This is a genomic window from Paenibacillus sp. FSL R5-0490, from assembly GCF_001956215.1.
Taxonomy (GTDB): domain Bacteria; phylum Bacillota; class Bacilli; order Bacillales; family Cytobacillaceae; genus Cytobacillus.
Genome location: NZ_MRTQ01000034.1, coordinates 1 through 42,057, shown reverse-complemented (window position 1 = coordinate 42,057; position 42,057 = coordinate 1). Strand labels below are relative to the sequence as shown.

Sequence of the window (42,057 nt, the reverse complement as noted above, 5' to 3'; positions counted from 1 at the left end):
AGAGTTGATTAAGCTCGAGTTGTCTTTTCAAAAAAGACTAATGATTTAAACGTTGACGTATTGTTCGTTCAGTTTTCAAAGATCAATCTGTTCAGCTGCTATCTCTTAAAGCAACTTTATTATAATACCATTTACAGTCTTCCGTGTCAACAAACTTTAAAAATTTATTTTTTGTAAGATGTTTTGTGAAAGCTGTTCTTAAATAATAGCATTGTCTATGTTTCAGGTCAACGGATTATTCGTGGTATATTATTCCATTTGCTTTTTCTTTAATTCTCAGAAAGCCCTCATGAATGACATGAGTTAATTGCATGACGGGAACATATAATTATTTAATTTCCTGATTAACATTAGCAATAGTATAAGTATCACACTAAAGAAAATAGGATTCCAATAAGAGCTTATTTCTAAAATGTCCATCCTTACCATAATGATATGAAATGCAAAATCCGCAAAAAATAATAAAGTTAGCCATCTGAATCGATAATATTTTATTATAACAACGGTCAGCAGCATTGCATAAATAATCCAGATTAGCACACTGAAAGCTACATGGTCCTTATAAGGAGACTCAAACCAGCCGATTTTATATTGATGAGATCCTGCGATAGCCGTTAAACCAAAAGAGATTCCTTGAAAGATTGTGGTGATAGCCATATACACAGTTATAAATTGAATGAAAAAAGATGGGTCTTCGACTTTATTCCTCCACCATTTTATAACAAATACAGACGCAAACAATATTGCAGGAGTAAACCAGGATTTCCACCAGTTATGTTCATATATGCCAAGCCAAAGAAATAGCTCTTCTATTCCATAAATGCAGGCTATTATCAAAATTATCCACTTAAAGCGGATTCTAAAAGCGGCTATCGCCATCAATACACTAGGAATAAAAAATGCCTGTGAAATACTGGACCCAAAAACATCATCATACAAGTGGATTGAAAAGAAATTCGGATAATAGGAGTAAGCATCAAATAAAATTAAGACGATATATTCCATTAAAAAAGAAAGTCCCATGGCGAAGAAATAAACCGCCAGATTAAAACGAAAGTCAGTTTTTTTATAAGCTATATAAATAAGACCTATGCTTATGAGCACTAATCCAAGAAACCAAAGCAAATTTGACATTCTTCCACATCCAGTTTAGCTCGTTTCCATTATTTTGTTCATCCCGGACAAACATATACTTCTTCCCGGAACGAGAAAATTGTTCATAAAAAACGCGATATCCGAAATACAAGCGCCGTCTGCGGAACAAATATAAAACAGAGAAAGTATTTTAGTCGAGACTTTCTCATAATTTATTATGCAAAAATAAAAGGGCGATTAAGATCGCCCCTGCACTTATTTAGAAAATATGCTGTTATTGTTAACGACTTGCAATTCTTTAGTCGTTTCTTTCATTTCACTTTTGCAAATCGGACAAAGAGGTACCTGGCTGCTTTTGAAATTGTCCCTTATCCAGCAATTGCAGGCCTCAGATGTACACTCCCAAATTTTCACTTCTTCAACCTTGATTTCTTCCATGTTTTTTCTGCCAAATCCCATCGCCATTTAACGGCACCTCCCAAAGAGTAAGACCCTTACCCAAAATAAAAATCACTTGCTATATAAAGTGACGAACCACTGGCTCTATATAACAAGTGTTATGGGCAATATTATATTCTTTTAACTAAATTTAGTATAACATATTTAAAAGCTTCTGTCAAAAAGTTCTAAACCTGCAGCTGTAATCATTGAAAATCTTCAAAAAATCGATAAATACTATTAACCCAATCCGGGAAAAGTGTATAATGACTTGTACAGCAGCGATAGAAAGGGTGAAGTCCATGAACATTACAAGTTATACTGTTGAGTACATACAGGATCCTACTGGCATTTTAACAGGTGACCGCTACGAATTCTTTTTAGATATTGATGTGGATGAAGAAGATGAATTATATTCAGAAAATGGCATTAAGCTAAGAGTGCTTTATTTTAAAAATGGAGAAGACGAGAGGATTCTTAATTATCATTTTGTTGAAGGAGCTTCTGGAACGGTTTTGGATTTCGCTTTAGATGAAGATGAAGAGAAAACAGTTTCAGTTTTCTGCCGGGACAACCTTTCCCAGGCAGAAGAATAAGAGCAGGTTTCCCCTGCTCTTTTACTTTATTTAAATTCCCTTTCCCTCTTCAATAATGTGATACATTAAATGCGCTAAATGCTGTATAGGTGTATATGCCTCTTCCCTGTCCACATCATTTCCTTCATTAAAATCAAGGTCATTCAGATAAAGAGCAGTGAATTGATAAAAATCTTTTAATTCAAAAGCAAAGCATGCACTGGGCTCTTCCGATTCCCCTTCATATTGGAGAACCATATAAGATTCTTTGCCGTCCTTATCGAGAGCATCAAAAAATATAAAATAGCCAACATTTGAGTTCAATTCAAATAAATGCCTTGTTCCGCCTTCTGTATATTGCTCAAAGTCATTTTCATTCAGCTTCTGAACAACCATCTGCTGTATATTGTCTTCCTTATGGAACTTTACTGTGAAATTTTCCATTCAATCTCCCCCTTAATCCATACAATCCTAACATATTGCTATATTTATTAATATAAATTCAATCAGCATTCGTATGTTTTCAATTTTAGGACTATTCGTTTAATCCATTTTCTTATATTATTGGTTTATCCATTTTTTATACAGGAGGCCGCCTGATTGCTGACAAAAAAACAATTAGACGATATTCGATCTCTCCAGCAAATATGCGAAGAGACAGAGAATATCAAATTAAAATTGAATTGGGATACATTGAAATCAAGACCTGCAGATGAGAAACATGATTTTTTCCATTATGATAAAGGCGGAAAATTATTGGGGTACCTTGCTCTTTATAGTTTCGGAGGCCCGGTGGAATTATGCGGAATGGTCCATCCGGATCATAGACGCAAGGGCATCTTCTGCAGTTTGTTCAATGAAGCGGTAAAACAATTGACCCAGGCAAGCAAATTGCTTATTAATACACCAGCCTCTTCTGAATCCGCGAAAGGTTTTATAAAGTCATTAACTTGCAACTATTCTTTCTCCGAGTATCAAATGAAACGCCATAAAAGCGCGGAGATCGGATCCATAAACCAGGAAGTCACTATGAGGAAAGCAGTGAGCAGTGACCTGAATTTCATTAATCATCTGGATATAGTATGCTTCGATGTTCCAAAAGAAGAGGCAGAGGCGTTTAATAATAATATCTTGGGCAGCGAAAATGAAAAGACATTAATAATTGAATATAAAGGTGTAAAGTCCGGCAAAATCAGGATTCAAATAGAAGAAGATGCTGCCTGGATTTACGGCTTTGCTGTCGATCCTCTATTCCAGGGAAAAGGAATCGGCAGGAGTGCCCTTACTAATGCTGTTAACCATCAGCACAGCAAGGGAATCAGCTGGGTGCATCTTGAAGTCGCTGCAGAAAATGACCATGCTCTCTCATTATACAAATCATGCGGCTTCGAACCATACGGCACACAGGATTATTATGAAATTGACCTTGCTGCACTTAAGATTTAATGAGGATTTATTCCTTTGAATCGAAAAAAACATGATTGAATATTAACTCATCTGTAATTTCCAGGATGCCGAACGAATAGTTCGGCTGCCTGCGCTTGTCCGTTGGAGACCCGGGGTTAAAGAGAATAATCCCATTATGACATTTCTTGACCGGGATATGCGAATGCCCGAAAATAATAGCATCAACTTCTTCATCATTGAAAGCCTCAATACTTCTTTTTTCAGTTGTTTTCCCCTTTCCATGACCATGGACAACACCTATTTTAAAACCCTTTTTTTCAAGCAGAATTTTTTCCTTCAAAATAGCGCGCAGTTCATCATTGTCAGTATTTCCATATACCCCCTCAACCGGCGCGTGTTTCAGTAATTTCTCATAAAGTTCGATGCTCTGCCAATCCCCTGCATGAATAATTAAGTCACAGCCGTTCATTTCATTCAGCAATACTCCTGGCAGCTGTTTTGATTTCTTTGGCATATGGGTATCGGATAAAATGAGGATTCTAATCACTATCATCCCTTTCTCTTACTGTTGTACCTTATTTACCCCAAAATGAAAAGAGAGCCCCCATCTAGGGACTCTCTTTTCAATCATTATAACTTTGTTACATTTACAGCTTGCGGTCCACGCTGGCCCTGCTCTATGTCAAAGTTAACTTCCTGGCCTTCATCAAGGGTTTTGAAACCTTCTGTCTGGATTGCAGAGTAATGAACAAATACATCTTCTCCGCCTTCAACTTCGATAAAACCAAAACCTTTTTCTGAGTTAAACCATTTTACTTTACCTGTTGCCATGTAAATTTCCTCCTAATATCAATAACTCACAGAGTGATTATTACCCTGCATTTACTAATATGGGTAAAATCTTCAGTTTTTATAATAAAATATTCAAAAAGCAGTAAAAAAAATCTTTTTTTCCGCTATTCAGCCGCATTATCCCTTATTGCTATTGCTGCGTGGCTTACTGCTGCGTCTGTCGCGACCGCCTTTAAAATCTCTTCTATCGCGTCCGCCGCCTCTGGATCTGTCGCTGAATCTTCTTCCTCCGCGATCACCTTTTGGTTTTCTGGCACGGACAGGTTCAACCGCAGTTAATTTAACCGGTGTGACATCAGGACCTTTAGTCAGCAATTTAAAGGCTGCAGCAAGCAAAGTAACAGAATCTGTATCTTCAAGAAGATTTTCCGCCACTCTCTTGAAGTCTGCGTGTTCTTCTTTTTCAATAACTTCCATAAGTTTATTAATTGTCGCCTGCTGATTGCCTGCAACAACATCCTTAAAGGAAGGAACTGGCTTTTTCGCCATTTTGCTCTTTGTAACATTTTCAATTATTTTCAGGTGGTCAATTTCTCTTGGAGAAACGAATGTAATCGCAAGCCCCTTGTTTCCAGCACGGCCTGTACGTCCAATCCGGTGAACATAGCTTTCAGGATCCTGCGGGATATCGAAGTTATAAACATGGGAGACGCCTGAAATATCAAGGCCACGGGCAGCAACGTCAGTGGCAACCATGATATCAATTGTCTGTTCTTTAAATCGGCGGATTACCTGATCTCTTTTCGCCTGTGGAATATCGCCATGAATTCCTTCAGCCGAATATCCTCTCTTAATGAGTCCTTCCACCACTTCATCTACACGCTTTTTCGTTCTGCCAAATACAATCGCCAGCTCAGGTGATTGAATATCCAGAAGATTGCAAAGCACATCAAATTTTTGTTTTTCATGCACTTCCATATAATACTGTTCAATATTTTTAACAGTCATTTCTTTTGCTTTCACTTTTACCATTTCAGGCTCCTGCATGAATTTTTCAGCAAGTGACTGAATTCTTCTTGGCATTGTTGCCGAGAAAAGAAGGGTTTGGCGCTCACCTTTAATTTCACTCAGGATTCTTTCGATATCCTCGATGAATCCCATATTGAGCATTTCATCCGCTTCATCCAATACAACCATCTTGATATTGCTTAAGCGGATTGTTTTTCTTTCAATATGATCAATTAATCTGCCTGGTGTAGCAGCAATGATATGAGGGTGTTTTTTAAGCGCACGGATTTGGCGGTTAATATCCTGACCGCCGTAAACAGGAAGCGTCCGGACTCCTTTTACCTGTCCTATCCGGTTTAATTCTTCTGCCACCTGTACAGCAAGCTCCCGTGTTGGCGCAAGGACAAGACCTTGAATACCTTCATTTAAATCAATCTGCTCTAAAAGCGGTACACCGAAAGCAGTAGTTTTTCCTGTTCCAGTCTGCGCCTGGCCAATCATATCCTTCCCCTGCATTCCGATTGGAATCGCCTGTGCCTGAATTGGTGTTGGTTCCTCGAAGCCCATATTGGAAAGAGCTTTTACTATTTCATTACTTAATCCAAAATCTGAAAAAGTTGTCAAAATATGTGTTCCTCCTTGAATTATATATGTTATTAGGTTCTGAAAGACTTTTTTGTATAAAGACAATGACACTTTACTAGGCTTTCCAGTTTGCATCTCTTTTTTACATTTCCGTTTGCAATAATTTTAAACTTTTTGTAAGTGAAGAATTTTAATTGGGTGAAATGAAAAATACATATCCTAAAAGCAGGTGTTTCAGAAGATCTGTTTTGAGGAATGCTGAAGGCTACAAAGTGGATAAGCAAACATAAAAAGGTGATGCATGATTAGACATGCATCACCTCATTTAAGCAAAATTATGCTTTTGTTACGTTAGCAGCTTGAGGTCCACGGTTACCTTCAACGATTTCGAAATTAACGTCTTGACCTTCTTCTAAAGTTTTGAAACCTTCAGTTTGGATAGCAGAGAAGTGTACGAATACATCTTGACCTTCTGAAGATTCGATGAATCCGAAACCTTTTTCTGCATTAAACCATTTAACTTTACCTGTGTTCATTTGTGTTGCCTCCCAATAAGTTGTTTTTCACTATAATGTACCATATAAACTTAAACATAAAAAAGCCGCAGCTGCCAGAAATGAGGATGAACGATCGCCTACATTTCTTTGCAGCTACGTCTACTTATCCAAAAAGTATATTACGAACTTTACAGCGTTAACTTAATAATAAACGACACCCATCTATAAGTCAATCCTTTTGGAGGTCAATTTTTAATTAGGGATAAATTGACTATTTATGATTTTCTTATTAGTTAGCGTCTTTTCCGTAGCCAGAACTGTATGTTTCAAAAGCATGGAAATCGTAACAGGTCCTACTCCACCAGGTACAGGTGTAATAGCAAACGCTTTTTCGAAACAGCTGCCATACTCTGCATCTCCAATATTTCCTTCATTATATCCGGCATCAAGAACAATAGCCCCTTCTTTAATCCATTCACCCTTAACAAAGTTAGGTTTTCCTACAGCTGCAACTACAATATCAGCCTGCTTTACAATTCGGGGCAGATCTTGGGTATATGAATGGCAGGTTGTGACCGTTGCATTTCGATTGAGTAAAAGGGCAGAAACCGGCTTGCCAAGGATTGGGCTTCTGCCGATGACAACAGCATGCATACCTTCAGCATTCAATTTATAAAAATCCATAATTTCCAAAATAGCTGCAGGTGTACAGGAAGGATATTCACCATAGCCGAAAGCAGTTTGACCATATCCGAGGCTTGTAACACCATCAACGTCTTTTTCAATTGCAATGGCTTCAAAAGCTTTGCGTTCATCTATATGTCCAGGTACGGGATGCTGAAGAAGGATTCCATGTACAGAAAGATCATCATTCAGTTCTGCAATTTTCTCCAGCAGTTCTACTGTTGTTGTATCCTTTGGCATATGGATACGTTTTGATAAGATCCCCAGTTTTTCACATGCATTTCCCTTCATTCTTACATACGTTTCAGACGAAGGATCATCTCCCACTAAAATAGTAGCTAAACAAGGCTCAACACCCTTTACCTTTAATTCTTCAATTCGATTCTTTAATTGGTCTTTCACATGTTTTGCCACAACAATTCCATCAAGAATAATCTTTTTTTCCGCCATGCATATTCCTCCTATAGGAAAAGCACCTATTCGGCTTGCGGGCTTTTCCATTTTGTTATGAAAAAAAGAGACAAGGGTATCCCTTATCTCTGCCCAGACGACCGGCTATACATAGACGCAGCTCCCCAGCGGTTGATTCCGCATTGTCGTCAGTCACTGCGATTTTGAAAAGCTATTCTAATGAGTAGATAATAGCACAAAAACACAAATAATTAAACTGAAATTTATTAAAATGTTCGTGTTTTTTTAAAGTAAATAAAAAAGGACAGCATATACTGTCCTTATAAGTGATATATTTGAGTTAATTAATTATTACCTAAAACAATGAAAGCCCTTCCTCTCTTCCATCCTTACGGCTCCTAGACCGCGCCAGTGGGAATCAGGTTGGTCGGAATCCTTTCCGACTTAGATGCTCTCTGAGATTTTAATATTAAATGGTAAGAAACTTACTGAAGTAAAAATACGGAGAAGTGTCTGGTTTACAGAAGATGATTAAGAAGAACATTCAGCGTTAAGCTGTCCACACAAATTATTCTTAATTACAAACACATACTTACTCTTTCAAAATCCTAAAGAGCATAAAACATAATAAAAAGCCGCAGTTCCACTAAAAAGAAGGTTCGGATGCCGAACATTCCAAGTGAATTAACGACTTCAAAATATACCTCAAATACTTCAATCACTATAATATCTTATATGCTGTTATCTGTCAAGAAAAAATCTTGTCACCCTTAGGTTAGCTTTCTCCCTTGTACTCGGTTACATCAAAATAATCGGTTGTATCTTTATAGTCATTAAAGCCTATATCCAGATCATGAAAATACCGGTGCAGTTTGATTAATACGTCTTTTTCTTTGGTGCCTGACTGCACAGTTTCTGCCAGACTTCTTATTGTGCCAAGGTCTGTCTGAAGATTTTTATTCTCCGCTGATATTTTTTTAAGCGAGTTGACGATTAAATCAGCCTGCTCTCTTTGCTTAGACCAGTTGACTTTACGGTCTCTGCCCCAGCCAAGTGTTTCATTATAAAAAGTATGATTGGAAGCAATAAAGTCTCCTAAATTATCGTACATTAATCCCTGTGCGGTTACCTCCGTATTTGCCGAGGTCTTTTGCATCTTAGAATCATCCTTATTTAAAAAGACAAGCACACTGTATGCCAGGGCAATGGCTATGACCATTCCGAGAATTGAAAGAGTCATGTTTAACTTTTTATTTTTCAGCAATTCGAAAGCCTCCATTTGATTTTGATTAATGAGACGCAAGTTTGCCATTTTAATTATTTCGAAAGAATCTTCCACTCACCGCAAAGGTCTTCCATGTTAATACATTCTATGTGAACTTCCCATTCCCCTTCAACCCAAATAAAAAAGCTTTTAACACAATGTGTCAAAAGCTATTTCTGATTTTTCTGAGATAGGAAAACCTCCATAAAATCAATGACAAACCGTTCCATATCAAGTTCCATCGCAATATTGTCAAGTGTCTCCTGCGGTTCCTCTTCCGGCTTAGGCCTAAAATCTGCTATGCTTTTTCCTTTGGCCTTTCCAAACTGTTCAATTCTCACTCTTCGTTTAACATATTTGACGAGATCTGGATTTGTAAGAACACTTAAAACAAGAACATCATGGAGAGGTGCACCCTGAATTCCCGGAACAAGCTTTTGGTAAGCTTCGTAATAATAATCATAAGCAGGTTTGATTAAATCTTTAAAAGGTGACTGGGTATTATTTGCGATAAAATTAATCGTCTCAGGACGGATAATCGCTTTATTTGTTACATTCAGAGGAAATATATAAATGTTTTTTGCTTTTTCCAGCACTGAATCCGCTGCGATGGGGTCAGCATAAAAGTTGGCTTCTGCCTCTGGCGTTACATTTCCCGGAACCAGAAACGCACCTCCCATTAAATAAAATGCATTCACATCTTGATATGCATCCTTTCCATAAAGAATGAGCGGCAATGCCAAATCAGTCTGCCTCCCGACACCAACGATCACAAGGTTATTTTTGTATTGATTTACAATTTCAATAATTTTGTCTATATCATATACCTTTATTTTGCTGCTAAAATCCTCCGGAGGCTGAATGGGCCCCAAGCCTTCCTCTCCATGAATTTCAGGATAAAAGACAGCAGCCTCACCGGATAATGGACCGCTTGCCCCTGCTATAATGGGAATGTCCTCTCTGCCGGCAAGCTTCAGTAAATAGGCAGTATTATTAATGGATTCTTCTTTGGTTATGTTGCCATAAGCGCTGACAACACCAACTAAATTAATCTCAGGATGCTGAAGGGCATACATTAGGGCAAGTGAATCATCAACCCCTGAGTCAACAAACATGAGAACATTATACATAACCCACCTCCGCTACCTATTTATACTATAGTATGCCTGTGGAATGTCCCTATTGTTTATATTCTCCTACTAAAAAAACTCCCCGAATGGAGAGCTTTAGTCCTGATCAGCAGGCTTTATCGCAAAGCTTAGTTCCTGGTTCAGCTGATTCTCAAAATTACTTTCTGCAGCCTGGTCCCATTTAAATGTATCTGCCATAAATGAAATTACTTGCCTTTGATAATTTCTTACCGTTTCAATATCAAATAGAAGCGCTCCTGTTCTGCGGTTAAAAAAGTCAACAGGAGTGGCAGCCATTTCATATTCAATGGCATATTTCAGCTTTGCCCACAACACAATCGGCAGGCCATAATTCTCAGCTTCACCGCTGTCCGCTTCAATCATATTAAAAATGATGCCAACGTTAGAACCATACATTTTAACGAGGTGATTAGACTGTTCAGCTGATAGACCAATACTAGTTCCTTTATCAATCTGGAACATAATAAATTCCTGGAACTTGGTTGATCCCCCTACATTCCCTCCAGAAATGGGCAGTGTTTTTGTGATACTGCTGCTAAATGTCCTATTCGAATCCTGTTTAAATTTTTCAGCAAGCAAATCAACAATGGTTTCGGCCATTTTCCGGTACCCGGTCAGTTTCCCGCCGGCAATTGTCAGTAAACCAGTATCCGACTCCCAAATTTCATCCTTGCGTGATATTTCGGAAGGGTCTTTTCCTTCTTCCCAAATAAGCGGACGAACACCAGCCCAGCTTGATTCAATATCATTCTCCGCTATTTTCACAGAAGGGAACATAAAGTTAATAGCGTTAATAATGTAGGTTCTGTCATTTGCAGTCATTTTAGGATTTACAGGATCTGAATCAAAGAAAGTATCCGTTGTCCCCACATATGTTTTTCCGTCTCGCGGTATGGCAAATACCATTCTTTTATCAGGAGTATCAAAGTATACAGCCTGTTTCAATGGGAACTTGGATTGGTCGATTACCAAATGAACACCTTTAGTCAGACGCAGGGTCTTTCCTTTCCTGGAACCGTCTTTCTCACGGATAGAATCAACCCAGGGACCAGCAGCGTTAATGATTTTTTTCGCTCTGATTTCATGAACCTTGTCTGTCAGCTGATCTGCAGCAGCAGCTCCGCATACTTTACCTTGTTCATCATATAAAAGATTTTCGACCTTCAAATAGTTAACTGGAAGAGCGCCTTTATCTGCTGCAGCTTTCATTACCTCTATTGTAAGACGGGCATCATCTGTGCGGTATTCCACATAATAGCCGCCGCCCTTTAGTCCATCCTTCTTTATAAGAGGCTCTTTTGACAGTGTTTCCCGGACACTGAGCATATTTCTTCGTTCAGACTTTCTGACGCCTGCGAGAAAATCGTATACTCTAAGGCCGATTGAAGTTGAGAATTTTCCAAACGTGCCTCCTTTATGCATTGGAAGCAGCATCCACTCCGGCGTAGTCACATGGGGCCCATTTTCATATACAATCGCCCGCTCCTTTCCGACTTCGGCTACCATTTTAACTTCAAATTGCTTAAGATATCTTAATCCTCCGTGAACCAGTTTGGTTGAACGGCTGGAGGTTCCCGCTGCAAAATCCTGCATTTCAACGAGCGCTGTTTTCATTCCCCGTGTTGCCGCGTCCAGAGCAATTCCTGCTCCCGTTATGCCGCCGCCAATAATCAGAACATCAAATTCTTCCGCTGTAAGTGTATTTAACATGTCAGTACGATTTAAATTAGAAAATGTCATTGCTGTCTCCTCCTTATTGAAAAGGCTAGTAGTTGTAACTGCCCTTTTAAAGCAGGGAATTAGAAAAGCGTAAGCGCCTTGCCCACCCCCGACACCTCGAGGGGGTAGGCGCTGTAGCTAGACATAAAAAGAGACCACAAAATACATTATCGATAAGACGATAATGATTTTGTGGTCTCTCCGCATCTCCTGCCGAACTATTAACTTAAGTTTATTATAACATATAGGATATGATTTGTGCAGAAAACTTACTTCAGATTATTTAAATGCAATAGCTGCGTTTACAGCTTTTTTCCAGCCTTGATAAAGATCTTCACGGACTTTCTCTTCCATTGAAGGATGATAAGATTCATCAATTGCCCACTGCTCAGCAATTTCCTCCTGTGATTCCCAGAACCCGACAGCCAATCCCGCAAGGTAAGCTGCCCCCAGTGCAGTAGTTTCATTGATTACCGGCCTTTCTACGGGAACGTCCAGAATATCTGACTGGAACTCCATCAGGAAATTATTTCTCACGGCACCTCCATCCACTCTAAGTGTTTTAAGTTCAATGCCAGAGTCAGCTTCCATCGCAGAGAGGACATCTTTTGTCTGATAAGCCAGTGCCTCAAGTGTTGCACGAATAAAATGTTCTTTGGACGTCCCACGTGTGACTCCAAAAACTGCTCCCCTTACATCACTATCCCAATATGGCGTCCCAAGGCCAACAAAGGCCGGAACTACATAAACTCCATCTGTCGAGTCCACTTTTTTGGCGTAGCTTTCACTGTCCTTTGCATCTTTAAGCATTCTCAACCCATCTCGGAGCCATTGAATAGCAGAGCCCGCAACAAAAATGCTGCCCTCCAATGCATATTCAATTTTCCCCTCAAGTCCCCAGGCAATGGTTGTTAGAAGTCCATGTTCAGACTGCACTGCTTTTTCACCTGTATTCATAAGCATGAAACAGCCTGTGCCGTAAGTGTTTTTAGCCATTCCTTTCTCGAAGCATGCTTGTCCAAACAGCGCAGCCTGCTGATCCCCCGCCGCACCGGCGATCGGTACTTCCTTTCCGAAAAAGTGATAGTCAATGGTCTTAGCATACACCTCGGAAGATGGCTTCACTTCAGGCAGCATCGCTTTCGGGACTTCAAGAATATTCAGGAGCTCTTCATCCCACTTAAGTTCATGGATATTAAACATTAATGTGCGGGAGGCGTTGGAGTAATCGGTCACATGCGCTTTCCCTCCTGATAGCTTCCAGATAAGCCATGTATCAATGGTTCCAAACAATAATTTTCCCTGTTCCGCCTTTTCCCTAGCCCCTTCCACATGATCCAATATCCACTTAACCTTTGTTCCTGAGAAATATGCATCAATTAATAGGCCGGTTTTTTCTCTGAACAGGCCGTTATAGCCTTTCTTTTTCAAGTCATCACAAATTTCGCTGGTCTGCCTTGACTGCCATACAATCGCATTGTAAATCGGGGTCCCGGTTTCTTTATCCCAAACAACAGTTGTCTCCCTCTGATTTGTAATGCCAATGCCCGCAATTTGCTCAGGCTTTATGCCGGATTCTGAAAAAACCCCTGCAATCACCGATAAAATTGAACCCCATATTTCATTAGCATTATGTTCAACCCAGCCAGGCTTTGGAAAATGCTGTGTGAACTCTTTTTGTGCCGTGTGCACAATTTCTCCTTTTTTATTAAAAAGAATGGCTCGTGAACTTGTAGTTCCCTGATCTAATGATAAAATATATTTTTCCATAATATACTCCTCCTAATCTCGTTCAATACTCTTATTTATGCAGCCACTTTAGAAGAATCAACTTCTCCCTGCTGTTTTCTGCCAAAAATATACGAAAGAATTAATACTATTATATTAACACCCAGCACTCCCCATAACATACCTGAAGCCTTGCCATCGAACATCACCTGATAGAACGCTGATCCCATTAATCCCCCAAGGATTGGCCCGGCTACCGGGATCCATGCATATCCCCAGTTCGATTTCCCTTTGCCTGCAATGGGAAGAAGAAAATGGGCAATGCGCGGCCCCAAATCACGGGCCGGATTAATTGCATAGCCGGTTGTCCCTCCAAGCGACATGCCGATCACAACAATGAGAAGGCCAACAGCAATCGGATTTAACCCTTCAGTAAATTGATTTGCTCCTATAAACATCAAACCCAATACAAGAATGAACGTCCCGATTATTTCACTCAATAAATTTGAAAAAGTATGTGGAATGGCAGGACTTGTTGAGAAAACAGCAAGCTTTGCCCCCTGGTCTTCTGTTTCCTTCCAATGCGGCAGATAGTGAAGGAATACAATCACCCCTCCAAGGAACCCGCCCAGGATCTGAGCCAGAATATACCCGGGTACGTCCTGCCACGGGAAATCACCGCTAAGCGCAAATCCAATGGTTACAGCAGGATTTAAGTGTGCTCCGCTAATCGATCCTACAGCAAAAACCCCCATGGTTACAGCAAGTCCCCAGGCAATCGTGATAACAATCCACCCTCCATTAAAAGAGAAAGTCTTTTTTAAGTTCGCCCCGGCAACAACGCCTCCTCCAAAAACAATCAAGATCATTGTTCCAATCATTTCTCCCATAAAAGCAGACATCCGATAATCCCCTTTCCATTTTTGGCTGATCGGAAAACAAAAAAGGAGACCCACGACAGATTAAGCCTAAAAAGGCTAAACTGTGTGAATCTCCTAATCTCCGACACATAAATTAACTTGTTACTCCCAGTATACAAATCTATGAAAACGTTGTCAAACGATACATGAACTTCTTCATGAAAACTTTTCCCATAATTCAATTTTTGAAGTTGTAATGGCAACCGCTCCCGCATCAAGCGCATTCCTCACCTCTTCTTCTGAACGGATGAGGCCTCCTGCAAAAATAGGGGTATTCAAACGCTCATTCACTTCTTTGATCATCCATGGCATGGCTCCAGGCAAAACTTCTATATAGTTCGGACGGGTTTTCTCGACTAATTTATAACTCTTTTCGAGTGCGTGCGAATCGATGAGGAAAATCCTCTGGACAGCAATCACACCCTTTTGCTTTGCTTTCAGGATGACGCTGGATTTTGTAGAAATTAACCCGTATGGCTTGTATTCCTGGCAAATATATTCAACGGCATAGTCGTCGCTTTTTAAGCCATGAATCAGATCAACATGATAAATCATTTTTTTGTTATGTACCTTTGCCATCTGCGAAACATGTTTCAGCTGTGAAATATGCATATCGAGAAACACACCAATTTCAAAGGGACTTTTTAGGAACTTTTCAAATTCTTTCATATTGGATGATGCGGGCAAAATTTTTTGATTCATTCTTTCCACTCCTGTTTCGGTTATTTCCCTATGTTATTAAGAATGTGCGTATTTCTCAATACCTATTATATATTTTTGCGGTACTCATAATAGCGGAATGCAATAATCATGATGGTCAGCCAGACACCTCCGGCTGCAAAACCAGCTATTACATCACTTGGAAAATGAACACCTAAATAAATGCGGCTTAATCCTATCATGATGATAAAGCATCCCAGCATCACTGTCCATGCAGCCTTCCAGCGCTTTCGTTTTGCCAGATGGATGATCATATAGGCAAGTGAGCCATAAAAAATAAAAGATCCCATTGAATGTCCGCTCGGAAAACTGAACCCCTGCTCTTCGATCAGAGGTCTGATATCCGGACGTTCTCTTTTAAAGATCCACTTCAGCAGCAGGTTGAATAGTGCTCCGAAACCCGATGAAAGAACCATGAACGAAGCAAGTGATCTCTTTTTAAACAGGCACAATAGTACAGCGGCCAAAGTTACAGAAATAGCCAGCCACTTTACGGACCCTAAAAAAGTAATTACACTCATATACTCTGTGAGCCGGGGAGAAATAAATGCCTGTATATAATGGATCACAGACTCGTCGAAACGAATTAGCTCATTTTCCTTTAATTCGTCGACTATTTCAATAAATAACAGCATAAATCCGCCGAAAACTGCTGCCGCCAAAGCTAGGTAAAAGATATTTACTAATGTTAAATTCTTCAATTTCATTTTCAACAAATCCTTTTTCTTATAGAATTACCACTGATTCCTATAAGAGGAACATATTTTTGAAGGTTTTATTAAATTTTCTGCATTTGCAGCTTTCCAGTAAAAAACCGGGTTTGCATCTGCAAATCCGGTTTCAGTTCATCAAGCTTGCTTTTTAGCCTTTGTTTTTGTTGAAGCACGTTTCTTTTTAGCTGCAGGCTTTTTCTTTGTTTCAGCATCACCAGGCTTCGTTTTATCAATGGATGCCTGCAGTGCAGCCATAAGATCGGTGACATTTGCGGCAGGCTCTTTTTCAACAGGGGTGACGATATCTTTGCCCGTCCGTTTTGCTTCAATAAGCTCCAAAAGGGCAGTACGGTAGTCATCATTATATTTCTCAGGCTTGAATTCCGTGGTTAATTGATCAATCAGCATGATGGCAGTATCGATTTCCTTCTCTGTCACTTTGTCTTCTGCAGGCACATTTGGCACATCAGCAGCCTTCCGTACTTCATCCGGGTAATGGATCGTTTCCATAACAAGCGTGTTTTCATATACACGGACCACAGCCAGCTGTTCCTTGGAACGGATAATGATTTTTGCCAAACCGACTTTTTCAGAAGTCTCAAGCGCTTTTCTCAAAAGAGAATATGCCTTTCCTCCACCGTCCCCAGGAGACATATAATACGTACGATTATAATAAATAGGATCAATCTCCTGTATATTTACAAAGTCCATAATTTCGACAGCTTTATCCTCATTTTCCTGTTTAAGCTTTTCTAAATCCTCATCCTCTAAAACGACAAACTTTCCTTTTGTGTATTCATAAGCTTTTACAATATCCTCGTTCTTAATTTCCTTTTCACAAACAGGACATGTTTTCTCATACTTAATTGGCGAATGACATTCCTTATGAAGATTTCTCAGCTTAATATCCTTATCTTCTGTAGCCGAATGCAGCTTAATTGGTATATTCACCAGCCCAAAACTGATGCTTCCTTTCCACATCGTATGCATAGTCAGACTCCCATTCTTTTTAATGTATTACTCCTAATTTGTGTATTAACAAAATCGGAAATACGCTAAAAGAATTGGAAACTGAGTAGTTTTAGCGGCAAATGACAAAACTATAATGACGATTGCAAAGGAGGCCAAATGAATGAGACCTATGCTTCCTACATTAACTTTCGATGTTCCGGATGAGAAGGAATGGCTGTTTGAAGCAAAGTATGATGGATTTAGAGCGATCTTGCACTGGGACAAGGAACCTGCGCTGACAAGCAGGAACGATAAACCTTTATTAAATCTTTTCCCGGAAATTAAAGCTTTCCTGGAACAGCACAAAGATAAATTCGAACCATACCTTCCACTTATATTAGATGGAGAATTAGTCTTGCTGGAGAATGCCTATAAAGCTCATTTTGGATCCATTCAGGTCAGGGGCAGAATGAGATCTGAAAAAAAGATTCTTGAGAAAGCAAGAACAGCTCCCTGCCGTCTTCTTATTTTTGACATTTTGATAATAAATGGCAGAAAAATTGCCAATAAAGAGTACTTCGCCAGAAAAGCAGAGCTTGAAGCCTTATTTAAAGATTGTAATTTACCTTTAAAACCGGATGAGAAGGATTCCAGACTGATACAATTAATCCCTCCATACCGAAGTTTTAACGAACTTTGGGAAAAAATCGTTCTTCATGACGGTGAAGGAATTGTGGCAAAGCAGAAGAAGAATAAATGGGAAGAAGGAAAGAGATCCTCTTTATGGCTGAAATTTAAGAACTGGAAATACGTTTCCTGCTTTATCACTGCTTATGAAAAATCAAATGGCTACTTTTATGCCGGTGTCTACCAGGGAGATTCTGTGATTACAATCGGGCAGTTTCTTTTTGGCTTGAAGCCGGACGAAAAACAAGCCTTATTTCAAATAATCAAAGAAAATAAAGCAGACGAGAACAGCCAATTCATATATGTAGAACCTGCGATCTGTGTGGATGTTAAATATCTCGAGATCTATGAAGAGCAGATGCGGGAGCCGCACTTTCACCAGTTTCGTTTCGATTTGAAGCCTGATGCCTGCACATATGATCAATTTTTACAGCAGCAGAAAAACCTGCCTCCCGAGATAGAAATCACGCATCCGGAAAAACCATTATGGAAAACGCCGGCTATTCAAAAGATTGATTACATTCATTTTTTAAGAGAAATTGCACCTTATATGCTGCCTTTTTTAAAAAACAGGCTTTTAACCGTTATCCGCTACCCCCATGGGATTTTTGGCGAACCCTTCTACCAGAAAAATTGCCCGGAATACGCACCAGGCTTTGTAGAAACCGAAATGTCAGAAGGTATTGATTATATAGTCTGCAATCATTTAAAAACACTGTTGTGGCTTGGCAACCAGCTTGCTTTTGAATTTCATATACCGTTCAAAACGCTGGAAAGCTCCGGACCAAGTGAAATCGTTTTTGATCTGGATCCGCCTTCCCGGGACGCTTTTCCCCTGGCCATTAAAGCCGCTGTTTACATTAAAGAGGTGCTTGATCAGCTGAAATTAATTAGCTTCGTTAAAACATCAGGCAATAAAGGATTGCAGGTTTATATTCCTTTGCCGGAAAATACTTATACCTTTGATGATACACGGCTGTTCACAGAATTCATTGCCCAGTATCTCCTAAACAAAGACCCGGATTCCTTTACAATTGAAAGATTAAAGAAAAACCGGGGCGGGCGGCTTTATGTAGATTATATCCAGCATGCAGAAGGAAAGACGATCATAGCCCCCTATTCACCAAGAGGAAATGAAGCGGCTACGGTTGCCGCTCCGCTGTTTTGGGAGGAAGTTGGCGAAAAGCTGTCCATGGAAAGATTTCAAATAACCAATATGATCAAAAGAATCAACAGCGATGGCGATCCTTTTAACACGTATTTTCAAACAAAGGAAATTCAGCCTTTTTCACCAGTGCTGGACTTCTTAAAGCAGAACAATAAAAAAGGATAAGGCCCCATGCCTTATCCTACAACCATTCATTAAGTACTGCCTGAGCATATTCCTGAAGTTTAGCATACTGCTTAATTTCTCCAGTATATTCCTCTTTAGGGGAAAGTGAAAACTCTGCAGGGTTTTCCATGTTGATATCTGCTTCACAGCGGTAAACATAGCTGGCATTTCCAATTAAGTCAATAGATTGCCTGCCGTTCTCTTCATGGACTACACAGCGCACCTTTCCGCCATTATTATATACCTCTACAGGCTCTTCGATTTTATTCAGCCCATTCATGCAAGTGACAAGTGTCGAGGCGGACATGGCCGTACCGCAGGCATTGGTAAACCCGACTCCCCGTTCAAATGTTCGTACATAAATCTGCCCTTGTTTTAATGGCTTCACAAAGCTGACATTTACCCCATCAGGAAAAAACTCATTCGGCCCGTTCAAATATTCGCTGATATCTTTTTGCAGATCAGATGCTATTTGCTCCTTCTCCACAATCGAAATAAAATGGGGATTAGGGACTGCTAAGGCTGTGAAATCCAAATCCTCTGATATTCCGCTGACTTTTTCATTAATGACAGTATCTTTATCGAGAACTAAAGGAAGATCCTTCAGGTCAAATGAAACAGGTGAAATCTCAACCAGGTATGTTGGAATGTCCTCAAAGATGTCTTCTTGCTTTTTCACCTGTAAATCAGCTTTCATGGTCTCTATGATAGCTTCTTTCAGCCCAAGAAGTTCACAAACATAACGGGCAACGCATCTCAATCCATTTCCGCACATTGAGGCTTCAGATCCATCCGGATTAAAAACACGCATCCTGGCATCTGCTTTTTCGCTTTTTAATACGAAAAGAATTCCATCGGAGCCCAGCTCAGTGCTGCGGTCGCATATGGCTCTCGCAAGCTCAGCGCGATTATTTTCTGTAAAATGATACGTATTGGAAATCTCATCTATAATAAAGAAATCATTTCCTGATCCATGACATTTCAATAATTCAATGTTCAATGTAATACCTCCAGACCATTAGTAACTCAACTTATAGATAAGAGTGCCATAAAAGCTTTTATTATTCAATAATTGTTTTCTATATTATATAGACTCGGAGAATATAGTTCTACAAACCTTGCGGCCTTAGTTTGTGATCTTTTCAGGGTTCAGCAGCTGATTGGACCAGGCTAATGCTTCTGCATAGATCCTAAAAATAGTTTTTTCATCAACATTCAGCTTCTCGCACATTTCACTGATGCTGCTCCATTGTGCTTTCTCTACTGCAACAGCAAGATCTAGTATCTCTTTAAGATTATTATTTTCTCCGCGGAGGGCTTCACAAATATTATCCTGCAGGGGAAGCTCATCAAGAATTTGCTTCATCGGGATATTAAGCAATGAATCCATTAATGAAAACATTCCTGTCATAAAATAGCTTGACGAAACGCTTTTTCCCGTTTGAAGTCTGCCAATTTCCTCACACATTTTCGCGCGAGTCATTGATAACCTGATGGTCTCTTCAGCCATCTGAGAATTTTTAACGATATTTTCCCTTACTGCCAGTACATAGATCCATTTTTCAAGTTCTATCAGACCCAGGAGAACGATGGCCTGCCGGATTGAATTTATCTTTTGCTTAGGACGATAAGCCGGTGAGTTTATCAGTCTCAGCAATTTATAAGAAAGTGATATGTCACGTTCTATTAACTCGGTTATGCGGTCAAGACTTGGCTCCTCTTTTGACAGGTTTTGAATCATCTCATAATAGGATTGAAAATATGCCGGTACATCATGTGTAGACATAATAACAGGCTTCGCAAAAAAGTAACCCTGAAAATAATCATATCCCTTGCTTTTGGCTTCCTCGTATTCCTCTCTGGTCTCAACCTTTTCAGCCACTGTTTTTATTTTAAGCTGGTTAACAAGCATTTCTATTTTTTCCCGCATATCCTTTGGGGTGTTAAGAAAATCCACCTTAATGATGTCTGCATATTTCAGCAATTGTCTTGCAAATGGATTGGTTAGATTGAATACATAATCATCCAATGCTATCTGATAGCCAAGCTCCTTTAAATCCCTGCATATCCTGACAAGATCTGCGCTCGGTTCCACCGTTTCAAGGATTTCGACAACAATTTCACGAGGCCTGAAATAAGCAGGCACCCTGAGCTTCAGCAATTTTTCCGTGAAATTTATAAAGCACGGTTTTCCATCAGATAGCTGATCAATACCGATATTTAAAAAACTATTAATAATAACCTCAGCCGTAGCCTGATCTTCGTCTATATCAGGGAATGCATTTACCTGATTATTTCTATAGAGAAGTTCATAAGCGAACACTTCTTCCTTAGAGTTAAAAATCGGCTGTCTTGCTACAAACACTTCCATTGACATACCTCCGAAAACGCCTATTACTATAGACCTATTCTAACTCAGGTTAGTTATTACGCGTGTCGAAACTTGTTGAATATATAGAATTTTTTTATTTTATTTAGAATTTTCCTTTTTTCGCAGTGTATTTTTCTATTAATGTTGTCCGTTTATTTCCGCCCCAATCAACTCAGCAAAGAATATACATAAAGCAGCAAACCTTGCGAAAAACAGTTTTCCACAAAAAGAAAAAGGATGCCCCATATAAAGGCATCCCATTATCTATATTAACTAATCACATGAAAAACAAAGTTGAATAAAAACAAAGCAGCTATTACATATAAAGCAAATGAAACTTCCTTTGCTTTGCCTATCGAAATCTTTAAGATTGGATAAAGAATAAATCCAATGGCAATGCCGTCCGCAATACTGTAAGTGAACGGAATCATGGCAATGATAAAGATAGCCGGAAAGCTTTCGCTCATATCCTTTAAATCAAGATTGCGGATGTTTTGAAGCATCAGTCCGCCAATAATGATCAGAATAGGGGCAATCGCGCTGTTGGGGATCAACTTAATAACAGGAATAAAGAATGCGGATAGCACAAACAGCATCCCGGTTGTAACTGCTGTCAATCCTGTACGTCCCCCGGCAGCCATACTTGCTGCACTTTCAACCGTTGCAACAGTCGGGCTTGTCCCAAAAATACCGGACAATAATGCTGAAACAGAATTTGCCTGAAAAGCACGCTTAAACTGTTCCGGCCTGTTAATAAAACCAACATGACCATGGACTAATCCGATATTTTCAAAAACCAGAACCATTGTCAAAGAAAAAATGGCAATCCAAAAAGTGACGGAAAGCAAGTTATCAAATGACATTGCCCCAAATACTTCCATATAATCAGAGAGTGCGAACGACTTTTCATCAGTCTTCTGCACATCTATCAGCCCAAAAGCCCATGCGATCAGTGTTCCTGCCACAACAGTAATTAAAAAGTTGCCAGGTACGTTCCGCATGAATAAAATGATGGCCAGCAGGAACGTTAAGATGGTTGCAAGCACTTGCGGGTCGCCAAGCTCACCTAAAGCAATAATGGAGTTCGTCCCTTTTTCAACGATACCGCCTTTTTCAAGTCCAATCAGCATCAGGAAAAGCCCCAGTCCCACTGTGATCGCTTCTTTCAGTGAATTTGGAATCGATTCACTTAATGTCTGTGCAAATCGCGAAAAAGCCACGAAAACAAAGATCAGACCGGATATGAATACTACAGCCAATGCTTCCTGCCAGGATAAGCCCATGGACTGGACCATAGTATAGGAGAATAAAGCATTGATTCCCATTCCAGGCACAAGGAGGATCGGTACATTTGCCCAAAACCCCATAATCAAACAGCCGACAACCGATGTTATAATGGTTGCAAAAATAGCTGCTTCCAAAGGTATTCCTGCTTCAGAGAGAATTAGAGAGTTAACTGCAATAATATAAACAATCGTAAAAAAGCCGATTGCCCCAGCCATAACCTCCCTTTTAACAGTTGTTCCATTTGAATTCAGCTGAAAAAGCCGGTTAAACCACTTATTCATAAATACTACCTATCTATTCAATTAGCCCTCTCCCTACCCGCTCTCCCCGCAGATATAAACACGGGTGAGCCACAAGCAGTATTTTATCAAAAAAAATTCATTCTGCCAATAGAAAGGTCAGACGTCTGCTCATATTTATTTTTAAAAAAATCAGCGTGAATTCTCACGCCGATTTGATATGCCGCTCCCTATCTTTCCAACAACCATACTTAATAAGATATGAAACCTTTATTCACCATCTGTTAACTGTCTATACAGATTGCCCATTTCAATAGCTCCAACAGCTGCTTCCCATCCTTTGTTTCCTGCTTTAGTGCCAGCACGCTCAATAGCCTGTTCAATCGTGTCAGTTGTCAGAACTCCGAAAATAACAGGGACACCGCTCTGCAATGCTGTCGCTGATACTCCTTTTGCCACTTCGCCGCTGACATAATCAAAATGTGGAGTAGCTCCGCGGATTACTGTGCCAAGTGTAATAACTGCATCATATTTTCCGGATTGGGATAGCTTTTTAGCTGCAAGCGGGATTTCGAATGCTCCAGGAACCCATACTACTGTCACGTCTTCTTCACTCACTCCATGGCGCTTAAGTGCATCTTCCGCTCCGCTTAAAAGCTTGCCCGTAATGAATTCATTAAAACGCGACACGACAATTGCCATTTTTAATCCTGTTCCTACTAAATGTCCTTCGATTACCTTTTTCATCTCAAATCGCTCCCTTAAAATTGTAATAAATGCCCAAGTTTCGTTTTCTTTGTTTTTAAGTAATTCTCATTTTCAGATTTGGCAGGCATTTGAAGAGGAACCCGTTCGGCTACCTCCAGGCCATAACCTCCTAATCCTGCAATCTTGCGGGGATTATTGGTTAGGAGGCGCATTTTTTTTACCCCCAGATCCCTTAGGATTTGTGCACCTACCCCATAGTCGCGAAGATCGTCCTTAAATCCGAGCTTATGATTTGCCTCAACGGTATCATATCCCTCTTCCTGAAGCTTATAGGCTTTCAATTTATTAATCAGGCCGATGCCGCGTCCTTCCTGTCTCATGTATAAAAGAATTCCCCGGCCTTCTGTCTCAATCTGTGCAAGTGCTGCTTCAAGCTGGGGTCCGCAGTCACAGCGGTTAGACCCGAATACATCTCCGGTCAGGCACTCAGAATGAACACGAAGCAATACGGGTTCATTTTCATCAATTTCTCCTTTTACAAGAGCAACATGGTCTTTTCCATCAACAGTGTTTGTATAGCCTACTGCTTTAAAATCTCCAAATTCTGTTGGAAGCTGAATCTCCACTTCTCTTTTTACAATGGAGTCATGTTTCAGTCGATACTCGATCAATTGCTGAATCGTGATCATTTTTAAGTTAAACTTTTCTGCCACTTTTTCAAGGTCATCTACGCGCGCCATTGTTCCATCATCTTTCATGATTTCACAGATAACCCCGGCAGGTGCAGCACCGGCAAGACGAGCCAGGTCAACTGCCGCTTCAGTATGGCCAGCCCTCCTAAGGACTCCTCCTTTTTTTGCAACTAAAGGAAAAACATGTCCCGGACGGGAGAAATCTGAGGGCTTAGCGTCACCCTCGAGCATTTCTTTTATTGTGAAAGCACGCTCAAAAGCACTTATGCCTGTAGTGCTTTTCACATGATCAATACTGACTGTGAAAGCTGTTCCATGGCTGTCAGTATTGACTTCTGCCATCGGATTCAGTTCCAGTTTTTCAGCCAGCTCCTCAGTGATGGGTGTACAAATCAGGCCTCTTCCTTCTTTGGCCATAAAGTTGATGGTTTCCGGTTTCGCATATTCCGCGATTGCCAGGAAATCCCCTTCATTTTCCCTGTCTTCATCATCACAGACAATGATGACTTTTCCTGCTTTTAAATCTTCCAAAGCCTCATTTATTTCACTGAACATGGTTTATTGCCCCTCCTTTTGCAAATTATAAAAAGCCATTCTCCTTAAGGAATCCTTCTGATATTCCTTCTTTAGGCGGTGTGTTCTCCTGCTGCTGCCTGTTCATGAAGGAATATAGGTATTTGGCAAGCATGTCAAACTCGAGATTGACAATGTCTCCAACTGTTTTGAACCCTAGTACCGTTTCACTCGCTGTGTGGGGAATGATCGAGACGGTAACGGTATTGTCTTCATTGCCGAATACAGTCAGGGAAATCCCATCCACAGCGACAGAACCTTTCATAATAAGCAAATGGCTTAAGGCAGCCGGCACAGATATTTGTATATAAATAGCATTTTCACTCGATGTCTTTTTGAGGATCTGACCTGTACCATCCACATGCCCTGTCACAAAGTGCCCGCCAAAACGGCCATTTGCCGACATCGCCCTTTCCAAATTGACTTTTGTTCGTTCTTTAATGGCTGAAAGCGAAGTACTTTTGAACGTTTCAGGCATGACATCTGCTGAAAATTCATTTTTTGCAAATTCCGTAACCGTGAGACACACGCCATTTACCGAAATGCTGTCCCCCAATTGGACATCTGATAAAACTTTGGAGGCCTGAATCGTCAGTTTCATCGCCTTGCCTTGCTGGACTACTTTTTTTACGGTTCCAAGCTCCTCAATAATTCCTGTAAACATTATTGCCTGGCCTCCCTCAGCGGTTTTGCGGTTATTCGAAGGTCTCCGCCAATCCTTTTGATTTCTGTGAATTCCAGTACAGGGGAGTCTATTACATAGTCGGCACCATCCCCGCCAATAAATGGAATCGCCTTATTGCCTCCAATAATTTTAGGAGCCATATAGAGGATCATCTGCTGAAAGAAACCTTCTTTAATAAATGAAGCATGGATCTCAGACCCGCCTTCAACAAATAAAGTCATGATGTTTCTTTCACCTAAGTTTTTTAATACTTCTTTAATCGGCACTTCATTAGCAGGAAAAGAAAAAACTTCTGTTTTATACTTCCTTATTTCCTCTGCTTTTGTCGAATCTATTTCACAGCCGGTAAAGATGATGGTCTTAACTGACTGATCTCGGATGACATTTGCGTCTGCCGGAATTCTGAGATTTGTATCTAAAACAACTCGAATGGGATTTTTTCCGCCTTGGGGCAGCCTGGCGGTTAAAAGGGGATTATCGTGAATGATCGTATTTACACCTGTAAGTATTGCGTCATGTTCATGCCGTAGACGGTGTACATCCTGCCTGGATTCTGGAGAGGTAATCCATTTGCTGTCACCGGTTTTTGCAGCTGTTTTCCCATCAAACGATGAAGCTGCTTTAATGGTTACGTATGGTGTCTTTGTTTTTATAAAATGGAAAAATGGTTCGTTTAAGGCATCTGCTTCCTCTTTCAATAAACCGGTCACCACGTCAATACCGGCATCCTGCATCCTTTGGATTCCTTTGCCTGACACCAGAGGATTTGGATCGGCAGAAGCAATAAAAACCCTATTAATTCCTGAATTAATAATTAAGTCTGCGCATGGTGGAGTCCTGCCAAAATGGCTGCACGGTTCAAGAGTGACATAAATATCAGCGCCTTTAACCTCATCGCCAGCCGCAGCAATCGCATGGACTTCTGCATGGGGAGTTCCCGCTTTCAGGTGAGCACCCATCCCCAGAATTTCACCATTTTTAACAACAACCGCACCCACCTGCGGGTTAGGACTTGTTTGTCCTTTGGCTGCCGCTGCCAGACTGATGGCTAACTTCATATATTCCTGGTGGTTCAAATTATGTGAGTCCTCCTTCCTTTATAATTTCTCCAAATTAAATATGAAACGGCAAAACCCCGTACACCAGAAGGTGAAACGGGGCAAAAAATCATGACGAAATAAGCGTTTAAAAAATGAAATTTTAAACGCGTTACTATACTCATTCCTTCTCCCATCCAGACTTTCACTGTCGGCTTTGGAATTTCACCAAATCCACCGCTATTATTAAGCACCTATCTCTGCTAATAAAACCGGGTCACGGACTAAGAGGGCATACCCTCATCACCGCCGGTTGGGAATTTCACCCTGCCCCGAAGGAAATCCTATTCTATTAAAAGAATCTTACCATGAATAGCCGGAATATACAAAGAGAATTGGTTATCACAGATTTGAAACTTTTGCTTTAACCAGCCGTATACTTAAAATATAGAAGAAGGAAAGAAAGGGCGGTACTAATGATTGAACCGAAAGAACAGCTTATAAATGAATTAAAGAAATGCGAAGAATGGGAAAAAGACCAAGGTGATTTGTGGTTTTGGGAGAAGCTCGGGAGGCTTCCTTTCAAACTTATTGATAGATTCACACCGGAGTTCATACAAAAAAAGGTTGGAGTGATTCTTGATGAGCTTGGCACGTATATTCAATCAGGAGGAAGATATTTAAGTTCAGCAGCAGCTTTAAAGAATTATTATCCTGGACAGAATATACATACCCTGAAGGATGTAGAAGCCCTGCCTATAGTTAAGATGGATGAAGCCGCGGAAAAGCTAACCTCAAACCGAAAAAGAACCGCTGCATTGCAGGGTGCGGGAACAGGAGTCGGAGGGATTTTCACCCTGACCATTGATATCCCCCTTCTCCTCGGCATTCAATTAAAAACACTGCAGGATATTGCGATTTGCTACGGCTTCGATCCTGCAGATAAAAATGAAAGAATGTTCATCGTCAAAATCCTTCAATTCGTTTCCAGTGATATTGTTGGAAAAAAAGCTATTCTGCAGCAGCTTACCATGTTTGGTTCTAAAGAAGAAGGACCGAAGAGGGAAGTCGTTTCTGAGCTTCAAGGCTGGAGAGAGGTTGTGTTTTCTTACAGGGACCAAATAGGCTGGAAAAAACTATTTCAAATGATTCCTATTGCCGGATTGCTTTTCGGGGCATTCATAAATCGCTCTGCCGTTAATGATATTGCAGAAGCCGGCATTATGCTATACAGAAAAAGGGTAATCGTTAATCGACTTCACCAGGATATGATTGCAGATATAAAACCGGAGAGCTAATAAGGCTCTCCGGTTTGTTTATGGAAGCTTTTTGATTTCCTTCTCCATATATTCTTCATTTAAGGCTCCCAAAACTTTTTCTCTAATAACTCCATCAGAGTCAATAAAATAGCTAGTAGGATAGGCCATAATATTATAATCCGCACCAACAGTGCCTTTTACATCCATAGGGATTGTAAAAGTCAGACCCAGCTCTTTCACGAACTTCTCAGCGTCTCCGTTATTCTTTTCAGTGTTTGTTAGATTTACGGCAAGAATATCGAATTTTTTATCTTTGTACTTTTTATACAGCTTCTCCATATGCGGCATTTCAGCGCGGCATGGAGGACACCAGCTTGCCCAAAAATTCAGAAGTACAGATTTGCCTCTGTAGTCACTGAGTTTCACTGGATTTCCTTCCATATCTGTAAGTTCAAAATCTGGAGCAAGGCTGCCTTTCTCCAAACCAATAGGCAAATCCTCAGGATCATCAATTTTATCGTATTTTTGCATTTGTCCAGCTTGCTCTACTACTCCCTTTTCCTTAAGAATGGTCTTGTCAACAATGAACAGTAAAAGGACAATAACTGCAGCTGCCAGTAAAAACTTTTTCATTCCAACACCTCTAAACTGATTTCCCTATACTTAAGCTGAATTTATCATACTATATGGGGAATGCAGAATCTATAAATGTGCACATGGCTTTAATGATTGCGATAAAGAAACAGTGCCGCAAAAATGGCATAAATTCTGCACTTTTCTTTTGCATCCAGACTAATATTGAAGGATAGGACAGGTGTGTTTGGATCCTTAAAGCGCTTTCCCCACTCAAAGGGCATCCACCCTTTGCGAAGACGTGCAATTCTATTCGATTGATCATCCAAAACCTGCAGATCTGTGTGTAAAAAGGTTTTAGGAAGGGCATACTGCATATCTCCATTCTGAAACAGCAGAGTGTTTCCATCCTTTTTAGATTCGATTATTTCCCTGCAGCGGCCATCTGATGACAAGATTTCGATTCCCTTTTTACGGATGATGATTGATGCCTCAAGATTTTCAGTATGGTCATATATTCCCAGCCTTTTTGGAAAGAATCGGTCAATAAAATAAGGAAGGAACCAGCGAAGCTTCCGCATTTTCATATCTCTGATTTCACCTATCAACATTCCTTCGGGATCAAAAATAACCATTCTGAGAGAAGGAGCCGGCAAAAAAGCGATCAGCACACTTGACTGCTCTAAAAACGATAGTGGGGCTTGTCCTTTATAGTAATAATTACTTGCAGCTGCCTCGGCTGCCCTTTGTTTATTCAGCAGATACATTTGATGACACAAAAAACTATAAATAACAAAAGGGATTAAAATAACAATGAAAATAGCCCCCGGAAATTTGTTAAAGAATAACAATAGAAAGAAAGTTGGGGGCATAAGTGCTGTAAGGCTTGCATTCAAAGAGATGTCAGCTGTTTTCTGGTAATAGTGCTGGATATTCATCAGTAAGTCTCCCCTGCATTATTTAATTCTCTCTATATTCTATTAATCAGGTCCAATAAAAATGAATTATGAGAGGATTTAATTATTGGGAGCTCTTTATAATTCACTCAAAAAATAAAGCTGATGGAAAGTTTCCGCCAGCCTGATTGATAGAATTATTTTAGCGCATTAACTGCATTTTTTTCATTTTATTCAAATTAAGGATACCGGCAATTTTTGTTATACGACATATCCCCGCACCCTGATAGATACGGTTAGAATTGATTGATTCTATCAAATGATTTTCTTGCATCATCATATCCCTGGAGATATAACTTTTCCAATTTTTGAGGATTCCGTTCCATCCGACCCACTGTTAATGGCTCCTGCGGCTGGACGACAAGAACTGTCCCCTTCTTTTCTTCCTGCTCTACATAGCGAAGGGTCTCGTTATAGGTCAGGTACCGTTCTGACAGTGCTTTTTGCAGCCCGGTATAATGGGGATATTTCCTTTTTACCATAAAAGCAAATTTAGATGGCTTTTTGGAATAGCCCCGGTTTCTTGTCAGGATTACTATATTTTTATTGAATCCATCCTGCTGTGCTTTTTTGATTGGTATGGGATCGCTGATTCCTCCATCAAGGAGGACCCTATTATTAAAAGCGACCTCAGGTGCAATAAAAGGCAGGGAACTGGATGCTTTTAAAACCTTCAGCACATCTTTCCCATAGTCTTTTCTATTGAAATAAACAGGCTTTCCTGTATGGCAATCTGTTGTTCCAATTACAAATTCAGACTGGTTTTTATAAAACTCTTCGTAGTGATACGGGACAAGCTTATTCGGTATTTCATCAAAAATAAAATCCATTCCGAAAAACTGACGCGATTTAAAGAAATTCCGCCATGAGATATATCGCGGATCTGTTACATAATCCACGTTTACAATTTTGTTTCTGCCCTTTTGTTTGGACAAATAAGAAGCGGCATTGCATGCCCCTGCAGAAACACCAATAACATAAGGAAAGCTGAGGTCCTGTTCAAGAAAATATTCGAGAACACCTGCTGTATACACTCCACGCATTCCTCCGCCTTCAAGCACCAGGCCCGTTTCACTGATCACCTTTCATCTTCCTTTCTATCTTTTAAAGCCATACTACCAAAATAGCACACTCCGATATACAAATATGCCCAAAAGGAAGGAACTTGCATGAAATCAGGCAAGTTCCCTTCGTTTAAATATCGCAATGGATGCAAGTATGGAAAACGTAATGGCAATTACAGAAACAATGATACTCGGCAATAATTCATCAGGGAAGTTACCGCCCATGATAAAAGTATTTGTATAAGCAGACAGAAGGGCCGGACTCCACTCCAGCAGATGAGAAAGCGAAGTGCTCAATAAAGTTACTATGACTATAATGCCAATTGAGATAAATCCAACTGCCCCAGGCGATTTCACAAAGGTATTGAAGAGGATGACTATAGTGATTATAAGGGTAAGCCAGATACCATAAACAAAGAAGGATTGAAGAAAATCCGCGAAAGGAATAAATTCAAATAATATGCCCACATAGTACCAGGAGAGGAAGTAACCCAGAAAATATGATAACCATATGAGTATCATCAAACTGGTCCACTTAGCTGTTACAAAACCGGCGTACGATACGGGTTTTACCAGGATTAGTTCTGCAACACCGCTTTTCCTTTCACCGGCAATGCTTCCCATTGTAATTAAAACAATAATAAGCACACCAAGCGTATTGAACTGACTAAGACTTGCAGCAAGCGCTTCACCGGCTGAAGGAACAGGAAGCTCGATGACCGCCCCTTCAGGCAGCCCGCCAAGTGAATCAACAATTTGAGGCAAATAATATAAGGTCAGAGGCTCTTTTACAGCTATCAAAATAAAAGTTAACGGCACCCAGATCCATTTGAAGTTTCTGGCCAGCTCGAGCATCTCTTTTTTTAATAATGTTACCCATTGCTTCATTTTTTCACCACCTTCATGAAAACATCCTCAAGGCTCGTTCTGCTGATTTCAAACTTAACCAGCGGCCATTTCTGTTTCGCAATTTCAGCTAGAAATAAATTCCTGGCATCCTCAATATTCTTCACCAAAAAGCTTGCCCTATCTCCATTCACTTCCATTGAAGAAACAGGCGGAAGCAGAGATATCTCTTCAGCATATTCACCAGTATTCGTTTTAAAAACCAGGTCAATCTTAGCCTGCTGATGCCTGGTTCTAAGCTCTGCCAATGTCCCGGATTCAATCAATTCACCACCATGGAGGAATAAAATTTCATCACATATTTCTTCTGCATCATTTAGAATATGGGTGGAAAACAGAATTGTCGTTTCTTTTTTCAGCCTGTTCAACAGCTCCAGCACTTCCCTGCGTCCAAATGGATCAAGCGCTGAAACCGGTTCATCGAGCATGACAAGCTTGGGGCGGTGAATGATCGCCTGAGCAATGCCAAGCCGCTGCTTCATACCTCCTGAGTATTTTCCAATCCGGCGGTTTTTAGCTTCGGATATACCGGTAAGTTTAAGAAGCTCCGCTGCTCTGTCTTTTGCTTCTGCTTTGGGAAGTCCTGCAAGCTGACCTGCGTATTCAAGAAATTCCCTGCCTGTCATCCATTCATAAAAAACAGGAAATTGAGGAAGATAGCCTATTAATCTTCGAAAATCCGCTTTTTCTCCCCCTTCATACACAATCGTGCCGGAATCCGGCTTCACCAGGCCGGCAAGCATCTTAAGTGTAGTTGTTTTTCCTGCTCCATTTGCTCCCAGCAGGGCAATACATTTTCCTTCAGATAATTGAAAATCCAGACCTTTTATTACCTCCTGATCCTTAAACTTCTTTTTAAGATTTGTTATGCTTACAACCGGCATATTCAGCTTCTCCTTCCGAAAATAAAGTAAATGATTGGCCCTAGCAGATTAATAAATAAAATGACGAGAGCCCATACCCATTTCGGGCCATTTGCTTTTTCTATTTTTACGAGATCAATAATCGCAACGGCCATCAATATTAGCTGAATAATGACAATGGGTGCAAGAATTGCCCAGTTAATGCTCTCTAAAATTTCCATTTCGATGTCCTCCCTTATTGTACTGTCATTCATATGACGTTTAAGTACAAAAATCGTTCATAGGGATTTCAACTATTTTTCTAATGAAAAGACACCCCACTATTGGAGTGTCTATAAGTTTAATAGCTGAGATTAATCCATTTCTTTTTCATACACAGCCATCATATTTTTGATTTCGTTTGTTACCTGATCAATAAGTGAGGATGGTGAAAGCACCTTGGCCTGATTACCCCAGTTGAGGAGCCATTTGACAAGTCCATCACTCACAATGGCTTTTGCTGATAAAACGAAATGGTTCTCATCCAGTTTTCTTATGTCTGCATCCCGCCCAAATTTATCAATTATCACGTTGATCAAATCGTTGTGGAATCGGATTTTTATCCACTCTTCAGATCCGGCATACATATGAAAGGTTGAACTCACATACTTGGATACATCAAAGGGTTCATATGCGAATTGTTCTTCCGTTATATGAACATTGCGTAGACGGTCAATCCGATAATGGCGGATTTCTTCTTTGGCAAAATAGTAGGCTATTAAATAATAAAAGTCATTTACCCATGTGAGCGCCAGCGGTTTGACCCTGTATTGCCCTCCATTATGGCTTAAAACAAATTCCTTGTTGAGATTATATCTTCCATATTGAAATGTGACGATTCTCCGCTCGGAAATGGCTTCATGCAAGTCATTGATAGCCAGCCGAACCAGTTTACTTTCACTTTTCACAGAGGAATCGATCAATATTTCATTATGGAGCTTTTTGGCATGATGAATGCTTGTCAGCTTTTTAATTTTCCGGATCAGCTGTCTTGTCTCATCTTTTGTGATGAATCGTGCAGAAGCAACGGCATCAATCAGCATGCGCAATTCATAAAGCTCGAATAGACGGTATTGATGGCTGTAGAACTTTGGCATTCCCTCTTTTTCCTGGTTAATGGTAATATCAAATTTAGCTTCAATCAGATGTTCAATATCGTCTCTCAATGAATTTTTGTTTAATTTCACATCCGGTCCATATTCCTTTTTAAAGCATTCAGTTATATCGTCCAGTGTATATTCATTTTCTTCATCTGTCTGCTCTCTCAAAATATCCATAAGCTTGAGCAGCCTTTGTTTGTTATCAAGTCTATTCATCACATCACCCCGCGACCTTTATTATCCATTAAAAAAAGCCCAGCGGCAACAAGCCCTGGACTGTGTTCATCATTTTAATATCCTGAAAACTAAAGGTATTCTGTATTCCTTTCCTTCATATGCTTTGACAGCAGCTACTACTGTAAAGATAAAAGCAAGGATTCCCACGATCCAAATCGTAATGACCCCAATTAATATGATCATTAGCACTACGCTGATTGCGCTGTAGATTGAATAGGAAATTAAAAAATTCAAATATTCCTTTCCATGGTAATCTACAAACTCCGAGTCATTCTTTTTCAATAGCCAAATGATCAGCGGTCCGACAAAAACGGTAAAAAAGCTGGTTACATAGATTGCTGCTGCTATAAGCCTTTCATCATTGGAAGGCATTTTATAATCATTCATCCTGTTTCCTCCTAGGCTAACCTCAAATATAAATGATGTTTCTTTTATATTATTTACGATATTCACTGTAAAAGGTTTCATGTATTTTTATATTTTTTTATATTCCCTCTGCAGCCTTAATTTCCTGTTCTCGATTGGGACAACTTGAATACACATGTTAAAGACAGGCATTGCGCATCTACCTGTGCCTATTCTTAAACCTGCCTAGGAAGGTGATATACAGATGATGTCAAAGCTGGAGGCTTTCATTCTGGGAATCATCCAGGGGCTTACCGAGTTCCTGCCTATTTCCAGTACTGGACATTTATATTTGGGGAGACATCTATTTGGCCTTGATGAAGCAGGCCTCTTCCTTGATACAATGCTGCACATAGGAACTTTACTGGCAGTCCTTGTCGTATACAAAAATGAATTGCTTCAAATTATTAAGAAGCCCTTCGGCAAGCTATCGATGCTTCTGATAGTCGGGACGATTCCGGCCGTAATCGTGGGACTCCTGCTGAGTGACATGTTCGATTCAATTTCGAAATCCGGTGTTACAATCGGCTGGGAATTTCTATTTACAGGGTTCATACTCTGGATTGCAGATGGTGTTAAGAAAGGCGCAAAAAAAATGGACAGCATCACGTACGGAGATGCCTTGTTTATCGGCACCTTTCAGGCTGCTGCCATTTTTCCGGCAGTTTCAAGATCCGGCTTAACCATTGCAGCAGGCCTCTTCAGGAAGCTTGACAGGGAAACAGCTGCCTATTTTTCATTCCTGTTATCCATACCTGCCATCGCTGGCGGCATTGTCATGCAATTTGGCGAATTGATGTCCGGTCACACAGAAGCCATAACCCTTGGCAGCATGTTAATGGCGACATTGTCATCAGCAATTTTCGGTTATGCAGCAGTCGTGTGGATGATTAATTTTCTAAAAAGAAAATCCCTGAAGATATTTGCTGTCTACGTTTGGATTTTAGGGTTCTCAATTATAATCCTGCAAATGACCGGAACATTTTAAAGGGGAGGTATTAGAATGGATGAAATAATTGCCGGCATTTTTGGACTGCTATCCCAGCTTGGTTATGCCGGCATTGCACTTGGGTTAATGGTTGAAGTGATCCCAAGCGAAATTGTTCTGAGCTATGGCGGCTTTTTAGTAAGTACCGGGGATATCCATTTTCTAGGGGCCCTCCTTGCAGGGATTGCAGGCGGAACACTTGCCCAACTGTTTCTTTATTGGCTGGGCGCGTATGGCGGACGGCCTGTTCTTGACAAATATGGAAAATATCTTTTGATTCAAAAAAAGCATTTGGATAAATCAGAGAAATGGTTCGAAAAGTATGGGACTGGAGTAATTTTCACGGCCAGATTTATACCTGTAATACGGCATGCCATTTCAATCCCAGCCGGAATAGCCAAAATGCCTTTATCGGTCTTTACTGTTTATACACTAGCAGCTATGGTGCCTTGGACGGTTCTCTTTCTATTATTGGGGATGGAGCTTGGTGATCACTGGAGAGACATCAAAGAATATGCAAAACCATTTATCTTGCCGATCATTGTTATTGCTTTGGTCTCCGGCGCTATTTACTTGTTTTATATGAAGAGGAAAAGTTAACTTAGAAAATTTACCAAAAGTGTAGAATTCCAATTTTACACTTTTTTTATTTGAGCTAAAGATGTTGAGAAAATTCTTCACACTTTCGATTCATTTTTGTAAAATAAAGCAAATACTTAGGTTCAAAGGACGATATAGATGAAAATTTTATTAAAAAATGCAGTCATATATCCTGTGACATCCCCCTCCTTCCATGGGGATGTACTAGTAGAAAACGGAAAAATACTAAAGATGGGCAAGAACTTAAAGTCTGATTCCAATGTAAAAATTATAGACTGCCATAGCCACCACCTGTTTCCGGGCTTCATTGATGTCCATACTCATCTGGGTCTTTATGTTGAAGGCACCGGATGGGCAGGCAATGATGCCAACGAAACAATTGAACCCTTAAGCCCGCATATTAGAGCGATGGATGGTGTATATCCTCTTGATCCCGCCTTTTATGATGCAGTGAAATATGGCATAACAACTGCCCACATCATGCCGGGAAGCGCCAATGTAATTGGAGGAACAACCTCTGTTATTAAGACATCCGGGAAAAACATCAGCAAGATGATTATCCAGGAAACAGCCGGCCTTAAAATTGCCCTAGGTGAAAATCCAAAGAGGATTCATAGTCATGGCAACAAGGATTCCATAACAAGAATGGGGATAATGGGAATGCTGAGGGAAGCCTTTTATGAGGCTTTACATTGCGATAATCCCGACTCTCTAAGATTTGCACCGCTTGTCAGGGCGCTCAAAAGAGAAATTCCCGTCAGAATACATGCACACAGGGCAGATGATATTATTTCTGCCATCCGCTTTGCAGAAGAATTCAATCTCGATCTTCGAATCGAACATTGCACAGAAGGCCATTTAATTGCAGACGAATTGGAAGGCTTAAATTTAAAGGTATCAGTGGGGCCTACGCTAACAAGAAGATCGAAAGTGGAACTGAAAAATAAAACCTGGAAAACGTATCAGCAGCTGACAGAGCATGGAGTGGAAGTCTCCATCACTACAGATCATCCATACACACCTGTGCAATATTTGAATATGTGTGCAGCTATTGCAGTCCGGGAAGGCCTTTCCGAGCAAAAAGCCCTAGAAGGAATCACCATTTTGCCGGCAAGAAACCTCAGAATCGATCATCAGCTTGGAAGCATAGAGGAAGGAAAAGATGCTGATTTAGTTCTATGGAATCATCATCCATTTCACTTTCTAGCCAAGCCAAAATGGACAATGTCAGGCGGAAATTTTGTGTACAGGGAGTCATAGAACGGTGTCGAATATTGCTGGTGATATTTGACATAAAATCGCAAAAAAAATAATCAAAAAACCTATTTCCTTTTTGAAATTTTTTTAGTATTATACCTAAAGTGAAGTGAAATTTTTGCTTCCTATATGACAGACAATCAAATATCGGAAACGATAGTAATAGGGAAGGCAAATGGTGCGCCACCAGTTATCTGGTTCTAGTGGGTTCGATTCCCACCCCGAAATTTTTTAGCAGCATAATAAAAAATTTCGAGGGTGGACCGAAGGCTCTATTTGGCATGGAGTAGGACTGCCCTCAATTGGAGGGATAACCTATGCTCAAGAAACGTGATCTTCACGACTGCCATGCTTTATTTGATTTAATGACGCACCCTGATGTCTTCCCTTTTGTTCGCCAAAAAGCCAATTGTTATGATGAGTTTATATTTATTACAAAGCAGACAATCGAATCCGAAGAGCGCGGTGAATTAATTTCACGCACAATTCTTGATGAATGGGGCTCTCCGATTGGGACGATTAATTTGTATGACATCCAGGACAATGCCGGCTTTCTCGGCACATGGCTTGGCAAACCTTATCATGGCAAGGGGTATAACAAATTAGCAAAAGATGCTTTCTTTGAAGAGCTCTTTTTTGAAACAGGCATAGAAACCATTTTTATGAGGATCCGCAAGGAAAATATCCGCTCGCAAAAAGCTGCAGAAAAGCTACCTTATGTCATTCTTGCAAATGAAACGAGAAAGTCTGTGTATGATCAGCTGAATGCAAATGGTGATATTTACAATCTGTATGAGATCCCAAAAGATTTATATACTCTTCATGTAATGCGTCATGGAGCAGCAGTCCAAGAATCGTCCCAATTATTGGAGGCTTAAAGAAAAGCGGAAGCGCCTTGCCCACCCCCGACACCTCGAGGGGGTAGGCGCTGGAGCTAGACAGCTCTCGAAGTACAAAAGTATATACTCTATAAGTAATAAAAACGCTAAGCACTTGCATAGAGCAAGTGCTTTTTATTTTTTCAATTAATAATATTGGTTTCCGGTTCATCTGTTTTTTCTCTTATTCCGTAATGGGACAGCAATTCATCCAGCTCTTCATTGGTAAGAGTTTCAAAACGCCCGTCCACAAATGAAACTTGTGTCTGATTGGGATTAATCCTATTTATATTGAAGCTCATCTTTCTGCCTCCTTCAGCCGTGTTTTGGAAATGGCTGTTTTTACTATTTATACTCGCCGATTGAAGGATTTTTATTCCCGTTATGCAAAAGTTCACATAATTGAAACATTTATTAAGGACTCACTATACTGAATAAAAGACCTGCTTGGGGCCGGCTTCTCTTTAGTATGATATAATTCTCTAGTCACATTATAGGAAGAGGAAAGATTTATGAATCAGACATACAGCAAAAAACAAAAACTGCATCAGCTGCTGGTTATTTTAGTTCCAATACTAGTAACCCAGCTGGCTATGTACTCCATGACATTTATTGATACTTTAATGACCGGCCGCTATGATTCACAGGACCTGGCAGGTGTAGCGATTGGATCTTCTCTATGGGTTCCTGTATTCACCGGGCTCAGCGGAATACTCCTTGCTGTTACCCCGATTGTGTCCCACCTCGTGGGAGCAGGAAAACAGCGTGAGGAAGTTGCTTTTTCTGTTATTCAGGGCGTTTATCTGTCCATCATTATGGCCGTAATTGTTTATGCAGGAGGAGCACTCTCCTTAAATCCAATCTTAAGTGGAATGAATCTCGAGAACAGGGTCGAGGATACAGCTTTCAACTACCTTGCTGCCTTAAGCACAGGGTTGATTCCCCTGTTTGTCTACAATGTATTAAGATCGTTTATTGATGCTCTTGGAAAGACCAGAGTCAGTATGATCATCACCCTTCTAACACTGCCAATCAATGCTTTTTTTAACTATATACTTATATATGGCAAATTAGGTTTTCCGGAACTCGGCGGAGCAGGTGCAGGCTATGCTTCATCTATTACTTACTGGCTGATCATGGTTATTTCGATTAATATTATTCATAAAAATTCCCCGTTCTCGAACTATGGAATTTTCAGAAGAATGCATGCTGTTTCTATCGGCAAATGGAAGGAAATCCTTCTTATCGGGATCCCAATCGGCTTATCGATTTTTTTCGAAACCAGTATCTTTTCAGCAGTTACTTTATTAATGAGCACATTTGAAACAGCCGTAATCGCAGCTCACCAGATTGCCCTCAATTTCGCATCACTTCTTTATATGATCCCGCTAAGCATTTCAATGGCATTAACAATCGTTGTAGGCTTTGAAGCGGGGGCTAAGAGATTCAGGGATGCAAAAGAGTACAGCTGGATCGGTGTCGGCATTGCTGTATTTATGGCATTAATTTGTGCAGCTGTTCTTTTGGCTTTCCCAAAAGAGGTGGCATCGATTTATACAAAAGACGACCATGTATTGCAATTAACAGCTGCATTTTTAATATATGCCATGTTCTTTCAGCTTTCAGATGCCATTCAGGCACCCGTACAGGGAGCGCTGCGCGGATATAAGGACGTGAATGTCACCTTCATTATGTCGCTTATTTCTTATTGGATCATCGGACTGCCGTTTGGCTATTACCTGGCCAATCATACGGATTGGGGAGCCTATGGTTATTGGATCGGTTTAATTACAGGACTTGCAGCTGGGGCCATTACTTTAACAAGCCGGCTGATCTATCTGCAAAACAGAAAATACCCTGCATATATGGAAGCGAAGTAAATATAAAAAGGCAGAAGAATACGGTTCTTCTGCCTTTCGCTTTCATTCCTGATAAATCTTCCCCAGGACGTCTTTTCCGCCAGTAACCGGGATTATGCCGCCTGTAATAAAATCGGATTTTTCATCGGTCAGAAAACTGATTACACGGGCAATATCCTCACCTGTACCCGGCCTTCCGACTGGTGATGCATGATCATGAACCTTCGCAGCTTCTTCGATATTTCTTTCCTTCCATTCACCGATAATATCTCCCGGACAAACCATATTTGCGGTAATTCCGTTACCGGCCTCTTCAAGTGCAATGGATTTCGTTAAAGACGCTGCCCCCGTTTTTGCAGCCGCGAATGCAGAACGGTATATCCACCCAGATGCTGATTCTACACGGTCAAAGCCTATCGTGATAATTCTTCCCCATCCATTTTCCCTCATTTTCGGTATAAACAACTTGGATAAATAAAAGACCGCATTTAAGTTTCCATTAATAAGGTAATTCCATTGTTCAAAAGAATAATCCAGCATCTCTTTTCTTTCGTGCACATAAGGACCGGCATTATGAATGACTATGTCGATGACTTGAAATTCATTAAGAGCTTTTTCGGACATCTTTATACAGTCCGCCGGTAAAGAAATATCTCCCTGCAAAGCAATATTTTTAGTGCCGAATTTTTCGGTCAGTTCCCTGCACAATGAGACAGCTTCCTCTTGACTGCTACGGTAATTGATCACCAGATCGATGCCTTTAGCGGCAAGCATATTCGCCGTTCTTTTCCCGATCCCTGTTGCCCCTCCCGTGATTAAAGCTGCTTTATTTCTCACAAAATTACCCCTCAGTATTTAATTATTTTATATACATTGATATCAATATAGTAGTAATTACAGTGTATTAATGCAAATAATAAGAAGCTTTCGCCCATGATTCAGCAGACAAGCAAGAGAGTCCATTATTAACAGATAGGCGTTTATCTGCATAGAATATATGACTCAGTATTGAATCATTAGCCGTTGCGGCAGTTTAGCAAGGAAAGGATGAGAAGGATGTTCCCGTGGAATCTTTTTCCGTTTAATAAAGATATGAAGAATCCTCCCAGCCAAATGAAACCGGAGGAAATTGATAAATATATTAAAAATATCATGGGGCAAATGTTTCCTCAGAATATGCAGGGAATGACTGGAGCACCGGATTTTATGAAAGGCTTTAATGCTGCAGCCCCCGGAACTAGTCAACAGTCAAATTATTCTGCACCACTTAATTCATCCGTCTTCGAAACCCATGATTATGTTTTTGTGAGATTTCCAATAAAAAACGAGGAATGGCTAAAAGAAATGAAGCTTTACCACACTTCTAACCAAATGATTATCGAGCATATTCCCGAAAAAGACGATAAACATATTATTACCCTCCCTGCCATTGTCAGGAAAAAAGGATCATCCGCCAGCTGCAAAGAGGGCTATATGGAGATAAAAATACCTAAAAATGTCGATATGCAATATTCAGAGATAGATGTAACGGAAATATTATAAAGGAGGCCTCCTTATGGAACTGGAAAAATGGAAGGATTTAATCAAAATGACCGCACATTATCAGGATCAGGGTTTCTGGGAAACGCTTATTTCACCTGGGGATTCCAATCACAATAAAAAACTTTCTTTTTCAGGTCTGGAGCAGGAAAAAATAAATCATTTTCTTTCAAATCAGGAAATTTTTCCGCGCTGTGACATGTATGAAAACAATGGCAATATCAAAATTGAAGCAGAGCTCCCCGGTATAAGCAAAAATGATATTAAAGTATCTCTTGTTCAAAATGAACTAATTATTAAAGGAAAATGTTCATCATTTCAGCAGCACTTGCGCTATTTTCTGAAAGAAAGACATAGCAGATCTTTTGAAAAAGTTCTGACCCTCCCTATGCCTGTTGATAAATGTTCGATAGAATCCTCATTTGAAAATGGGATACTTTCCATTTCTCTACCCATCTTATTCGAAGAGGAAGAAATAATACCCATTATTGTAAAGAATGAAGAGCAGCTTTAATCAAGCAGCTTATCATAGCAGTAAAAAGGATTTTCCCGATCCATGAAGATTGTACCCGCTTTAACATATCCATTTTTCTCAAATAAACTTTGAGCTTTTTTATTCAGCGAGTATGTATCTGTTCTCATATACGATATACCGTTATTCAATGCATGATCTTCAGCAAATGCAATTAACCTGCTCGCAATCCCCTCGCCTCTTATCTCAGGATCTACGGCCAGACGGTGAAATACAAAGCAGGGCTCATCTATTCTCCATGAGGCATTTTTATATTCCTCCGCCTGGATTTGATCGACAGTAATGGAACCTGCGACATTTCCTTCAAAGATGGCAGTGTGCAAAGTGCCTGCTTCCACATCAGCTAAAAAATCTTCCTTCCGGGGATAGGTCCGGTTCCATTGATCATTCCCCTCAGATTCCATAATACTGACCGTCCTCTGGACAATTTCCATTATTTCCTTCAAATCGTCTTTTGTTCCTTTTCTAATTTCCATTTAAATCACCTGTTGTTTTTCATTTTGAGCAGCTATTACTAATGTTCCAAGGAATGATTGAATACATACATGGAGCGGAAGTTCATACTATATTGAATAATAATGCAAAAAAAGACAGCCTAAAGAGGCTGCCTTTCAGACTGTCGACAAACTCGATTAAAATCGTGCTTGTCTTCAGTCTTTTTTGTTTTACAATAGAAGTAATACAATGCTTGAGGTGATTAAAATGCTTTCCAAACATAATCCAATTCAACGG

45 protein-coding genes and 2 riboswitches are annotated in these 42,057 nt (G+C 40.2%); of the genes, 11 read left to right on the top strand and 34 right to left on the bottom strand.

What is annotated here, in order from left to right:
* Positions 1 to 303: 303 nt before the first annotated feature.
* A complete protein-coding gene (locus BK139_RS21525; protein WP_076262898.1) occupies positions 304 to 1,134 on the bottom strand; it encodes a hypothetical protein in 831 nt (276 codons plus the stop codon).
* Between the two features lie 216 nt (positions 1,135 to 1,350).
* Complete coding sequence (locus BK139_RS21520) at positions 1,351 to 1,560, bottom strand: cold-shock protein (RefSeq protein ID WP_076262895.1); 210 nt, start codon at positions 1,558 to 1,560, stop codon at positions 1,351 to 1,353.
* A gap of 275 nt (positions 1,561 to 1,835) precedes the next feature.
* Between BK139_RS21520 and BK139_RS21515 the strand changes: the two genes are divergently transcribed.
* Positions 1,836 to 2,129 (top strand): DUF6509 family protein, encoded by a 294-nt coding sequence (locus BK139_RS21515; RefSeq protein ID WP_076262893.1) that lies wholly within the window; start codon positions 1,836 to 1,838, stop codon positions 2,127 to 2,129.
* Between the two features lie 30 nt (positions 2,130 to 2,159).
* Here the strand turns inward: BK139_RS21515 and BK139_RS21510 are convergent, their stop codons facing one another.
* On the bottom strand, positions 2,160 to 2,552 hold the full coding sequence (locus BK139_RS21510; protein WP_076262891.1) for a cytosolic protein: 393 nt from the start codon (positions 2,550 to 2,552) through the stop codon (positions 2,160 to 2,162).
* A gap of 156 nt (positions 2,553 to 2,708) precedes the next feature.
* Between BK139_RS21510 and BK139_RS21505 the strand changes: the two genes are divergently transcribed.
* Entirely contained in the window at positions 2,709 to 3,554 is an 846-nt protein-coding gene (locus BK139_RS21505) for a GNAT family N-acetyltransferase (protein WP_076262889.1), read from the top strand.
* A 7-nt stretch (positions 3,555 to 3,561) separates the two neighbouring features.
* Here the strand turns inward: BK139_RS21505 and BK139_RS21500 are convergent, their stop codons facing one another.
* The 13 genes from BK139_RS21500 to ku all read right to left on the bottom strand — a co-directional run bounded on the left by BK139_RS21500 (position 3,562) and on the right by ku (position 16,697).
* Positions 3,562 to 4,068, bottom strand: coding sequence for a metallophosphoesterase family protein (locus BK139_RS21500; RefSeq protein ID WP_076262887.1), 507 nt, complete (start codon positions 4,066 to 4,068; stop codon positions 3,562 to 3,564).
* A gap of 77 nt (positions 4,069 to 4,145) precedes the next feature.
* Positions 4,146 to 4,346 (bottom strand): cold-shock protein, encoded by a 201-nt coding sequence (locus BK139_RS21495; RefSeq protein WP_009332506.1) that lies wholly within the window; start codon positions 4,344 to 4,346, stop codon positions 4,146 to 4,148.
* Between the two features lie 138 nt (positions 4,347 to 4,484).
* Positions 4,485 to 5,939 (bottom strand): degradosome RNA helicase CshA, encoded by a 1,455-nt coding sequence (gene cshA, locus BK139_RS21490; protein WP_076262885.1) that lies wholly within the window; start codon positions 5,937 to 5,939, stop codon positions 4,485 to 4,487.
* Between the two features lie 296 nt (positions 5,940 to 6,235).
* The gene (locus BK139_RS21485) at positions 6,236 to 6,436 is read right to left on the bottom strand and encodes a cold-shock protein (RefSeq protein WP_076262882.1); all 201 of its coding nucleotides are present in this window, start codon (positions 6,434 to 6,436) and stop codon (positions 6,236 to 6,238) included.
* Between the two features lie 213 nt (positions 6,437 to 6,649).
* Positions 6,650 to 7,531, bottom strand: a complete 882-nt coding sequence (locus BK139_RS21480) for a bifunctional 5,10-methylenetetrahydrofolate dehydrogenase/5,10-methenyltetrahydrofolate cyclohydrolase (RefSeq protein WP_076262880.1) — start codon at positions 7,529 to 7,531, stop codon at positions 6,650 to 6,652.
* An 84-nt stretch (positions 7,532 to 7,615) separates the two neighbouring features.
* Positions 7,616 to 7,698: riboswitch (ZMP/ZTP riboswitch) on the bottom strand.
* Between the two features lie 569 nt (positions 7,699 to 8,267).
* Positions 8,268 to 8,756 carry a hypothetical protein gene (locus BK139_RS21475; protein WP_076262876.1) on the bottom strand — a complete coding sequence of 163 codons (489 nt, stop codon included), beginning with the start codon at positions 8,754 to 8,756 and terminating at the stop codon, positions 8,268 to 8,270.
* A gap of 170 nt (positions 8,757 to 8,926) precedes the next feature.
* The gene (locus tag BK139_RS21470) at positions 8,927 to 9,886 is read right to left on the bottom strand and encodes a nucleoside hydrolase (protein WP_076262874.1); all 960 of its coding nucleotides are present in this window, start codon (positions 9,884 to 9,886) and stop codon (positions 8,927 to 8,929) included.
* A 96-nt stretch (positions 9,887 to 9,982) separates the two neighbouring features.
* On the bottom strand, positions 9,983 to 11,647 hold the full coding sequence (locus BK139_RS21465) for a glycerol-3-phosphate dehydrogenase/oxidase (protein WP_076262873.1): 1,665 nt from the start codon (positions 11,645 to 11,647) through the stop codon (positions 9,983 to 9,985).
* Positions 11,648 to 11,905: 258 nt separating this feature from the next.
* A complete protein-coding gene (gene glpK / locus BK139_RS21460) occupies positions 11,906 to 13,396 on the bottom strand; it encodes a glycerol kinase GlpK (RefSeq protein ID WP_076262864.1) in 1,491 nt (496 codons plus the stop codon).
* Positions 13,397 to 13,431: 35 nt separating this feature from the next.
* Positions 13,432 to 14,256, bottom strand: a complete 825-nt coding sequence (locus tag BK139_RS21455) for an MIP/aquaporin family protein (protein ID WP_076262860.1) — start codon at positions 14,254 to 14,256, stop codon at positions 13,432 to 13,434.
* Positions 14,257 to 14,430: 174 nt separating this feature from the next.
* Positions 14,431 to 14,976 (bottom strand): glycerol-3-phosphate responsive antiterminator, encoded by a 546-nt coding sequence (locus BK139_RS21450; RefSeq protein ID WP_076262859.1) that lies wholly within the window; start codon positions 14,974 to 14,976, stop codon positions 14,431 to 14,433.
* 65 nt (positions 14,977 to 15,041) lie between these two features.
* Positions 15,042 to 15,701 carry a phosphatase PAP2 family protein gene (locus BK139_RS21445; RefSeq protein WP_076262858.1) on the bottom strand — a complete coding sequence of 220 codons (660 nt, stop codon included), beginning with the start codon at positions 15,699 to 15,701 and terminating at the stop codon, positions 15,042 to 15,044.
* Between the two features lie 141 nt (positions 15,702 to 15,842).
* Positions 15,843 to 16,697: a non-homologous end joining protein Ku gene (gene ku / locus BK139_RS21440; protein WP_076262857.1), complete on the bottom strand. Its 855-nt coding sequence runs from the start codon at positions 16,695 to 16,697 to the stop codon at positions 15,843 to 15,845.
* A 142-nt stretch (positions 16,698 to 16,839) separates the two neighbouring features.
* On the opposite strand from ku, the gene BK139_RS21435 reads away from it, so the two are divergent.
* Positions 16,840 to 18,678, top strand: a complete 1,839-nt coding sequence (locus BK139_RS21435; protein ID WP_076262855.1) for a DNA ligase D — start codon at positions 16,840 to 16,842, stop codon at positions 18,676 to 18,678.
* Positions 18,679 to 18,694: 16 nt separating this feature from the next.
* On the opposite strand, the gene dapF is transcribed toward BK139_RS21435, so the two are convergent.
* From dapF to ribD, 7 genes are all read right to left on the bottom strand, one after another.
* On the bottom strand, positions 18,695 to 19,678 hold the full coding sequence (gene dapF / locus BK139_RS21430) for a diaminopimelate epimerase (RefSeq protein ID WP_076262854.1): 984 nt from the start codon (positions 19,676 to 19,678) through the stop codon (positions 18,695 to 18,697).
* 126 nt (positions 19,679 to 19,804) lie between these two features.
* The gene (locus tag BK139_RS21425) at positions 19,805 to 21,049 is read right to left on the bottom strand and encodes an EAL and HDOD domain-containing protein (protein WP_076262853.1); all 1,245 of its coding nucleotides are present in this window, start codon (positions 21,047 to 21,049) and stop codon (positions 19,805 to 19,807) included.
* A 269-nt stretch (positions 21,050 to 21,318) separates the two neighbouring features.
* Positions 21,319 to 22,617, bottom strand: coding sequence for an NCS2 family permease (locus tag BK139_RS21420; RefSeq protein WP_076262851.1), 1,299 nt, complete (start codon positions 22,615 to 22,617; stop codon positions 21,319 to 21,321).
* Between the two features lie 228 nt (positions 22,618 to 22,845).
* Positions 22,846 to 23,322 carry a 6,7-dimethyl-8-ribityllumazine synthase gene (gene ribH / locus BK139_RS21415; protein ID WP_076262849.1) on the bottom strand — a complete coding sequence of 159 codons (477 nt, stop codon included), beginning with the start codon at positions 23,320 to 23,322 and terminating at the stop codon, positions 22,846 to 22,848.
* A gap of 14 nt (positions 23,323 to 23,336) precedes the next feature.
* Complete coding sequence (locus tag BK139_RS21410; RefSeq protein ID WP_076262847.1) at positions 23,337 to 24,530, bottom strand: bifunctional 3,4-dihydroxy-2-butanone-4-phosphate synthase/GTP cyclohydrolase II; 1,194 nt, start codon at positions 24,528 to 24,530, stop codon at positions 23,337 to 23,339.
* Between the two features lie 25 nt (positions 24,531 to 24,555).
* A complete protein-coding gene (gene ribE / locus BK139_RS21405) occupies positions 24,556 to 25,212 on the bottom strand; it encodes a riboflavin synthase (RefSeq protein ID WP_076262845.1) in 657 nt (218 codons plus the stop codon).
* Positions 25,212 to 26,309: a bifunctional diaminohydroxyphosphoribosylaminopyrimidine deaminase/5-amino-6-(5-phosphoribosylamino)uracil reductase RibD gene (gene ribD, locus BK139_RS21400; RefSeq protein ID WP_076262843.1), complete on the bottom strand. Its 1,098-nt coding sequence runs from the start codon at positions 26,307 to 26,309 to the stop codon at positions 25,212 to 25,214. The genes ribE and ribD overlap by 1 nt, the downstream gene beginning before the upstream one ends.
* 142 nt (positions 26,310 to 26,451) lie before the next feature.
* Positions 26,452 to 26,614, bottom strand: a riboswitch (FMN riboswitch).
* A gap of 132 nt (positions 26,615 to 26,746) precedes the next feature.
* On the opposite strand from ribD, the gene BK139_RS21395 reads away from it, so the two are divergent.
* Entirely contained in the window at positions 26,747 to 27,568 is an 822-nt protein-coding gene (locus tag BK139_RS21395; protein ID WP_076262841.1) for an EcsC family protein, read from the top strand.
* Between the two features lie 18 nt (positions 27,569 to 27,586).
* Here BK139_RS21395 and BK139_RS21390 read toward each other — a convergent pair whose 3' ends face one another.
* The 8 genes from BK139_RS21390 to BK139_RS21355 form a co-directional block, all read right to left on the bottom strand.
* Entirely contained in the window at positions 27,587 to 28,162 is a 576-nt protein-coding gene (locus tag BK139_RS21390; protein ID WP_076262837.1) for a TlpA disulfide reductase family protein, read from the bottom strand.
* A gap of 89 nt (positions 28,163 to 28,251) precedes the next feature.
* Positions 28,252 to 29,040: a hypothetical protein gene (locus BK139_RS21385; protein WP_076262835.1), complete on the bottom strand. Its 789-nt coding sequence runs from the start codon at positions 29,038 to 29,040 to the stop codon at positions 28,252 to 28,254.
* 254 nt (positions 29,041 to 29,294) lie between these two features.
* Complete coding sequence (locus BK139_RS21380) at positions 29,295 to 30,140, bottom strand: patatin-like phospholipase family protein (protein ID WP_076262832.1); 846 nt, start codon at positions 30,138 to 30,140, stop codon at positions 29,295 to 29,297.
* A gap of 93 nt (positions 30,141 to 30,233) precedes the next feature.
* Complete coding sequence (locus tag BK139_RS21375; protein WP_076262830.1) at positions 30,234 to 31,010, bottom strand: ABC transporter permease; 777 nt, start codon at positions 31,008 to 31,010, stop codon at positions 30,234 to 30,236.
* Positions 31,007 to 31,912 carry an ABC transporter ATP-binding protein gene (locus BK139_RS21370; RefSeq protein ID WP_076262828.1) on the bottom strand — a complete coding sequence of 302 codons (906 nt, stop codon included), beginning with the start codon at positions 31,910 to 31,912 and terminating at the stop codon, positions 31,007 to 31,009. Before BK139_RS21370 ends, BK139_RS21375 begins: the two co-directional genes overlap by 4 nt.
* 2 nt (positions 31,913 to 31,914) lie before the next feature.
* Positions 31,915 to 32,112, bottom strand: coding sequence for a PLD nuclease N-terminal domain-containing protein (locus tag BK139_RS21365; protein ID WP_048011419.1), 198 nt, complete (start codon positions 32,110 to 32,112; stop codon positions 31,915 to 31,917).
* A 132-nt stretch (positions 32,113 to 32,244) separates the two neighbouring features.
* Positions 32,245 to 33,246 (bottom strand): helix-turn-helix transcriptional regulator, encoded by a 1,002-nt coding sequence (locus tag BK139_RS21360; protein WP_076262826.1) that lies wholly within the window; start codon positions 33,244 to 33,246, stop codon positions 32,245 to 32,247.
* Between the two features lie 69 nt (positions 33,247 to 33,315).
* A complete protein-coding gene (locus tag BK139_RS21355; RefSeq protein WP_076262824.1) occupies positions 33,316 to 33,654 on the bottom strand; it encodes a DUF4870 domain-containing protein in 339 nt (112 codons plus the stop codon).
* Positions 33,655 to 33,880: 226 nt separating this feature from the next.
* Between BK139_RS21355 and BK139_RS21350 the strand changes: the two genes are divergently transcribed.
* The 4 genes from BK139_RS21350 (at position 33,881) to BK139_RS21335 (ending at position 37,395) form a co-directional block, all read left to right on the top strand.
* Positions 33,881 to 34,660, top strand: a complete 780-nt coding sequence (locus tag BK139_RS21350) for an undecaprenyl-diphosphate phosphatase (RefSeq protein WP_076262900.1) — start codon at positions 33,881 to 33,883, stop codon at positions 34,658 to 34,660.
* 15 nt (positions 34,661 to 34,675) lie between these two features.
* On the top strand, positions 34,676 to 35,260 hold the full coding sequence (gene uptA / locus BK139_RS21345; protein WP_076262822.1) for an undecaprenyl phosphate transporter UptA: 585 nt from the start codon (positions 34,676 to 34,678) through the stop codon (positions 35,258 to 35,260).
* Positions 35,261 to 35,398: 138 nt separating this feature from the next.
* Positions 35,399 to 36,520, top strand: a complete 1,122-nt coding sequence (locus BK139_RS21340; RefSeq protein ID WP_076262820.1) for an amidohydrolase — start codon at positions 35,399 to 35,401, stop codon at positions 36,518 to 36,520.
* A 314-nt stretch (positions 36,521 to 36,834) separates the two neighbouring features.
* Entirely contained in the window at positions 36,835 to 37,395 is a 561-nt protein-coding gene (locus BK139_RS21335) for a GNAT family N-acetyltransferase (protein ID WP_076262818.1), read from the top strand.
* Positions 37,396 to 37,538: 143 nt separating this feature from the next.
* Here the strand turns inward: BK139_RS21335 and BK139_RS24180 are convergent, their stop codons facing one another.
* A complete protein-coding gene (locus tag BK139_RS24180) occupies positions 37,539 to 37,697 on the bottom strand; it encodes a hypothetical protein (RefSeq protein ID WP_175609174.1) in 159 nt (52 codons plus the stop codon).
* Positions 37,698 to 37,907: 210 nt separating this feature from the next.
* Here BK139_RS24180 and BK139_RS21330 point away from each other — a divergent pair, with 210 nt between their 5' ends.
* A complete protein-coding gene (locus BK139_RS21330; RefSeq protein WP_076262816.1) occupies positions 37,908 to 39,275 on the top strand; it encodes an MATE family efflux transporter in 1,368 nt (455 codons plus the stop codon).
* 42 nt (positions 39,276 to 39,317) lie between these two features.
* Here BK139_RS21330 and BK139_RS21325 read toward each other — a convergent pair whose 3' ends face one another.
* Positions 39,318 to 40,091 (bottom strand): SDR family oxidoreductase, encoded by a 774-nt coding sequence (locus tag BK139_RS21325; RefSeq protein WP_076262813.1) that lies wholly within the window; start codon positions 40,089 to 40,091, stop codon positions 39,318 to 39,320.
* A gap of 219 nt (positions 40,092 to 40,310) precedes the next feature.
* Between BK139_RS21325 and BK139_RS21320 the strand changes: the two genes are divergently transcribed.
* Together BK139_RS21320 and BK139_RS21315 are read left to right on the top strand one after the other, a co-directional pair.
* Positions 40,311 to 40,796: an Hsp20/alpha crystallin family protein gene (locus tag BK139_RS21320; protein WP_076262810.1), complete on the top strand. Its 486-nt coding sequence runs from the start codon at positions 40,311 to 40,313 to the stop codon at positions 40,794 to 40,796.
* Positions 40,797 to 40,809: 13 nt separating this feature from the next.
* Positions 40,810 to 41,307 (top strand): Hsp20/alpha crystallin family protein, encoded by a 498-nt coding sequence (locus tag BK139_RS21315; RefSeq protein ID WP_076262807.1) that lies wholly within the window; start codon positions 40,810 to 40,812, stop codon positions 41,305 to 41,307.
* Here the strand turns inward: BK139_RS21315 and BK139_RS21310 are convergent.
* Complete coding sequence (locus BK139_RS21310) at positions 41,304 to 41,801, bottom strand: GNAT family N-acetyltransferase (protein WP_076262805.1); 498 nt, start codon at positions 41,799 to 41,801, stop codon at positions 41,304 to 41,306. The two genes, BK139_RS21315 and BK139_RS21310, sit on opposite strands and share 4 nt — an antisense overlap.
* Positions 41,802 to 42,057 lie beyond the last annotated feature (256 nt).

What these genes read in the sequence shown, in the direction of transcription:
- BK139_RS21495 (WP_009332506.1), bottom strand. Translation starts at nt 4,346, where the DNA reads ATGGCAACAGGTAAAGTAAAATGGTTTAACTCAGAAAAAGGTTTTGGT.
- BK139_RS21425 (WP_076262853.1), bottom strand. Translation starts at nt 21,049, where the DNA reads ATGGAAGTGTTTGTAGCAAGACAGCCGATTTTTAACTCTAAGGAAGAA.
- ribH (WP_076262849.1), bottom strand. Translation starts at nt 23,322, where the DNA reads ATGAAAAAGGTAATCGAAGGACATTTAGTAGGAACAGGATTAAAAATG.
- BK139_RS21515 (WP_076262893.1), top strand. Translation starts at nt 1,836, where the DNA reads ATGAACATTACAAGTTATACTGTTGAGTACATACAGGATCCTACTGGC.
- BK139_RS21455 (WP_076262860.1), bottom strand. Translation starts at nt 14,256, where the DNA reads ATGTCTGCTTTTATGGGAGAAATGATTGGAACAATGATCTTGATTGTT.
- BK139_RS21510 (WP_076262891.1), bottom strand. Translation starts at nt 2,552, where the DNA reads ATGGAAAATTTCACAGTAAAGTTCCATAAGGAAGACAATATACAGCAG.
- BK139_RS21375 (WP_076262830.1), bottom strand. Translation starts at nt 31,010, where the DNA reads ATGAAGCAATGGGTAACATTATTAAAAAAAGAGATGCTCGAGCTGGCC.
- BK139_RS21480 (WP_076262880.1), bottom strand. Translation starts at nt 7,531, where the DNA reads ATGGCGGAAAAAAAGATTATTCTTGATGGAATTGTTGTGGCAAAACAT.
- BK139_RS21465 (WP_076262873.1), bottom strand. Translation starts at nt 11,647, where the DNA reads ATGACATTTTCTAATTTAAATCGTACTGACATGTTAAATACACTTACA.
- BK139_RS21525 (WP_076262898.1), bottom strand. Translation starts at nt 1,134, where the DNA reads ATGTCAAATTTGCTTTGGTTTCTTGGATTAGTGCTCATAAGCATAGGT.
- BK139_RS21485 (WP_076262882.1), bottom strand. Translation starts at nt 6,436, where the DNA reads ATGAACACAGGTAAAGTTAAATGGTTTAATGCAGAAAAAGGTTTCGGA.
- BK139_RS21390 (WP_076262837.1), bottom strand. Translation starts at nt 28,162, where the DNA reads ATGAAAAAGTTTTTACTGGCAGCTGCAGTTATTGTCCTTTTACTGTTC.
- BK139_RS21435 (WP_076262855.1), top strand. Translation starts at nt 16,840, where the DNA reads ATGAGACCTATGCTTCCTACATTAACTTTCGATGTTCCGGATGAGAAG.
- BK139_RS21355 (WP_076262824.1), bottom strand. Translation starts at nt 33,654, where the DNA reads ATGAATGATTATAAAATGCCTTCCAATGATGAAAGGCTTATAGCAGCA.
- BK139_RS21310 (WP_076262805.1), bottom strand. Translation starts at nt 41,801, where the DNA reads ATGGAAATTAGAAAAGGAACAAAAGACGATTTGAAGGAAATAATGGAA.
- BK139_RS24180 (WP_175609174.1), bottom strand. Translation starts at nt 37,697, where the DNA reads ATGAGCTTCAATATAAATAGGATTAATCCCAATCAGACACAAGTTTCA.
- BK139_RS21340 (WP_076262820.1), top strand. Translation starts at nt 35,399, where the DNA reads ATGAAAATTTTATTAAAAAATGCAGTCATATATCCTGTGACATCCCCC.
- BK139_RS21320 (WP_076262810.1), top strand. Translation starts at nt 40,311, where the DNA reads ATGTTCCCGTGGAATCTTTTTCCGTTTAATAAAGATATGAAGAATCCT.
- BK139_RS21470 (WP_076262874.1), bottom strand. Translation starts at nt 9,886, where the DNA reads ATGTATAATGTTCTCATGTTTGTTGACTCAGGGGTTGATGATTCACTT.
- BK139_RS21335 (WP_076262818.1), top strand. Translation starts at nt 36,835, where the DNA reads ATGCTCAAGAAACGTGATCTTCACGACTGCCATGCTTTATTTGATTTA.
- BK139_RS21445 (WP_076262858.1), bottom strand. Translation starts at nt 15,701, where the DNA reads ATGAAATTGAAGAATTTAACATTAGTAAATATCTTTTACCTAGCTTTG.
- ku (WP_076262857.1), bottom strand. Translation starts at nt 16,697, where the DNA reads ATGCATACGATGTGGAAAGGAAGCATCAGTTTTGGGCTGGTGAATATA.
- uptA (WP_076262822.1), top strand. Translation starts at nt 34,676, where the DNA reads ATGGATGAAATAATTGCCGGCATTTTTGGACTGCTATCCCAGCTTGGT.
- glpK (WP_076262864.1), bottom strand. Translation starts at nt 13,396, where the DNA reads ATGGAAAAATATATTTTATCATTAGATCAGGGAACTACAAGTTCACGA.
- BK139_RS21500 (WP_076262887.1), bottom strand. Translation starts at nt 4,068, where the DNA reads ATGATAGTGATTAGAATCCTCATTTTATCCGATACCCATATGCCAAAG.
- BK139_RS21360 (WP_076262826.1), bottom strand. Translation starts at nt 33,246, where the DNA reads ATGAATAGACTTGATAACAAACAAAGGCTGCTCAAGCTTATGGATATT.
- BK139_RS21385 (WP_076262835.1), bottom strand. Translation starts at nt 29,040, where the DNA reads ATGAATATCCAGCACTATTACCAGAAAACAGCTGACATCTCTTTGAAT.
- BK139_RS21410 (WP_076262847.1), bottom strand. Translation starts at nt 24,530, where the DNA reads ATGTTCAGTGAAATAAATGAGGCTTTGGAAGATTTAAAAGCAGGAAAA.
- BK139_RS21350 (WP_076262900.1), top strand. Translation starts at nt 33,881, where the DNA reads ATGTCAAAGCTGGAGGCTTTCATTCTGGGAATCATCCAGGGGCTTACC.
- BK139_RS21395 (WP_076262841.1), top strand. Translation starts at nt 26,747, where the DNA reads ATGATTGAACCGAAAGAACAGCTTATAAATGAATTAAAGAAATGCGAA.
- BK139_RS21450 (WP_076262859.1), bottom strand. Translation starts at nt 14,976, where the DNA reads ATGAATCAAAAAATTTTGCCCGCATCATCCAATATGAAAGAATTTGAA.
- BK139_RS21330 (WP_076262816.1), top strand. Translation starts at nt 37,908, where the DNA reads ATGAATCAGACATACAGCAAAAAACAAAAACTGCATCAGCTGCTGGTT.
- BK139_RS21315 (WP_076262807.1), top strand. Translation starts at nt 40,810, where the DNA reads ATGGAACTGGAAAAATGGAAGGATTTAATCAAAATGACCGCACATTAT.
- BK139_RS21365 (WP_048011419.1), bottom strand. Translation starts at nt 32,112, where the DNA reads ATGGAAATTTTAGAGAGCATTAACTGGGCAATTCTTGCACCCATTGTC.
- BK139_RS21420 (WP_076262851.1), bottom strand. Translation starts at nt 22,617, where the DNA reads ATGAATAAGTGGTTTAACCGGCTTTTTCAGCTGAATTCAAATGGAACA.
- ribE (WP_076262845.1), bottom strand. Translation starts at nt 25,212, where the DNA reads ATGTTTACAGGAATTATTGAGGAGCTTGGAACCGTAAAAAAAGTAGTC.
- BK139_RS21520 (WP_076262895.1), bottom strand. Translation starts at nt 1,560, where the DNA reads ATGGCGATGGGATTTGGCAGAAAAAACATGGAAGAAATCAAGGTTGAA.
- BK139_RS21370 (WP_076262828.1), bottom strand. Translation starts at nt 31,912, where the DNA reads ATGCCGGTTGTAAGCATAACAAATCTTAAAAAGAAGTTTAAGGATCAG.